Origin of the sequence: Paraglaciecola arctica, assembly GCF_018861065.1 — a bacterium.
Taxonomy (GTDB): domain Bacteria; phylum Pseudomonadota; class Gammaproteobacteria; order Enterobacterales; family Alteromonadaceae; genus Paraglaciecola; species Paraglaciecola arctica_B.
The window spans coordinates 57,672-115,342 of sequence record NZ_JAHKQO010000051.1 but is presented as its reverse complement, the minus strand read 5'-3'; the positions used below and the strand labels follow the sequence as shown (position 1 = coordinate 115,342).

The following is a 57,671-nucleotide window of genomic DNA, read 5'->3' as shown; positions in this document are numbered from 1 at the left end:
TGATAAGACCAGTATTTTGCTGCTAATTTCTATTTGCTCTCTATAATGGTCTGATAATTTAGGTTATTGTGTGTTTATTGCACGAGAAATGATTTTTAATTGAGGAGTTTCCCATTGAAGTCAACTCACAAAAACCTTGTTTTAATTAAAATGGTAAATCAGTGAAAGTATTAGTCATCAATGGTCCAAATCTAAACATGCTAGGTAAACGTGAGCCTGCTACCTATGGCTCGCAAAATCTTCAACAAATTGTTAGCAAACTGAATGATTATGCCGCTTCAATTGACCTGAGTTTAACTCATTTTCAATCAAATGCAGAGCATGAGTTGATTGACACCATTCATAGTGCTTTTGAAAAAATAGACTTTATAGTCATCAATCCAGGCGCTTTTACTCATACTAGTGTTGCCTTAAGAGACGCGCTGTTAAGCGTGTCTATTCCTTTTATCGAGGTGCACCTTTCCAATGTACACGCTAGAGAAGCGTTTAGGCAGCATTCCTATTTATCTGATATTGCCCATGGGGTGATTTGTGGATTAGGCGCACAAGGATACGAATTCGCTTTATTAGCGGCTAAACAATATTTAACAAAATAGACATCAGCAAAATTGGCTTGTTGATTAACTGACTTAGAGAGAAAAAAATGGACATACGTAAAATAAAAAAATTGATAGAGCTGGTAGAAGAATCTGGCATATCTGAATTAGAAATTACTGAAGGTGAAGAGTCAGTGCGTATTCACCGTGGTGTTGCTACAAATCAAGTGGCAGCAGCGACACAGTTCGTACCACAGCCGCAATTGGCGCCTGTAGCTCCGGTAGTTCAAGCAGCGCCTGCTGCTGCTCCTGAAGCAGCTCCAGTCGTCAGTGGTCATGCTATGTGTTCGCCAATGGTGGGTACCTTTTATCGTTCCTCATCACCAGGTGCCAAAGCCTTTGTTGAAGTGGGTCAAAAAGTGAATGTTGGCGACACGCTGTGTATCATCGAAGCAATGAAAATGATGAACCAAATTGAGTCAGACAAGGCCGGTATCGTTAAACAAATCTTAGTTGAAAATCAAGAACCAGTAGAATTCGACCAACCTATGTTTGTGATTGAATAAAAGGTTAATGACAATGTTAAAGAAAGTCCTTATTGCGAATCGCGGCGAAATCGCTTTGCGTATTTTGCGTGCCTGTAAAGAGCTAGGCATTAAGACTGTTGCAGTGCATTCTACTGCCGACGAGTCTCTCAAACATGTGTTGTTAGCTGATGAAACCATTTGCATCGGCAAAGCGTCAGCCACAGAGAGTTACCTCAATATCCCTCGCATTATTGCCGCAGCTGAAGTCACTGATGCCGATGCCATTCACCCGGGATATGGTTTTTTAGCAGAAAATGCAGATTTTGCAGAAGCCGTTGAAAAAAGTGGTTTTACATTTATTGGCCCCACAGCTGATACCATTAATTTAATGGGCGACAAAGTCTCAGCGATTAAATCTATGAAAAAAGCCGGAGTGCCTTGTGTGCCGGGTTCTGACGGGCCATTAGGTGAAAATGAAGCACGAAATAAAGAGCTTGCTCGAGGCATAGGTTATCCCATTATAGTTAAAGCTGCTGGAGGTGGAGGTGGTCGTGGTATGCGTGTGGTCCGTAGTGAAGAAGAGCTTATTTCTTCTATTGCAATGACTAAAAGCGAAGCCGGCGCCGCATTTAATAATGATGTTGTTTACATGGAAAAGTTTCTTGAAAACCCTCGCCATGTGGAAATACAGGTCTTGGCTGATGGGCAAGGTAGTGCAATTCATTTAGGTGAACGAGATTGTTCTATGCAACGCCGTCACCAAAAAGTAGTCGAGGAAGCCCCTGCGCCGGGCATTACGCCAGAAATGCGAGCCGCAATTGGTGCCAGATGTTGCCAAGCCTGTATCGATATCAACTATCGTGGTGCCGGTACCTTTGAATTTTTGTTTGAAAACGGCGAATTCTATTTCATCGAAATGAATACGCGTATTCAGGTTGAGCACCCAGTATCGGAAATGATTACCGGGGTTGATTTAATCAAGGAGCAATTACGAGTCGCTGCAGGGCAAAAATTAGCGATTACCCAAGACCAAATTCAAGTGAAAGGTCATGCTATTGAATGTCGTATTAATGCTGAAGATTCGAAAACATTCATTCCAAGCCCAGGCAAAATTACCAAGTTTCATTCGCCAGGTGGCTTAGGAGTAAGATGGGACTCCCATATTTACACCGATTACATAGTGCCGCCTTACTACGACTCTATGATTGGTAAATTGATCACCTATGGCGAAACCAGAGAAGTGGCTATTTCTCGGATGCAACATGCTTTGGATGAGTTAGTCATTGGTGGAATCAAAACCAATGTTGATTTACAAAAAAGTATCATGGCTGATGACAGCTTTGCCGCTGGTGGTGCCAATATTCACTATTTAGAGAAAAAACTAGGGATGGGTGGCCACTAACCCGACCTAACCAAATAGTCATAATCAAAAAGAGCGTTTATCGCTCTTTTTTTTGCCTATATTTAGGGACCTGTGACTGATGTTATACTACTGAAAATTTTTGTTATTGAGTTTATTAATGCCTTGGATCCAACTTAAAATTAATAGCCAAGCTGAACATGCCGAACAAATCGGCGAGATGTTATCGGCTAATGGTGCGCAAGCTGTGACGTTTGTAGATGCCAAAGACACCCCTATGTATGAACCGAAACCTGGTGAAGTGATGTTGTGGCCAGACACACAAATAGTGGGTTTGTATGATGCGCAGTACGACATGACTCGTGTTATCAATCAATTAAGTAAATCTAAGTTACTAGGAAAAAACTTTAACCATAAACTGGATCAGTTAGAAGACAAAGACTGGGAAAGGGAGTGGATGGTTAATTTCCACCCGATGCAGTTCGGTAAACGTCTATGGATATGCCCGAGTTGGCGAGATGTGCCCGATCCAAGTGCGGTAAATGTAATGCTCGACCCGGGGCTGGCTTTTGGTACTGGCACTCATCCTACAACAAGTTTATGTTTACGGTGGTTAGATGCATTGGAATTGAGTCAATCTACTGTTGTCGATTTTGGATGTGGTTCGGGAATTTTGGGGATCGCAGCACTTAAGCTAGGTGCAAAACGAGTTGTAGGTATTGATATTGATCCGCAGGCTTTGTTGGCTAGCCAAGATAACGCTAACCGCAACGATGTTGGTGAAAAAATTGAATTATATTTGCCAGAAAACCAACCTAACCTAGAAGCTGACGTGGTGCTTGCTAATATTCTAGCCGGGCCTATTAGAGAATTGAAACAGGTTATCTCAGGTTATTGTAAGCCTGGTGGTAAATTGGTGCTGTCTGGTATTTTAGATAATCAAGCAGAAGAAATTAAAGATTTGTATAGTGACAGTTTCGATATGCAAAGTATCGCCGTTGAAGGCGAATGGGCAAGGGTCTCTGGGGTCAAGAAATAGATAGCGGCGAAGTAGACGGGTTAATTCATAATAATTTTGAAAGGACAAAAAAATGCGTAATCAATCTAAAGTAGGGGTACTTTTTGGCAGTTTGATTGTTTCACTAGCCATCAGCGCGACTGAAATGGAGCCTTGGCAGAAAGCTGAGGTAACAGAGGTTTGGGAACCAACACCAGAAGTTGTCACTTTTGATGAGAAAGGCTTACCCTCAGATGCCATAGTATTGTTTGATGGCAATTCACTCAATTTGTGGCAAAGCGCCAAAGAAGGTGAAGCAACCTGGTTGCTTAAAGACGGTATTATGACAGTGTCACCGGGTGCTGGTGATATAACAACCAAGCAAAAATTTTGTGATGTGCAACTACATGTTGAATGGAGAATGCCTACAAAAATAACCAATGAAAAAGCCGAGTTGTTAGAAGGGCAAGCTCGAAACAATAGTGGTGTTTTTTTGCAACAACGCTATGAAATTCAAATCCTTGATTCCTATAATAATAAAACCTACGCCAACGGTCAGGCTGGCGCAATATACAAACAACATATTCCACTAGTGAATGCCACTAAGGCGCCAGGAGAATGGCAAAGTTATGACATTATTTACACCGCCCCGGTGTTTGATAGTGCTGGAAAATTAAAATCCAAAGCGAAAATGACCGCCTTGCATAATGGAGTGTTAGTTCAAAATAATGCGGAAATACAAGGCGTAACGGCCTGGATGGGTGCGCCAGTTTATAATGCTCATGGTTGTGATTCAATTCGCTTACAGGACCATGGTAATCCAGTAAGCTTTCGTAATATTTGGTTGAGAAAATTGTAAACCCTATTACAGAAAGTAGTAATCACCAAAGTCTAAAGTTGTTCGCAGAATCCAACTTATTGGTCAAAGAAGCTAACCTACTAGTCAAAAATAGAAAAGTGATCGAACTACTTCTAGTTTGTCACTTTTAACTGCGCTGAGTAGGTTATTACCATTTAAATTTGCGTATGCTTAATTGCAAAAATAACCTTTTTTATTAAACATAGGCCGTCAGCTTTTGCTGACAAACGTTAGTTACTTGAGGTTTGTTTTGAATCTACACCATCTTGGATTAGCCGTCAGTTTGGCTACGAGCATGTCGGCTGTATCCGAAGAAAAAAATACTATTGAAAATATACTCGTTACTGGAACTTATAACGCAGTAGAGCAAGCGCAACTCACATCATCTGCGATTGTAGTAGAGCGGGAGGCTTTATTGGCTTTAAGTCCCCACAGTTTAGTTGATGCCCTGCGTCAGGTACCTAGCTTGTGGATAGAATCACAGGGAGGACCGGGTGGCTTAACTTCTATAGTGATGCGCGGAGCTGAAAGTAATCACACTTTGATTTTGGTGGATGGAGTGCAGTTAAACGATCCAACAAATACCCGAGGTGGCTCTGTCGATCTGAACCATATTAATATGCAATCAATCAAACGAATTGAAATTATTCGTGGGGCGCAGTCTTCTATTTATGGTTCTGACGCTTTAGCAGGCGTGATACATATCATTACTATGGAACCAGGAAACGAGACTGAAGTGAATGCTTTTGCTTCACTTGGCAGTGATAGTTTTTATACCTACGGCGCTGGGGTTTCTGGTTCAATGGCGAACCTTGGTTATTCAATTAAAGCCCAAAAGAAAGATTCTGGTGAACCGTTAAAAGGCAGCACAGCTGATAACAGCGATGTGGTAGCAAAACTAAACTGGATAAATGATAGCCATCAAATTGATTTTTCGTATCGTTATTTTGATGGAAACAATAGCACTTATCCAGAGCAAAGTGGTGGACCAAAGTTTGCGCAAAGTGATGACTTAGATGGTACCCATTATCTTAGTGAGCAAGCAGCAGTTAATTGGTTGTGGGAAGTTACACCATTATGGCGTAGTAGAATTTCAAGTACTTGGTTTAATCGTGAAGATGACTATCAATCCCCCGGCATAGTGCCTTATTCATCCGTACCTGCAAATGGAGCTGAAACCGATTTTACGCGTACAAGCACTACATGGGTGAATACTATTGGAGACCAAGAACTGCTTTGGGTAAATGTAGGTCTAGAAACAAAACAAGAGAAAGGGCTCAGCGATGGTTATTTGGATATCGGCTTTGAGCTCCCAACTACATTCGATTTGGATCGTCGTATCAACAGCGCTTTTATTAATATAAATGGCCTATTAATGGACCGTTTACTGTTGCAAGCCAGCGTACGCCATGATGATGCTCAGGGCTTTGAGGCTGATCAAAGTGTGCAATTAGGCATGCGTTATCAATTAACAGATAATGTAAGTATTTTGGCCAATAGAGGCGAAGGGTTCAAATTACCTAGCTTTTTTGCGTTAGGTCACACCTTAGTTGGTAATCCAGACCTACAACCAGAAACTTCGAAAACTATGGAGCTAGGCGTCGAATGGCAGGGTTCGCAAATCAACGCCTCGATTAATTACTTTAATAATGAATATCGGGATTTAGTTGATTTTGATGCAGAGTTGTTTACCAACGTAAACCGAGCGAGTGTTGATATTAATGGCGTTGATGGCAGCGTTAAATGGCAATCATTAGACAAACAGTGGCATATCAATGGTCAGTTTAATTATAGTAATATCGACTCGCCGACTCCTCTTAATGGTCGACCTAAGAGGACATTGGGCAGTTCCGTTGGATATGACCCAGATGAACCTGTGAGTTATAACCTGCAAGTTTTATGGGTCGATGAACGTTATGCGACCACTTTATATACTGGGGAAGTGCAGCAATACACCTTAGATAGCTATTTTCGATTGGATGCCAATGTACAGTATCAATACGATGCTAACTGGCAATTTTTTTTGCAGATTACCAATATGACCAATAGCGATTATCAGGATGATATTGGTTTTACAGCTAATGGCCCAGCGTTTTATCTGGGTGTTAGGTATAACAACTAAACATCTAGTTATCGAAACAGTGATTCTGGACAGTGTATTTTAGTTAATAGTTAAGGTTGCGTTTTCTAAGTTAGGAATTCACTTGAAGGTTAGGGTGATGTTTTGGCTGTTTATTTGACCTTTTAATCTGGTACATAGACTCATCTGCCTGACTCAACATATAGTCTGCACCCTTTGGTGGTTCGTCATATATCACATGACCAACACTGGCACTTGTTGCTATGGTAGTGAGTTTATCAATACGCAGATTCACCGCTTGCAACCTTTTTTGTACGCGAATTGCCAAGTTTTCGGCTTCGGTTCGATTTTGGAAAATTCCTATGGTGACAAATTCATCACCTCCTATTCTTCCAATACTATCTTTGGAACGTAATTGGTGGCGAATAATATCCGCAAACACCTTAAGGACCTTGTCACCCACATCATGCCCCCATTCGTCATTTATTTGTTTGAAATCATTTAAATCAATGTACAACAAACAGATAAACCCTCCCATTAACTCTTGTTGGCCTATAATTTCATTGGCGCTTTTGTTCCAGCCACGACGATTTAAAACGTTACAAAGTTCATCAGTATTCGCTTGTGACTCTGCGAGTATTTTTTCAGCTTGAATGTCTTTAATTCTGGCAGACACGGCCACGGCTAATACGAAAGCCTCAACTGCAAACGCAATAATCAGGGCGTACCGCTGAAGAAATGGGTTAAAATCGCTAAATACCACTCGAAACACCATTGCCAGAACCATCAGCACTAAGCTTAATAATACTAATCTTGCACTTTGCACATTTAAATAGGCCTGTATCGCTACTAGCAGCAAAATGCCTAACATGATTAATAGAGTGACTCTGGCCATAGATATCCCTAACACAGCTGACAACTGGTTATGATCTAAAAACAGCAACATAATCGACATCAATAATACGCCGCTGGCACCTAACTCGAGTCCATAGCGAGTTAACCTAGGCCATTTTGAATCGATATCGGTCAAACGTACGATAAATACAGTGGCCGTGAACACCGTTAAGCCGGCGAATAAGAGATAAAATTGATGACTCAATAAGAAGTTTTGCTGTGGTAGAAAAATATGCAATTGCCCTTCTTGCAGCAAAAAGAAGGTGGCGGCACAAAACACATATAGGCTATAAAACTGGAATCGTGTGTCTCCAACAACTCGCCCCATAAAAAACACGTAAAGGATCAAGGTTAAGCACAAGCCGTAAAAGACCCCCATAATAATATTATTGAATAAACTGTTGTTGAGAAAAGTGGCAATGGGTTTCCAAACAAATCTTTGTTTGAACTCGTGGTGGGTCAAAAGTACAAAGTCCACGGAAAAAGTACCAGTAGGTAATAAAAAAGCAGGACTACTTGCGGCTAAAGGTGTGAGATTAAGCTGCTTAGCTTCCCACGATATATCCATTATTTCGTCTTTGCCAAAAGTAAAGACTGCTTGTTGATTTAAGCGGCAACTTAGCCTTAACAGGTTGCTTCCTGCTGGTAACGTTAACAAGGCGACTTCTTCTTTTATTAGCTTTGCTATTAGAGGGGTAGACGAGAGAGCTTGTGCAGAGTCAGTGTTTATCAGTTGAATTTGGCAAAATTCGTTATCTGTCATAGCTTGCTGTGCGATTAAATTGGAACTGAACATCAGCGTTAACAGCAAAGAGAAAAGTTTAGTCATTATTGCCTTGTAAATGAACTGGAAAATAAACCACCCTAACCGAAAATTAGCGCGCAAAATGTTAGGCTTACGTCGACACTATAGAGCATTCCTAGTGCATTGAATAAGTCTTGTTGGTAACTAGATATAAAAAACAGTACAGTCCTTTGCCTATCAAGTCTTTTGTAACTGTGGACTCGCGGTAAAAAACGTAAAGATAAGATTATCTGTAGCGTGCTACTTTTGTACAAAATAAATCAAAGAGGTGCCTCGTTCATTTTAACAACCTTCTGTTGATAGTGTAAATTGTGGCTCTTGATTCTCCCGTGCCGAAGTATAGTAAATCTTACATTGACTAGGATCGGGCGCGGTGCTAATTCGCACGTCAATACCTCCAAGCTGTCCAGCACAATTACCACCTACCCAAGTAAAAGGCTCCTCAGTATTCACTGTTTTGGCAATACCACTAGGGTGAGGGCAGGGGTAACCACAACGCAAAGTAATAGCTTCGCCTCCCATTTCTATTGTTGGATCGGTGGAGCAATCAGTCTTGTTCTCAATTCTAGCTTTGTAATTCGCGAGTTTACTCGATGTACGCAAACTGCCTTCTAAAGATTCTAGCGTAGCGATTCGCGCATCTGAGCTCATGTCCACAAATTTAGGTGCCGCAACAACCGCAAGAATACCTAATATAACTATTACAATAATTAACTCTATTAGAGTAAAGCCTTTGATGTTTGGGTGCATATTTCAAGATCCATTGGTCTAGATTTACATCTAATCATAATATCAAAATCCTTAAACATATTAATATGAAAATACAGATTATGAAGCTAGCTGACTGTCTACAGTATCGTGGGAAGATCATACTTTAAGAGTTTGAAATAGGCGTAGGGACAAGTAAAACAGAGAATTTCATGCCAGATGACAATAAACTCCAGAAGAGAAAAACGGTGCCGACTACCGGAGTCGATCTGCTATGAGGTTTAGCTACTGATTACAAATGGAGTTTGAATTGTTCGTCATAAAAATGGTGCGCCATATCATACAAAATACAAAGTTCGAACTTTTCTTTGTTCAACACTCTTCGTGAATGGGAGGAAACATTGTCATGACCAACCGTTCATTAAGCTAACTTACAGGGGCGACTATACCGCTATCGGAGTAGTTCGTATAGGTTTAAAATTCGTCTCAAAGTGCCATTAGGAGACGTTTAGACTCAAATCAGCGGACTACTCAAAAGTGCAGTAAGCGGTCAGACAGAATTTGCTGAATAGCATACAACTTTGTACTGTGAGTTCAATCGATGGGTGCAACACGCTGATTAAACCTTTCTGCTGGTATTTCATATTCAGTGGCGCTGAGCGCCACTAAACGGCTGTCTAATTAATCAGCTCCAGTGGGCGATTCAGCTTGCTGTGATAGGAGTCAATGTTTCGGTCATAGGGATGGATCATTATAAATTCTCCGAGTTTGGTTCTGACTATAAACCCAGTGCCGGCTTTCTTGATTTCCTGAACGTGATCGATTTGATTCATATTATTGGAAAAATAATCTGCGTCCATCGGCCGTTCGCTGTCACTGCCCCAGTAGGTTGTCATTGTGTCTTCGTCATCGATTATTAGCATAAAATTAGGAACGAGATTGACTGATTTTACCGCGTCTAACTTTCTGGGGTTGTCTTGAGTGATTAGTAATGCTGAACCATCCTTTTTAACAACGACGCCATTAGCATGATCCGATCGGACACTGTAATCCAAATCATCAAAGGTAAACTCGGGATATTTATCTGGGAAATAGTTTGCCCAATAATCATCCAGATAATGCACGTTACCATCTTCATCAATCAAAACCAGCAACCAGCTGATCCTGAGTAAACCTTGTACCTTAATGTCGGGGTCAAGACTGGTGATTCGATAAAGAAGCCCTGAGCCAAACATGGCATAACTTGCATCATGTTTAATGGCGAGAATTGCCTGAGAGCCAGCAGGGCTTACTATTCGTTCAACGTTCGTTAGGTCTCCGTAACCTCTTGCATAGGTTCCGTTTGCCTGCGTGTAAAAAAAGGCATCATTGCTACAGGTCCAGACCTCAACATTATCGTCCTTATCAAAAATTGCGACCGCGTCATAGCCTTCAGTGCTACTGTAACTTACAGCTTGGATTTTCGTTACATCTTGCTTTTCATATTGGGTGTACTCATATTGATCGCCCCAAAAACCGTCAATAACGAGACGCCCGCTTTTATACAGTACAGCTGAGGTGCTGTCGGAGCTGTTGCAATCGTAAAGTGAATGGATAACCTGTTCGACATTCGTCAACTCGTTCTGAGCTAGCTGAGCGTCGCTGAAGTCAAAGTTGGCCAGCGGCTCAGGTCTGTTTCCCCACGTGATTATGGTACCATCATTGGTTAAAACGTGCTCACCATAACTATCTACCCAATAGTCTTGAATGCTATTCAACAGATTTCTTATGTCATCAAATTTGTTGCCAAATTCTGTATAAGATAAACCATTGTCATCGCCAAATTTGTAATAATTGCCCTGCGAATCTTCGGCTAATAGTGTTCCCCAAACGTAGCGTTCGTAGAATACACTGACAAAGTCTTTTTGATCATCTTCGGGTCCGTCGCTTTGAGAACTTCCTTTAAAAATAAGCTCCCCATTAGACATCAGAACAAAGAGTTCGCTGGTTGTCGTGTAACCACTTACTGGGACTGGCTTGACGTAGTCTTCAGTAAAGACCTCACTGACAATCAGGTCAACACTGGTTACCTGAGCTCGTATACTTACTTGTTCTTCAAAATTGTCAGAATTTGGTGTAAATGACGTATCTGAAGAGACCAGTTCACCGTCGATAAACCACTGCATTGCCAGGGTTTCTGGCAAGCAGTCCACGCAGTCTAACGCTGCGGTTGATACCTGATTTGGCATATGTGAGGTACTAAAGACAAGTGCATCAACTTGGGTCTTACGTGAGATAATGTCATCTTCAATGACATCAGGCTCGGTGATAATTCTGTCAACACTCGGCACTCGAACGGTTACCGAAATGGTTTTGTCCAGATGCTCAAAATCAGGTGTAAACCCTTCAGTATCATTAACTTCATTGCCATCAATAGTCCAGGAATATTGTGCTTCCTCATTAATACAATCGTCGCATTCAAACAGGACGGTGGTTGTGTGCTCTCTGATAAATGTACTGTCGAATCTTAAATTCTGTATGGTCGTTTTACGCGAAACAATATCTTCACTTATGGTCACAGCGTCACTCAACACGTTATCGATACTGGGTACCTGAGCAGTAATTGAAACTGTTTTGTCCAAATGTTCGAAATTCGGTGTAAAAGACGCTGAGTCGCTGACAACAACACCGCCTATTTCCCAACGATATGTGGCTTCCTCTCTAAGGCAATCATCACATTCGATCACAACATTGGAAACTTGCTCCCTGACTAACTCGGTATCCAGGCTCAAGCTAGTGATTTGTGTTGTCTTTATGACTGAGACAGGCGCGGGCGAGGTGGGCGCTTCACTTGAACCTCCTCCGCAAGCAGAAAGGTATAATGCGACAATTGCGATAGTGAACCGGTTGGTTTTCATTTTAACTCCATTTAAATTCTGTTTCATGGTCATTTACGGTAAAGCAACAGGCATGTCCATATTTACAACGCGCGGAGCCTATCAACTTTTGGTTGGGCAAGCAATTACTGCGTCATTCTTAAATAATCTGGATACATAGGCAAACATACTGCTTTAATTCGAAATAAAACTCCTCATAAGGAGTCGAATTTTTAACGTCAGCGAATATCATTTATGCATACTCATAGAATTCAATCCTTAGAAATGAGCGCTTATTGAAAGGAATGCATGGTTCACTTAAAGCGAATCGTAAACGACAGCTCATAGTCGAAATTGAGAGGGGAACTAATCTAACAACCGTTACGTGCTAATGGCTAAACCGGCCTTTACTGACGAAACGGAAGTGAGTAATCGAACAGGCAATAGCTTCTTGTGTAACTGACTGTATCATAGTCGAACTTAAAACCTTTTAAATTCAGATAGATAGTTTTTTATGGAATTTACCTTGTAACTATAAAACCATTTGGAATCAAATGGTTAGAAAAATGGTGCCGACTACCGGAGTCGAACTGCTATGAGGCTTGGCTACTGATTACAAATGGAGTTTGATGTTTAGAGTTATAAAAAATGGTGCCGACTACCGGAGTCGAACTGGTGACCTACTGATTACAAGTCAGTTGCTCTACCAACTGAGCTAAGTCGGCACTGTTTTTTAAAACTAAGTGACGCTACTTTTAGGGTGTTGGTAAACTACTTGTTAGAGCAGCTAATCCCAAAAGCGAGCGCCATTGTATGCATAATTTAAATGTTGTCAATCAATTAAAAAAAAATTCTAAACGAACGCTTAAAGTTTCATCAATCTTTGGGCTTCGTCTTTTAACATAGGGAAATTTTCTATAGGCAGATACTCGGCCAAAGCGTGCATTGTTTTACCTAACTCAGCATAGTCACTAGCACATAAATTAAAGTGACCCATTTTGCGCTTTTTCCTTGGACTTTTACCGTACCAATGTAAATGGCAACCAGGAATACTTAACATGTCCCGCGAGAACGCTTTGCAGCCAATGATATTGATCATCGCCGTTGGCGAGGTGACTTTTGTTGACCCTAAAGGCAATCCCTTAACCGCTCTGAGGTGATTTTCAAACTGACAAGTATCCGCACCTTGCATGGTCCAATGCCCCGAATTATGCACGCGAGGAGCTATTTCGTTGACTAGCAATTGTTGACCAATCTGGAAGAACTCTACTGCTAACACTCCAACGTAATTTAACGACTTTGCTAGTTTGTTAAAGATTTCTTGAGCTTGTTGATTCAATGCATCGTCTACATGTGGTGCAGGCGCAATAGAAACATGCAGTTGTCCTTGATAATGCAAGTTTTCAGCAAGGGGATAATAAGCAATATCACCATCACTGCCACGCACGGCAACCAAAGAAAGTTCACGCTCAAAATTGAGCATTTTCTCAACTACTAAAGGAACTTTGTGCAAATCTAGTTGCGATAAGGTGTCCTTTAATGCGGGTAATTCACTTTTGTTTTGTAGTCGCCATTGCCCGTAGCCGTCGTAACCATCTCGACTGGCCTTAATAATCAGTTTTTCACCAAGTTTTGCCACGGCTGCATCTAGCTGTTCGACTTCGGTGACTATTTCAAATGGGCAGTTCGCAATAGCCAATTTTTCAAGTAATTTTTTTTCTCGAAGACGATCTGCACCCGTCAAAATAGCCTCTGCACTGGGTTTGAGTTTACCGCTGGTGTGGACTAACTCGAGAAGATCTTCTGGGATGTGCTCAAATTCAGCAGTGATAGCGTTGACTTCTTCAATCTGCCTATCAAGGGAATTGTTGATAATCTGCTTAGTCACAGGGTCAACAATTCTGTTATCTGCGACATCTACCGCCTGGACACTTATTCCAAGTGGGTAGCCTGCCAATGCCATCATTCTAGCTAATTGACCTGATCCTAGAACTAATATGCTCATTTAGACAATCCCACCCGCGTTTTCATCATGTATGTTTTTATCATGTTTGTCTTTAATCATTATCATAAAGAGGGAAGGACAAGTTCATCCTGAGCTAGAACGGTAGCGGTTTGCTCAGCTCGAAAATCTTTGACCGCTTGGCGAACGTCAGGGTTTTGCAGCGCAATAATTTGCGCTGCCAGAAGTCCCGCATTGACTGCGCCGGCTTCTCCAATCGCTAAAGTGCCTACGGCAACACCTTTGGGCATTTGTACTATTGACAGTAAAGAATCAATGCCGTTAAGTTGACTAGAACGCACAGGCACGCCAAACACGGGTAAATGAGTATGTGCGGCAATCATACCAGGCAAATGTGCTGCACCGCCTGCGCCACCAATTATTACTTGAAAGCCCTGACTAGCAGCTTCCTCAGAGAAGTCTGTGAGTAAATTGGGAGTACGATGAGCAGAGACAACTTTGGCTGTGTAACTTACGCCAAGCTTTTCTAACATTTGAGCTGCGTGTTGCATGGTGGGCCAGTCTGATTTTGATCCCATTACTATTGCCACGTCCGGCATAACATTCTCTCTTAAATCACATTGAGTGGTTTGGGGGCCATTCCCCTAAAATTTTGGAGGCGTATTGTAGCCTATTGCAATCAGCATAGAAACCATATCAACCTGTACATTCAGCAGCCCTGTTTTAATGCAGCTTCATGTAATCTAAGGTTAAGTCTGTGAGTAATTTCACACCTGTTTTCATGCCTGAATCATCAACGTAAAATTCAGGAGTGTGGTGGGCGGGTGCTTCGTTTGCCGGCACGTTTAATGGTTTACCCCCAATCCATAAATAGAGTCCAGGTACTTTTTCTTGAAAAAACGAGAAGTCTTCAGCTCCGGTTACTGGTTTACTGTAAATGACATTGTCGTTGCCTGCACTTTTAATTAGTGTAGGCAACATCTTTTCAGTGAGCGCCGGATCATTGTAGGTAATGGGGTAGTAATAATCTAAAGGCAAAGTGATTTCAGCTGTGGCGCGCATACTGTCTGCGATACCTTTGACTTTCCTTGGAAGTGCTTCATACATATGTTCCCGTGCGGCTTTATTTAACGTTCTTATAGTACCTACTATTTCCACTTCACTTGGAATGATGTTTGAGCGGTTACCGCCATGAATAGAACCGATAGTGACCACTGCCGCTTCATTAATTAGTTTGATTTCTCGGCTGACTATGGTTTGTAAACTCATAATGATTTGAGCGGCTGTGGTAATAGGATCAACACTTAACCATGGGTAAGCGCCGTGTGCTTGTTTACCTTTTACTACAATTTTAAAAGGGTCAACCGCTGCCATTGCGCCACCTTCTTTATAGCGTATTTTACCTACGTCGGTTTCCGCACTGATATGTAAGCCAAATATAACGTCTACTTCGGGATTTTTTAATACGCCTTCTTCAACCATTAGCTCGGCCCCACCTTTTTCGCCTCTTGGGGCTCCTTCTTCTGCGGGTTGAAAAATGAACTTCACTTTGCCGCGTAGTTTATTTTTCATTTTCACCAAAATATCCGCTGCTCCCATTAACATGGCTACATGGGTATCATGGCCACAGGCGTGCATTACCGGTACATCCTTACCTTCAAGCTCTCCACGAGCAGTAGATTTCCAAGGTAAATCGTTTTGCTCCAGCACTGGTAGTCCATCCATATCCGCTCGCAGTGCAACCACTGGTCCCGGTTTGCCACTATCAAGTACCGCTACCACTCCTGTTATCGCAACCCCCTTTTGTACCTGTAAGCCTAAGCTTTCAAGGTGTTTGCTGACGTAACTTGCGGTTTCAAATTCGCGGTTGGATAGCTCAGGATTTTTATGTAAATGATGACGCCACTTTATTACTTTAGGTTCAATATCAATTAACATTTGTTCAAGACTTGGGGCTGCGAATATACGAGGTGTAAAAATTAATAATACGAGTACTGCAGGTATGAACAGTTTCATAGTTTATCGACTGTGAGGAAGCAGATATCTAATATCTTAAAAGCACATGGGCTTGTCAAATTTTAAACAGCTATGGGGCCAAAAAATCAAAAAAATCCGCTAACAGTTTCCTGAAAGCGGATTTTGGTATTTTAGGGAAACTAAAAAAGACTAGCTTTTTTGTCTACGCATCGCTGTAAAGAATTCATTGTTGGTTTTTGTCATAGACAACTTGCCAATCAAAAACTCCATAGCGTCTATTTCAGACATTTCATGCACAATTTTTCGCAATATCCACATTTTTTGTAATTCGTCTTGAGTCGTTAATAACTCTTCTCTACGCGTGCCAGAACGATTGTAATCAATAGCTGGGAATACGCGTTTTTCAGCAATCTTACGATTAAGGTGTAATTCCATATTACCGGTACCTTTAAACTCTTCGTAGATAACTTCATCCATTTTAGAGCCTGTATCGATCAATGCAGTGGCAATAATGGTTAAGCTTCCACCTTCTTCGATGTTTCGGGCAGCACCAAAGAAACGTTTAGGTTTGTGCAAAGCATTAGCATCCACACCACCTGTTAGTACTTTACCTGAAGATGGAATAACTGTGTTGTACGCGCGTGCTAGTCGGGTAATTGAGTCCAGTAAGATAACGACGTCTTTTTTATGCTCAACTAAACGTTTGGCTTTTTCGATAACCATTTCTGCCACTTGGACGTGACGGCTAGCTGGTTCGTCAAAGGTAGAAGCGACTACTTCACCTCGAACCAAGCGTTGCATTTCTGTTACTTCTTCGGGACGTTCATCTATCAACAACACCATCAATAAACATTCAGGGTGATTGGCTGCAATTGATTGCGCTATGTTCTGCAGCAGTAATGTCTTACCAGCTTTAGGTGGAGCGACGATTAGACCACGTTGACCACGGCCGATTGGTGAAGCTAAGTCTAAAACTCGCGCAGTGATATCTTCACTACTGCCATTACCCCGTTCCATGGTTAAACGTTCGTTAGCATGTAGAGGAGTTAAGTTTTCGAACAATATTTTATTGCGCGCATTTTCAGGGCGATCGTAATTCACTTCACTAATTTTTAATAATGCAAAGTAACGTTCAGTGTCCTTGGGGGGGCGAATTTTCCCCGCTATAGTGTCACCAGTACGCAGGTTGAAGCGTCTAATCTGACTAGGTGATACGTATATATCGTCTGGCCCAGCTAAGTACGAAGAGTCGTTGGAACGCAAGAATCCAAAGCCATCTTGGAGAATTTCCAATACGCCATTTCCAAAAATGTCTTCACCGCTCTTAGCGTGTGATTTAAGGATTGAGAAAATAATGTCTTGTTTACGAGCGCGGGCCATGTTTTCTAGCTTCATTTCTTCCGCTAGGCTAACTAGTTCACTGATCGGTTTGTTCTTGAGTTCCGTTAGGTTCATAATTGGTGGGTCTTTATGCTGAAGCTTGTTTTTAAAGCCAGTTTGATTGAGTGATTCAAAGGTTTTTTACTTATTTACATCTCTGATTTGAGCGAAGTACAGGGGTGTTCAGGTATGAACACTATAAAAGTTAGCACCAAATAAAACCTGAGTCCAGTGAATTGTCTGCTGGTTAGCGGATTTTAAACCCATCACACATTATTAGTTTACAGTATCGGTCAATTTCCAAAAACTTGAATAACAATTTATTTACAATAGGAATAGGCGCTGTAGACAAGTTGCTGGTATTTGCAGATATAAAAAAGCCCAGCATTTGCTGAGCTTTCATATTTTATTTTGTAATAACAAAGATTAGATGTTTTCGTTCAAAAACTCTAAAAGTTGCGCTTTTGACAAGGCGCCTACTTTAGTTGCTGCTACATTTCCGCCTTTAAATAACAACAAGGTAGGAATACCTCTAATGCCATACTTAGGTGGTGTTTCGTTATTTTCATCGACATTCAGCTTGCCAACTGTTACTTTGCCGTCAAATTCGTCAGCTACTTCATGCAGTATAGGTGCGATCATTTTACATGGACCACACCATTCTGCCCAAAAATCAACTAACACAGGACCAGCAGCATTGATAACATCGGCCTCGAAACTATCATCAGATAACTGGATAATTTTGTCGCTCATTCTTTTCTCCGTAATTTTTTCTCTGGCTGACATGACTCAGCACGGTTATGATTGTTATATAGAAACTGGTTTTTAATGCAAGCAATGATAAGCTATAAGCTATGCCAACTACACATTTAACCGATACAAAATTTTCAGACTTACCCATTAATACAAAGGTTATAGAAGCCCTAAATGCGGCCAATTTTAGTCTTTGTACACCTATTCAAGCATTGAGTTTACCGCAGCTACTTGAGGGCAATGATATTGCCGGTCAAGCGCAAACAGGAACAGGTAAAACCATCGCATTTTTGGTCGCCACTTTCCACTATTTGTTGACTAACCCACAAGACTCAAAACGTCAGCCTAGGGCGATCATCATGGCGCCTACCCGTGAATTAGCGGTGCAAATTTTTAACGATGCAGAATTGCTCAGCCAACACACGGGTTTAACCCTTGGATTGATTTATGGGGGCGAGGGTTATCAAAGTCAACGGGAAAAATTACAAGGTGGTGTAGATATAATTATTGGCACTACAGGTCGGATTATCGATTACTACAAACAAAATATATTTTCGTTGGCCGGCATCCAGGTTGCTGTGTTAGACGAAGCCGATCGTATGTTTGACTTAGGCTTCATCAAAGATATTCGGTTTTTATTCAAGAGAATGCCAAAACCAACTGAACGTTTAAGTATGCTGTTTTCAGCAACTTTGTCATACCGCGTCCAGGAGTTAGCGTATGATCATATGGACAATCCGACTCATGTACAGATTGAGCCTGAAAGAAAAACCGCAGAACGTGTAAAAGAAGAGCTATTTTACCCCTCAGACGAAGATAAGCCGTATTTGTTATTAACTTTAATGGAAGAAGAGTGGCCAGATAAAGCGATAGTGTTTGCTAATACCAAACACGGTTGTGAACGGGTTTCTGATTGGCTAGAAGCGGATAATCATAGAGTAGGTTTGTTAAGCGGAGATGTGCCGCAAAACAAACGATTAAAAATACTGGATAACTTCACAAGTGGTGTGATTGATATATTAGTGGCGACGGATGTTGCTGCTCGCGGTTTACATATTCCAATGGTAAGCCATGTCTTTAACTATGATTTACCAGATGATGCAGAAGATTACGTACACCGTATTGGTCGAACAGGTCGTGCAGGTGAAAGCGGCAGTTCAATTAGTTTTGCTTGTGAAAAATATGCTTTGAATTTACCGGCAATAGAAGAGTATGTGCAACACTCAATTCCAGTAACAGAGTATAACCCCAATGATCTATTACGTGATGTGACCCCACCTAAAGCTCGATATAAAAAACGTATGCAAAGTGGTAAAAGTCACCAAAAACGACCTTCAGGTCCTCGCCCAAATCGAAATAGATGAATACTAATACCGAGATATTTACGCCCTTTTCGCAACCTGAGCAATTGTATGCCGCCGTAGATTTAGGCTCTAATAGCTTTCATATGGTTATTGTGCGAGTTGTGGCGGGTAGCGTACATATTATTGGTAAAGTAAAGCAGAAAGTACGTCTCGCTGCAGGTCTAGATGAAAATATGATGCTTGACCAGCAAAGTCTTGATAGAGGTTGGAGTTGCTTAGAAACCTTTGCTGAACGATTGCAGGATATTCCTCTTTCAAATATTAAAATTGTTGGAACCGCTACATTACGGTTAGCCGCTAATGCAGATGTGTTTATCAAAAAAGCTGAAAAAATTCTCAAACATAAATTAGACGTGATTGATGGTGAGGAAGAAGCCAGGCAAATATATTTAGGAGTGGCCTATACCTCTGCAAATCAAGGTAACTCTTTGGTGATTGACATAGGCGGTGCGAGCACTGAAGTGATTGTCGGCAATGACATGAACCCGATTCACTTAATTAGTCTAAATATGGGATGTGTCACATTCAAAGAGCACTTTTTTACTGACGGTAAAATATCAAAACAGAATTTTGAACAGGCTATTCAAGCGGCTAAATCGTTGTTAGAACCAGTCAAAAATGACTTTATCAGTTTTGACTGGCAACAGTGTTTAGGCGCATCCGGCACTCCACAAGCGATTACTGAAATTTTAGTGACACAAGGTATCAGTGATTCTATCCGTCTAGATTATCTACATAATTTAAAACAGCAGTGTATTGATTGTGAGTCTATCGATTTATTGCAAATAGAAGGTTTAATTGAGTCTAGGAGAGCGATTTTTCCTAGTGGCTTAGCTATATTGATCGCGTTGTTTGAGCAGCTAAATATTCAAGAAATGCAAATATCGGGAGGGGCCTTAAGAGAAGGGCTTATTTACGGCATGTTAGATAACATGCAACAAAACGACCGCAGATTGCAAACGTTAGAGCAGTGTATTGAACGTTTTCATATGGATCCTCAACACGCTAACCGAGTTAAAAGTATTGCACTTGGTTTGTTTAAGCAAATACAAAATCAAATTGAGTTAGGAAAAGTCGACAGTGAAGCCATGTTGATGGCAGCAGCTATGTTGCATGAAATTGGATTGCATATCGAATATAAGCTACATCATCAACATGGGGCATATATACTCAAACACTTACCTATGGTGGGTTACACTCAACAACAACGGGCCGGCATTAAAACCTTAGTTGAAAGTCATAGGCAAGAAATTAAACTCGGTTTGTTTGATTTCTTCCATCCAGAAGTGCGCCAAGCCCTTTTGGTCTTAGTTAGAATATTACGTTTGTCATGTTTACTCTCGATTCGACGAAAAGATAATTTGGTAGCGGACTTTACAATTACGGTATCTGATGAAAAGTGGGTGCTTACTTTTCCTGAAGGTTGGTTGAAATCTCACCCCTTGATCGATGCTGAATTAGCTAATGAAAAATGGCAGCAACATAAAGTCGGTTGGGTACTCGAATGTTTTTAGGGTTGCCATTTTAGCAACAAGTTTGGCTACAAGATTACTGTGAACCAGGCGTTAGCTCTATTGCAAGAACATAACGCCGTGAAAAGTAACAAATAACTAGAGGTTTTCTTTAAATTTAATCCCAAGCTAACGTAATAGTTGCGCAGCTTGCTTCGCAAAATAAGTCAAAATACCATCCGCGCCAGCTCGTTTAAAAGCCATCAACGATTCTAATATCACCTCATCCTCTTTTAACCAGCCATTGTCAAACGCAGCTTTGTGCATGGCATATTCACCACTGACTTGATAGGCAAAAGTCGGAACTTTGAACTCATCTTTACAACGCCTAACTATGTCTAAGTAAGGCATGCCGGGTTTGACCATCACCATGTCTGCACCTTCTTGTAAATCTAATGCAATCTCGCGCATCGCTTCGTCTGAGTTCGCAGGATCCATTTGGTAGTTCTTTTTATTGCCTCCTTTTATATTGCTGGCTGAACCGACAGCATCTCTGAAAGGCCCGTAGTAGCTAGAGGCGTATTTGGCGGAATATGCCATGATACAAGTATTCAGATAGTTATTACTTTCAAGTGCTTGGCGTAATGCGCCTACTCTGCCATCCATCATGTCTGATGGAGCAACGATATCCGCTCCGGCTTCGGCATGGGACAACGCTTGTTTGACTAGTACCTCTATGGTTTCATCATTGAGCACATATCCCTGTTCGTCAATAAGACCATCCTGACCATGAGACGTAAAAGGGTCGAGCGCTACATCAGTAATGACTGCCATGTTAGGTACAGCCCCCTTGATAGCGCGTACTGCTTTTTGGGCCAACCCCTCGGGGTTAAATGCTTCGCTCGCACACAGTGATTTGGCTTGCATCGGCGTCACCGGAAACAAAGCAATAGCTGGAATACCCAGTTCAACAAGTTCGTGGGCCTCTTTGACCAAGAGATCAATAGATAAACGGTTAACACCGGGCATAGACGGCACTGCTTCTTGTTGATTTTCGCCTTCTAATACAAACATAGGGTAAATTAAGTCGCTAGCTGTGAGTTGGTTTTCTGCTACTAATTTTCGGGTAAAGTCTTGTTTACGTAATCTACGCATACGAGTTTGCGGGAATTGTTGATTCATTATTAATCCTACTGTTCTACAACACTTAATTGGCTGCCTTTTACATTATTTCGACCCGAATTTTTGGCTTCGTAGAGTTGCTTGTCTGCCAAAGCCAAAATGGCATCTTCAGGTTGGTTTAATTCTGCTATCGCGGTGCCTATGCCTGCGCTAATAGTGATATTCACCGAAAGCCCGTCAGCTTGAATACTGGTTGTTTCTATCTCGGCTCTCAAGTTTTCGACTAATACCTGAGCTCCTTCTAGGTCGGTGCTAGGCAAAATCAGGGAAAACTCTTCTCCACCGTATCGACATACATCATCACTGGGGCGTTTTAAGGCTTTTTGCAAAATTTGCGCGACTGATTTAATACATTGATCACCCACTAAATGCCCATATTGGTCGTTTACTTTTTTGAAGTGATCGATGTCCATCATGACAACAGATAATTGCGTGTGTTCGCGCCGGCTTCTACGCACCTCAGCTTGGTATTTTTTATCAAAATAACTACGGTTACGGATCCCGGTTAACGCATCCATGGTATTTTTTTCTTGGAGTTCGCGGTTTGTTTCAGATAATTCACGCAGTGCAATTTCTAACTCTAATGTGCGCTCCTGAACTTTGTATTCAAGCTCTTCAGTTGTGTTTTCCTGTAATAACAACAAGTCTTTTTGGGCATGTTGTGCTTGTCTTTCTTGGTTCAATAATTCTGATTGTGTATTGATCAACGCTTGGCGCTGTTCATTATGGCTAATAGCCAAAATGAGTGATAAAAGCACGGCTTCAAAGCCCGCACCCAACATAAGTAAATAGTAGCTAGGTAAGCTAAAGTTAACGATGTCTAAGGCATCTAAACTTAAGGCAAAACCACTAGAAAAAAGTACTGCTGATGCCAAAGTATAATACCCAGCTATTCGTAAACCTTTTATCCACAACCAAATAACTACTGCTAAAACAATAAGTTCAGCAATACATAAAATGGCCAAAAATGCCGTGAGGAATACCGGAAGTGGCACAAATAAACTGACAATTAAACCTAATATAAAAGTCGCCGCTACAGATTTGAGAAGCCTACTCAGTTTGCTATCAAAGGCTTTAACATGAAGTAATCCATCACAGAATATAATCGATAACCAAAGTGTTAAGTTGGCAAAAATTCCTACTGCATGTTGTTGTAACCAAGGCGAGGTGGGCCAAATATAGCGATAACCTAAGCCTTGAATGGCCGACAACGTCAAAGCTATACATATGACATAACCGGTATAGGTCAAAAATATCGGGGAACGGGTCGTAATGAAAAAGAATAGATTGCTTAGTCCCATCGCCAACATTAATCCAAAGAATCCTCCCATGACCAAATTGTTTTTACTGATACTCTCGAGATAATCTTTTTGTTGCCATATATTTAAAGGTAAACGCATCGCACCTTTAGTATATGTGCTGATATACACAACTACCGCTTGCTCGTTATTGGGGATCGGAAAAACAAAGTTTTCATGCTCAATAGTGCGTTGTGAAAAAGCTAAGGTGTCTCCTACTGTGTACGCGCTAAGTACCTCGTTGTGTTGCACAAACCAGAGCTTAACCTCGTCCAATAACGGATAGTCTATTTCTAACAACCAAATTTGTGCAGCGGAAAGGTCTTCTAAGGTGAATCTAAACCAATGTTGGTTATCAGACATTTCTAACGTGGTTAGGTCGTGGTTGAGTGGCTGCCAACTATCATTGGGCTGTCCGATAATATCTGTAATCGAGAATATTCGTTTAGAGTCGACTAAGTGTGTAATGTTTTGCACCTGCTTATGACTTACACGCGTTGGTTCGAATAGATTAGTAGCGATAAAGATTGCCATTGCACAGAAAATGCTAAGGATAAATAACAACCAGTTTTTGCTTAGTGTTAACCCGATTGGAGTATTACTCATGCGCTGCTCGTTGCTTAGAAAATTCGAATAATTTCTGTGCATTGGTTTGGCATGCTTCTTTTAGAGTTTCGGTATCAATTTCCATCAACTCTGCTACTTGCTCTGCAATATAGGGTAGGTAGGCGGGTTCGTTATTACCTTGGTCTACTTTACGGTTATTGGCAAGACTTTTAGGGCGTAGGTAAGGCGCGTCGGTTTCCAACAATATTCGGTTTAAGGGTAATGTTTTCAGCGCTTCTCGCAGATCTAGGCCGCGTTTGAGGTCACAACCCCATCCAGTTATGCCAATAAACAGATCTAAATCTAAGTAACGATGCATCTGTTCTCTATTGCCGGTAAAACAATGCACTACGCCCCCTTTTAAGTGAGTGCGATACTTTGTCAATAAGTCAACCTGCGCCTCAAATGCATCACGTTCATGTAAAAATACCGGTAATCCTAGTTCGCTGGCTAACTTAAGTTGTTCTTCAAAAGCAAACAACTGTTGCTCGGGAGTGGAAAAATTTCGATTAAAATCTAAACCACATTCACCCATTGCTACAACTTGGGGTGATTTGGCTAAGGCTTTAAGGTCATAGACAGTTTGTTGGGTAAATTGGCTAGCGTCATGAGGGTGAACGCCAATTGTTGTAGATAAGTGACAGGGATATTGTTGCGCCAATTGAATCGCTTTATGACTCTTGGCTAAGTTTGTTCCAGTTATGATGATATGGCTAACGTCAGCTGCTAAAGCACGTTCAAATACTGCCTCAAAAGATAAACGGGGATCAGTAAAATTAACTCCAATATCACACCAAGACATTTGTTTACCTCATTCGTCTATCACAAAAAAGGAAAATTCATTTAAAAGCAAACTAGCTTTAAGGGAGTTTAGGCTTAGACTCGCACACGTCGCCACAATATATTCTGATGCATGCTTCAAGACGAGCCCTGCTGCTCTTGATCTGAACTATTGCGGGAATAAATACTGCCAACAATAATACCGAATTCATATAACACCCACATAGGTATAGCGAGCAAAGTTTGAGAGATGATATCTGGAGGAGTAAGTAACATGCCAACTACAAACACTGCTACGATGACGTAAGGGCGTTTTGCTCGAAGTGATTCCACAGTTGTCATGCCCGTCCAACACATCAAAACAACAGCAACAGGAATTTCAAAAGCCAAACCAAATGCAAAAAATATTTTAAGCACAAAATTAAGGTAACTACTGATATCGGTATTGATTGCTACGCCCTCTGGCGCGACGCTAGAGAAAAATGCAAAGGCCAGTGGGAAAACCACGTAATAGGCAAACGCCATTCCTAAATAAAACAATAGGGTGCTTGAAAGCAATAGCGGCGCGACTAATCGTTTTTCGTTTTTATACAAACCTGGCGCGACAAACCCCCATATTTGGTAAAGTATGACGGGTATTGCGATAAAAAACGACAGCACCATAGTCAACTTAAATGGAGCAAAGAAAGGTGAAGCCACGTCTGTCGCAATCATTTGTGCGTTTTCAGGCAAAGTGTCTAATAAAGGAGTGGCTAACCAATGGTATAAATCTTGGGCAAAATAAACCAAGCATAAAAACACGACAAATACGCTAACAACGGCCTTTAATACACGGCCTCGGAGCTCGATTAAATGAGCAATTAAGCTATTGGGTTCAGCCATAGTTACTCTTTAGAATAAGGTTTTTGAACGGACTTGGCGGCATCGCGAAGCTCATCAACAGATTGTTGTAATTCAGGAGATAGATTCTCTAAGTTTTGCTGTTCGGCTTTTTTCAAGTTTTCGTGTAATTCGTGAATTTTGAATTGTTGTTCAACCTCTTGGCGAAAACCACTGGCCATACCTTTAATACTGCGTACTGTTTTCATAGTCGAGCGCACAGCACCGGGTAACCTTTCCGGTCCCAATACTACCAAACCAACAACAGCAATAATTAGTAGTTCGAAAAAGCCGATATCAAACATTAACTTTGCTCTTTTTGTTCACTCTTGGTTTGTTGAACTGTTTTTTCTGCTTCTACAGTCGATTTGTCTTCGACTTTTTCTTTCGCAACAAAATCAGCGTCTTTATCTTTTTCGTCGTCACTCATGGCTTTCTTAAAACCTTTTAATGCAGAGCCTAAATCTCCGCCTAAACCTCGTAATTTTTTGGTTCCGAAAAGTAAAACTACGATCACCAAAATAATCAACAACTGCATAGGGCTAATGCCAAACATAAAATACTCCTAGAAACTGTATGGATTTCATTATACTTAGCTTATTGGAAAGGTCACTGGATTTGATAGCAAATCTGAGATGTTTAAGCTATTGATCATCAATTACGCTATTCTAAAATCGCAAACACCAATCGTTTACCGATATTAAAAGGAAATATGTGAGAAACGCTCTGTTACTGCTCTTTGTTGTTATGGCTTTTGTCGCAAAAGTTAATGGGCAAGAGACAGAACAAGAATATCCGTGGTTAGACAGTATGCATCAGAGTATTGCGTCTTCAGTTAACTCTAGCGCGATGTGGTTTGATGATTATTTTGAACTTAAAGAATTTGATCACGATGAAGAAGCAACCGGAGAGGCACGGATACGCCTAGGCTGGGAACCGAGAAGTCGACATCTAAATGAGTTTGAGACGCGGGTCAAAATTAGGGTTAGGTTGCCTAATTTAAAAAATCGAGCAGATCTGGTTTTTTCAGATTACGAAGATGACAGACAAAATAATGATCTGCAATCCTCAGGCAACAACGAGTTTACAGAGAGAAACCGTTTTAGTTTAGCGTTGCGTTGGCGTAGTAGCCCTGAAAGTGGTTTATCACATCGTATTGGTGTAGGCCGTCGATTACAGGCATTTGTCAAAAGCCGTTATCGGCACTCCCATTTGTTATCTGAAAAAACCAAGTTAAATTGGGAAACCTCCGGCTACTTGTATAGCAATGACGGCTTAGGTGCGAATTTTTCATGGCAGCTTTCCCACAGCGTCACTAAAAATTCCATATTCAGGTGGAACAATCATTTTTATTTTAGAGATCACAGTAATGATTGGTTATGGCAACACAACGTGCAGAAGTTAACTCAATTTGATGAAAAAAATGCGTTGATATCAGGATTTTATATTGAAGGTTTGAGTCGCCCCAACTATCGTTTAGAAGAATATTTAGTGAGTCTTAGATGGCGTAAAAATACATTACGCAAGTGGCTATTTTACGAGGTAGAACCCTTTATTATGTGGCGCCGTGACGAGAGTTTTTCGGCTTCCTATGGCATCGCTTTAAGATTAGAGGGGTATTTTGGTCACGATTAACCGTTTCTTATAACCGCTTTTCGTAACCGTCTCACATACAGCTACGTAACTTAATGCCTCGAATCTAAGTACTCTTGAATCGCCACGCCACTATCCAGCTAGCCAACCCTAAAGTTAAACAACATATACTTGGCCACCAATTGGGTTGATAACTAGGTAATATAGCTGCAGAAATAATCAAAGTAGCGCCCATTAAAACAAATTGTGAACTACGGTGTTGTTGCCTTAATTGTTTTTGTTGTAATTCAAATTGTAGCTTTTGCTGTTCAGGTAATGTTTTAACTTGTTTTAAGGTGTCATAAACTAAGTCTGGTATTTCAGGCAATTTCTCAGACCAGTAAGGTAGGTTCGCAGAAATTTTTTGATACATAGCTTTCAATCCGATTTGTTCCTTCATCCAGTTTTCTAAAAATGGTTTTGCGGTTTTCCACAAATCGAGCTGTGGGTACAACTGTCGGCCTAAGCCTTCAATATAAAGTAGAGTTTTTTGCAGCAGTACCAGTTGCGGCTGTATCACCATATTAAAACGTCTTGCGGTATTAAACAGTTGCAACAACACATTACTAAATTCTATTTCAGCTAAAGGTTTTTGAAAAATAGGTTCGCAGACTTTGCGAATCGACGCTTCAAAATCGTCGATATCGGTGTTTGAAGGCACCCATCCTGAGTCCACATGTAGCTGCGCCACTTTGCGATAATTGCGATTAAAAAAGGCAATGAAATTCTCCGCCAAATAACGTTTGTCTTCGCTATTGAGAGTACCAACTATGCCAAAATCAATAGTGATATATTGGGGATCACTAGGATTGTTAGTAGCCACAAAAATATTACCGGGATGCATGTCTGCATGGAAAAAACTGTCTCGAAAAACCTGAGTGAAAAAAACCTCAACACCACGTTCAGCCAATTTTTTCATATTAGTATTACGCGCAACTAACTGCGTGATGTCAGAAATGGGCGTGCCGTAAATTCGTTCCATTACCATTACATTTTTATGGCTGTAGTCGCTATAAATAGTTGGAACGTATAAAGCTGTCGAATTTTCAAAGTTGCGCTTAAATTGCATGCCGTTAGCGGCTTCATGGGTCAGATCTAATTCATCAATTATGGTGCGTTCGTATTCTTCGACTACTTCAACTGGGCGCAAACGTTTACCATCGGGTAATAATTTTTGTAGTGCGTTGGCCACGGTACGCATCAATTCAATATCAGATTGAATGGTATGTTTGATTTTAGGACGAATGACTTTGACTATTACATCTTGATTGCCGTTTTTTAATTTGGCAGCATGCACTTGCGCAATTGACGCAGAGGCTAATGGTTTAGTTTCAAATTCAGAGAATACCTCAGCAAGATCCGCTAGGCCAAAACTTTGGCGGACAATTTGTTTTGCTAACTCGGGATCGAATGGTTCAACTTGGTCTTGTAAGATAGATAATTCAGCAGCTAAGTCTTCTGGTAGCAAGTCTTTGCGAGTCGACAACATCTGACCAAATTTAATAAATACTGGTCCTAAAGTCTGCAGGGCTAACCTAACACGAGTTCCTTGGGATTTATCTGGATGTTTATTACGTAACCAAAAAAATCCTATTCGCCCTAATTTTGCATACCAAGGTAGCCATTTGTTAGGAATAAGCTCATCTAAGCCGTGCTGCAACATCACCTTGTTAATTTGGTAAAAGCGTAGAATTCTCACGTTAATTATCTGATCCTGTAGCTGTTTTTTGGCGTTGTTCTAATTGGGCGACTCGGGCAAACAATCGTTCAGTGGCGCTACGGATCTCATTTACTCCTTTGCTAAACTCATGGACTTCATTTGGTTTAACTGCAATTGAGTCACTTTGGGTCAATCGTTCACTAAGATCAATTGCGCCTTTTTCTATTTGTGATTTTGCGGTATCAAACAAGGCTCTCATGCTCGTAAACGTTTGATGAGCTACCACATCCCCCGTATATCCTGAGAGTTGTTCTTCCCAATCTATGTCTATTTCTTTGAGTAAGTTGCTAAACGTTTGTGCCACATAGACATCGCCGATTAGGTTAAGCTGTTTTTGTTGGATAAGTTGCGTGAGTTGACTGCTATCTTTTAGTTTAGGCAGAGTTTCCAAGTTTAATTCAATTAAACAATCAACAGAATCAGCAGCAGGGGCCGAGTCCTTGTCAGCATTACTGACTGTGCGCACTATAACCTGCTCTGAAAAATTAAACACTAATGGCCATGGCAATTCTGCAATGGTTACCTGGAGCGATTTTCCAGATAATTTTTTTAAGCGTTGTTGGCTATCTTCATCGAGTTTAAGTAAGCGGTTAATCGCTAACTCGATACCTGCTGTCATTAACTGAGCAAAAGGCATACTAAAATTTGAAGCCTCTATGTAAGGCGACAATGCCACCTGTTAAATTATGATAAGTGGTTTGTTCAAATCCAGCTTCGTCCATCATAGTTTTGAGTACTTCCTGCTCTGGATGCATGCGAATAGATTCAGCTAAATACTGATAACTATCAGCGTCGTTAGCCACAAGTTGTCCAATTTTAGGTAACAAATGAAATGAATACATGTCATAGGCTTTGTTTAACATTTCATTACTAGGCTTAGAAAACTCTAATACTAATAAGCGCCCGCCGGGTTTTAACACTCGATACATGGAAGCCAAAGCTTTGTCTTTGTCTGTGACGTTTCTGAGGCCAAATGCAATAGTAATAATATCAAAACTGTTATCTGGAAAAGGCAGGGTTTCGGCGTTAGCTTGTACGTATTCCACGTTGCCGACTATACCTCTGTCGCGGAGTTTATCGCGGCCAACTTTTAACATTGCGTCATTGATGTCTGCCAATATTACCTGGCCGGTTTCGCCCACAATACGTGAAAATTTAGCGGTTAAATCTCCTGTACCACCGGCTAAGTCCAATACTTTATGCCCAGTGCGGGCACCGCTGCAGTCTATTGTGTAGCGTTTCCATAAACGATGCACACCAAAAGACATTAAATCGTTCATTACATCGTATTTTGCGGCAACCGACTGAAACACATCTTTGACCATATTGACTTTTTGGCTAGTGTCTACCTGTTTAAAACCAAAATGTGTGGTTTGTTGTTGCTGTGAATGAGTTTCAGGTGTTTCAGGCGCGCTCATGAGTATTCCTTGAGTTTCAATTACCAGTAGTTTACCCAATTAAGGCGCGCGTCAACAGTGAATGTTTGTAGCTTTTTTGAATGTGTCTGTTTGCTAAACACAGTATTGGAAGGATACAGATACAATGACCACAGTTGTTAATATTATAATCAACCGAGGTCATTGGAGTACAACGTGGTTAAAGCTAAGTTATAGCGTGCTTATTATTTTATCTAAGCCTAGTTTAGATTGTTTAACAGCCTGCATTGAAGACAAGCCATCTGGATATTCTTCCTGCTCTAACACTAACCAACGAGTTCCACCCACTGCCGCTTGGGTTTTAATCAAACTTGCCCAGTCGTACTGATCTTCACCAATAATTGGGCTGGCTCCTTGGGGAGTTCTATCGGGGCCATGATAATTTCGGATCTTAATATGTGTGGCCAAAGTGCGTCCTGCGTAACGTTTCACATATTCAACAGCATCTTTATCAGCAAAGTTTACCCAACCAACATCTAGTTGTAACAAAACATTCTGAGGCGTGTTTTTAGCAATGTAATCCCAAAAGGTTAAGTTTTGGTAAGGGTCAAATTCTCTGTCGTGATTATGGTAACCAATCAACATCCCTTTTTTGGCTAATTGATTAGATAGTTCAGTCAACTCTGCTACTAAACTCTCCACGCCATCAGGACTCCAAGCTCTGCTATCCATAGGTACAATTACCATTTCAATCTCGAGTGCTTTTAAAAAGTCGAGTGTTTTTGCTAATTTTTCACCTCTTAGACCATCAAAACCAACGTGAGCGCCACTGGCTTTCAAACCTAAAGAGTTCAGATAGTCTTTTAAACCTTGAGGATTGTTAGAAAATTCACCGTAATTTCCAGCAAACTCCACACCTTGAAATCCCATATCTGCAAGTTGTCGTAAGGTACCTTTAAAATCTTTTTCAATCGCGTCTTTGACCGACCAAAGTTGCACGCTCACTGGCGGAATTTGGACCTTGTTCATTTGAGCTTGCTCTGTACCAGAACATGCCGTAAGCCCACATAAAGCAAAGACTAAATAACAAGTCAGTAAAATTTTGTTCATGTTTTACACCTTAATAAAAGTACAGTGGATGTCAAAAACCGTGCATATCTACTAAACCGTCACAATCAAAATAATTTTGTTAAGGTTTTGTAGGTATAATATTAACAGAATGATAACCAAAGAGTGGTCAATCTAATAGTGAGTAATCAGTCGCTAATGCAACAAAATCAGCGTTGTTTGATCTTGGCGAAATGGCAATACCGATATCTGCAGTGTGGAAAGTGTCGGTGATAATTTAAATAAAATTATCACCGACACTTTTGGAGAGGATCATACTCAATTCTTGCAATGAGAGACCGCTTTGTTGTTGCAGTTCGTTAAAGCTTTGTTGAATCGCAGTAAGACTGCGTTTGGACTGAGCAGAACCAGAAATGATATTTCGCTTGGAAAAGTAACCTACCACATCATTGGTTAGCAAAAAGGTATCCTTGCCTAACGCCCGTAATCCATAAGGGCCGGTATTGCCCCCAAGTCTAGCGCCATGTTTTTTTAAATAAGCCCAAAGACCCACAATATCTTGAGTTGGCCATTGGGCCACAAACTCAGCAAAACTGCCATGCTCGCGAGCCACAGCATCTATCATGATGGCATTGTCACGTATGGTTTTAACCTTAGTATAATTGCGAATTATGCTAGGATCAGCGGCCTTTTGTTCAAGCATTTCATCGGGAATTAGCAGCACTTTCTCGATAACAAAGTCAAAAAACACTCGTTCAAAATCCGGCCATTTGTTGGTTACCACGCGCCATACAAAACCCGATTGAAATACTTTTTTAGTGAACTCGGCTAAAAACCTATCATCACCAATTTGCATTAGTTCATGGCTATCTAATGGTTTGTCGATGATGGCTGACAAAGCTTGCGGGCCTCCTTTTCGCTCGCAAGCTCGTTGTTGGATTTGTTTAAAGGTTTCTAAATTGCTCAAACTCATCGCTAAGCTGCAATGCCTGAGTGGCGAAGCAATGCATCTACTTCTGGCTCTCTACCTCTAAATGCAATAAACAACTGCATGGGATCTTTACTGCCACCCATTTCTAAGATGTTAGTCAAAAAATCGTGACCAGTTTGTCGATTAAAAATGCCTTCTTCTTCAAAACGACTAAAGGCATCAGATGACAGTACTTCAGCCCATTTGTAGCTGTAATAACCGGCTGCATAGCCACCTGCAAAAATATGCCCAAAACTGTTTTGGAATCGATTAAAGCTAGGTGGAATGATCACCGCGACTTGCTTGCGTACTTCATCTAACCATTGTTGAACATTGGTTTTTCCTGCAACAAAATGTTCATGTAGGCTGAAATCAAACAAACTAAATTCCAGTTGTCTTAGCATCTGCATAGCGGATTGGAAGTTGCGAGCCGCCAACATATTGTCGAGCAGCACTCTAGGAAGTGGTTCACCTGTCTCAAAGTGCCCAGAAATGAAACTTAAGGCTTCGGGCTGCCAACACCAGTTTTCTAAAAATTGACTGGGTAATTCCACCGCATCCCAAGGCACACCGTTGATGCCTGATACACCACCTACATTTATTTTAGTCAGCATATGATGGATGCCATGTCCAAACTCATGGAACAAAGTCACCACTTCGTCGTGGGTGAATAACGCGGGTTTATTGCCTACCGGGCCGTTAAAGTTACAAGTCAAATAGGCAACAGGATATTGTTGGCTGCCATCCAATTTTTGTCTGCGTACTTGGCATTCGTCCATCCACGCACCGCCGCGCTTTTTCTCTCGGGCAAATAGATCAAAATAGAAACTGCCGCGTAATGCGCCCGAGCTGTCGTGAATATCATAAAAACTCACGTCTTTATGCCAAGTATCTATGTTGTCACGAGCTGTGATGGTTAAGTTATATAGCCGTGAAATGACTTCAAATAACCCCTTTACTACTGTGCTTTCAGGGAAATAAGGGCGTAATTGTTCATCGGAAATTTTGTAGGTTTGCTCTTTCAATTTTTCACTGTAATAAGCGTAATCCCACGCCTCTAAGCTATCTTTTTGAAAGTGCTCTTTAGCGAAGTCTGCGAGCGTTTGTATGTCTTGTTGTGCTTGTGGTTTAGAACGTTTTGCTAAGTCTTGCAGAAAGCCGTTAACTTGTTCACTTGAATTGGCCATTTTACTGGCTAACGAGTAGTCAGCGAAATGTTTAAAGTCTAACAATTGCGCCAGTTCTTGTCGCAAACTCAAAGTTTCATTGATGATTTCAGTATTATCCCATTGACCAGCATTTGGGCCTTGATCAGATGCTCGTGAGGTATAAGCGCGGTACATTTCTTCACGTAATTGAGCATTATCTGCATGGGTCATTATCGGTAAATAACTAGGAATATCTAAAGTAAATAACCAACCCGTTAGGTTTTTACTTTCGGCCAATTGTTTAGCTGCATCTAAAGCTGAGTCAGGCAATCCTGCCAATTGTGCTTTATCAGTCACTTGTTTTTGCCAGCCTAAAGTTGCATCCATCACATTGTTGCTGAAGGTTGAGCCTAAGTCAGATAAACGACTTTGTATTTCGGCGTAGCGAGCCTTTTTGGTGTCATCTAATGCTACTCCTGAAAGTTTGAAATCACGTATCCCATGGTTAATGACTTTTTGTTGCGCTTGAGTCAGATCAGCAAAACTATCGCTGGCCTGGATTTGGCAATAGGCGTTATACAAATCAGTATTTTGGCCTACCCAAGTACCATATTCGGATAAAAAGGGTAAACAAGCATCATGAGCTTCTCGCAGTTCATCATTGCTGACCACTGAATTCATATGGGAAATAGGAGACCACTTTCGACTCAGTTGGTCATCTACTTCTTCAATGGGGGCGATTAGATTGCCCCAGCTGTAGTTATTTTGTTCTAGCAACTCGTTAATTTTGGTTTTACAGGCTTCAATCGCTTGTTTAATCGCAGGTTGAATATGTTCTGGTTTAATGGCCGAAAATTGCGGTAGGCCGGATAAGTCATTAATTGGGTTGCTCATAAAAATACTCTTCTTTGTATCAGTTACACCAAGAAATTGGGTTACTTAGTCGAAATCTCAATAGCAGACCGCTCGATGGCGCATTTAATTTTTGTAGATGTAATTTATTTTAAATAATGTCGTTCTATTCATTACCGTAAACTCATCGGCTAACTAGATTGCAATAATTGGAAAATTGCGGTGTTATTTTTGTCGTATAGGCATTATCTTTTACTCACTCATTTTAAATAGACTTTAACTAGGCAGACACATGGCAGATTTTGATTATATATGTATTGGTGGCGGCAGCGGTGGTATCGCATCGGCCAATCGCGCGGCGAAACATGGTAAAAAAGTAGCGCTGGTGGAAGCCAATGCTATCGGTGGTACATGCGTCAACGTGGGTTGTGTACCTAAAAAAGTGATGTGGTTTGGCGCCCATGTTGCCGAGGCAATTAATCTGTATGCACCTGACTATGGTTTTGATGTCACAGTGAATAACTTCAATTGGCAAACCTTAGTGGATAGCCGCGAAGCCTATATTAAGCGTATTCACGGCAGTTACGGAATGGGCTTCGAAAAAAATGGTGTCACTCTAATTAATGGGTTCGCTACTTTTGTGGACAAAAATACCATTGAAGTTAACGGTACACAGTACACCGCAGATCATATTTTGATTGCCACTGGTGGTCGACCTACCTTACCAAGTATTCCGGGGGCTGAACTAGGAATCGATTCAAATGGATTCTTTGAGTTATCTGAGCAACCTAAACGAGCTGTAGTAGTTGGCGCTGGTTATATTGCTGTAGAACTTGCTGGTGTGATGCATGCGCTAGGCACTAAAACCGATTTGGTGGTGCGTAAACATGCACCACTGCGAACTTTTGACACTATGTTATCCGAGACATTAGTCGAGCTTATGGCTCAGGACGGCCCCACATTACATACTCATGCCATACCGACTAGTGTGACAAAAAATGCAGACGGCTCGCTAACCATTGAATTTGAAAACGGCCAATCAATTGAAACCGATTGTGTCGTTTGGGCTATAGGCCGCGAACCAGCAACAGATAAAATAGGCTTGGAAAATACTGGTGTTGAGCTTAATGAACGTGGCTATATTAAAGTCGATAAGTATCAAAATACTAATGTTGATGGTATTTACGCAGTGGGTGATAACATTGGATACGTTGAACTCACACCAGTTGCTGTGAAGTCAGGTCGTTTATTGTCTGAGCGCCTGTTTAACGGTCAAACTGACGCGCACATGGACTATTCATTGATCCCCACTGTAGTGTTCAGTCATCCACCTATAGGTACAATTGGATTAACTGAAGAAGAAGCCATTGAGGAATATGGACTCGCCAATATTACAGTATATAACTCGGGCTTTGCCGCTATGTATACTGCAGTAACTAAACATCGCCAAATGACCCGTATGAAGTTAATTTGCGCTGGAGAAAACCAAAAAGTAGTGGGACTTCACGGCATTGGAGCAGGTATGGATGAAATACTCCAAGGTTTTGGCGTCGCTATGAAAATGGGCGCTACCAAAGCTGATTTTGACGCCTGTGTGGCAATCCACCCAACTAGCGGTGAGGAGTTTGTTACCCTTACCTAGTTTACTTTTTTCTTAATCTTTATTAATAAACTGAGTTCAATTATAAGCTGAAAATATCGTGAACGATATTTTCAGCTTTTTTATTCTTCTAAGTGTTGTCTCTTTCTGAACTAGATCCTTTGGCTGTCAGAGCTTACTTCCCAAAAACAATGTATCCGTTGTAACCATTAGTGCTTTTATCTAGAGTAGGTTTAAGACAACTAAAAACACAACAAGATGTTTTGCATTCGCAACTAAATAGTTCGACAGCTGCTAGTGTGCACAACACCCACTAAAGGTTCGGAATCATTATGGATATTGGCTTAATTTTTGTTGCTGGGGCAGGTATAGCCTTATTACTCTTTCTAGTTATTATAGTGCGTATACCAGCGTTTTTGGCTCTATTAGTAACCAGTTTATTGGTTGGGTTGGGGGCAGGCTTGCAACCAGAACAGGTGCTAAATTCTATTCAAAGTGGAATGGGAGGCACCTTGGGCTTTGTCGCGGTTGTGGTTGGACTTGGCGCAATTTTAGGTCAAATATTGGAAAGCTCCGGCGGAGTCGAACGAATTGCAGGTAGCCTAGTTCGTTCTTTTGGGCCGGAAAAAGTGCAATGGAGTTTAGGTGTAACAGGATTTATCGTTGCTATACCGGTATTTTTTGATGTGGCATTTATTATTTTGGCGCCCTTGTTGTATGGTTTAGCGAATCGTTCTGGTCGTTCACTTTTATATTATGCGATGCCACTTTTAGCCGGTTTGGCCATTACCCATAGCTTCATCCCACCTACACCTGGTCCTATTGCTGTTGCCGAATTGGTGAAGGCCGACTTAGGTTGGGTCATCTTATTTGGGGCAATAACAGGGATCCCCGCGATGATTATCGCTGGCCCTTTATTTGGGAAATATATTGCGAAAAAAATAATGGTGGCTGTACCCAATGCTTACCAAACACCAGACAAACCTAGTAGTGACGCGTCACCCAGTTTTGCATGGGTGGCTTCTATCATAATATTACCGCTATTGTTAATTATGTTAGACACAACCATGCCTTTTGTTTTGCCACATGGTAATCAATTGTTAGTAGTATTCAATTTTCTAGGGCATCCATTTGTTGCCTTAACCATTGCGACTATATTGGCAATGATAGTCGCCCATACTAAATGCAACATAAGTAGACAGTCACTACTCAATATCGCCAATAAAGGATTAGAACCTGCAGGCGTGGTTATCCTGATTACCGGAGCTGGGGGAGCGTTCAAGCAAGTCTTAATTGATTCAGGAGTAGGTCAAATGTTGGCCTCTGTGTTTATTGAGGCGCAATTTTCAGTACTTTTACTAGGATTCCTAATTGCCGCAGTGACGCGCATTGCCCAAGGCTCGGCGACTGTTGCCATGATTACCGCAGCGGGTTTAATCTCACCGGTGATAGAATTGCAACCATTGTCTGCTGCAACTTTAGGTTTATTAGTGGTGGCGATTTCGTCAGGCGCAACCATTCTTTCTCATGTTAACGATTCAGGCTTTTGGCTAGTAAGTCGTTATTTAGGAATGAACGAAAAGGATACGTTAAAGAGTTGGACTGTAATGACAACCCTGATTTCGCTAACAGGTTTAACCAGCTGTCTGTTGATATCCATGTTTATTTAATTGATGGTAGTTTAGAGAGCGGCGTTGCCAAACACAGCCTGTAACATTGTTATCTAGACAATCTATTAAGGTCGGCTTACTCTAATTCAATATTCAAAGATAAGGAAACTCCATGTCAGATAAGGATCTTTCTGAACAACATGACACTGCTCCACCTTCAGAAATAATTGCACCCGCTCCACTTCTTGCGCCAGTAGCATCCGAGCAAAGGATTAATGCTTTAGATATATTACGAGGCTTTGCGCTGATTGGTATTTTATTGATGAATATAGAGTGGTTTGGTCGGCCCATCTCTAACCTTGCTAGTTTTAATCCCGACTTAACTGGGGTTGACCATGCCGTGGGTTGGCTTATTAGGTGTTTTGTTGAAGGTAAATTTTATAAACTCTTTGCCTTGTTGTTTGGAATGGGCTTTGCGGTAATGTTGACCCAAGCCATGCGCAAAAACAGGCCATTCGGCGCGTGGTTTGTTCGCAGAATGTTAGTACTTTTGCTGATTGGATTAATACACGCTGTGTTTATTTGGCAGGGCGATATCTTGCATGACTATGCTATTTCTGGGCTGCTCATGTTGGCTTTTATCTATCTATTGCGTAAACCTCGCTTTCAGAAATTTAATAATCCCAAGTCAATTCTAAGATTAGCTCTATGGTGGTTAACCATTCCAATGCTGATTACTTGTTTAGTTGGTGTGGCTTTTGGGGTGTCATTCGACCGCCAATCAGTTCAAAAACAATGGCAAGAATCTCAGGAGGTTTCGGCATTAGTTTCACAACTAGAAGTTGAGGCCACCGAAGCGGCAGAGTTGTTACTTGAAGCGTCAGGCAGTGTAGATGAATCAGAGGATGTGTCAGCTACGCCTTCTGAAGACAAATCGTTACAATCCGACTTAGATATAGTTGCGCAAGAGGAGAGTGACCCCCAAGAAGTTGAATCCCAAGAAGAAGAACCGACACCACAACAACAAGCCCAGCAAATTTTTGAATATCAACAAGAACATGATGAGAAAGAGTTGCAAGAAATTACCGCCCTCAAAGACGGGAGTTATTGGCAAGCGACAGTGTTTAGATCTAAAGCATTGATCGTATGGTTAATGTTTACGCCTGTATTTGCATTGACCTTGCTACTACCGATATTTTTACTTGGATATTGGTTAGTTGTTTCGGGGGCAATTAAAAATCACAGCCAGCATCCTAAGCTCTTTGGTTATATGGCCCGCATTGGTTTAGGTGTCGGAGTGTTTGTCACAGTAGCGGGTTTATTGATTTTGGGGCATCCAGCGGTTGAACATATTATGCCTATGCAAGCGGTGGGTAATATTCTATTTAATGGTGGTCAGTACTTTATGGCTGCGGGTTATCTTGGGCTCTTAATTAGATTGCTCGACTCATCTAAATGGCAAAAAATGCTAGCCAAATTAGCACCCATGGGACGTATGGCGTTAACTAATTACATCATGCAATCAGTAATTTTATCTAGTGTGTTTTATGGCTATGCTGGTGGTTTTTATGGTGACGTTTCTCGCACTTCGCAAATGTTAGTTGTATTAGTGATAGTTATAATACAAATTCTGCTGTCTAGCTGGTGGTTAAAGCATTACCAGTTTGGTCCATTGGAGTGGGTGTGGCGTTCCTTGACATATAAAACCCGTCAACCTTTTAAGGTGTTGCCTAACTGAGGATTCCTTCGGCTTAAAATGTTCTAAAAATTAGAATATTCTAAGCTAATCATTGCGTTATTTTTTTTTAGGTAACACATATAGACTTTCCCTATCAAATCAAAAGGGGAAAGCATTATGTTAGTTTTAAGAAAATCTTCGCTGCGCGGTAACGCAAACCTTGGCTGGCTAAAGAGCCAGCATACTTTCTCTTTTGGGGAGTATTATGATCCTGAGCAGATGGGCTTTTCAAAACTCAGAGTGATCAATCAAGATACGGTCGAACCTAGTAAAGGATTTGGTACCCATGGCCATCGCGATATGGAAATTATCAGTTATGTGCTAAAAGGTAATATTGCCCACAAAGATAGCCAGGGAAATATCAAAACTTTACCCGCTGGTGAGTTCCAACTAATGTCAGCGGGAAGTGGCATTAGGCACAGTGAATTTAACAATTCAGATAAAGAGCCTCTGGAATTTCTGCAGATTTGGATTGAGCCTAGTGTAAAAGGACAAACTCCGAGTTATCAGCAAAAAGATTTTGGTCAAAGTGAAGGTTTAACTCAGGTTATTAGTCCTGATGGACTAAATGGCACATTACAAGTTAAACAAGATATGCACTTACATCAATTGATTCTGAACAAAGGGCAACAAACCGATTTAACCAGTTTGTTACCAAATCAATATGTGCAACTGGTAAGTGGTCGCCTCAACGTCAATGGTGTTGAAATGTCTCCCGGTGACGGACTAAAAATTACTGATGAAGCAAAGCTTGTTTTTAGTTCAGTAGGAGAAGATGTACTGAAAGCATTGGTTTTTGAACTGCCTTAGCCGTTCAAAAAATCTTAAATGAGCATTGCTTTTAAGTGTTGTTGCATAAAATTATTGGCGGCCCAAACATCTGTCAAAGGTTGCTGGGAATTGGGCTGCAGATGTGCATAAGGAAATGGGCCGAATTCTGGTGTAATAGTGAAGTTTTTTTGCCCCCTGGTTTTTGCTAAATCAATCACTTTTTGCCATAGATTTACATGATTTTTTAAGTGGCTTGCCCAAATTTTGTCCTGAGGGTCGGTAACCTGCGGCCCTTCTTCAAAACCTACTCGTGCGTGAATATGATGTACCTGGGGAAAAATAGACTCTAAACGCGAAATTTGATCGCTTAAGTCAGACTCGTGAACCACCATCCAGTGGCTAATATCCAAATTTAACTTTAGTTCTGGCAAGGCTTTGAGTATTTTTTCAGTATCGAAAGTACTAAATGTAGGCCTGTATCTATGAGTTTCATGGGTGATCATAACCTTATGTTTTTGTTCGAGTTCTAAGGCGTTTTCAAACAATCGTAAATTATCTTCTAAGCTGAATATATCCCTACCTGTATGTGAATTAATCAGCACCGGAGAAAACTCGATTGCGCGAGCGACTTGAGTATTCATACTATTCAAATGTGCCTGAACGTTGTCACCTTCAGTGGCGATACCCGTTATGATATTAAGGTCAAATTGGGCATGGATTTTAAGGGTCAACTCTGCATCAAATTCGAAGAATGGTAAAAACAGCTCGGTTCCTTGATAACCATCATCACTACTACGCTTGACTAATTCGTTAAGCGCTTTGTCGTTGTTGCAAGGTGTTTCCCAAAAAGATTTATGAAAATTGAGGTTCATTGATTGTTTCCGTAAATATGCGCGCAATAATAGCGATGCTGGACGGTATGGCTTATCTCGAGTTCAGCTTACTTAATAATGTTGTTAAATTGGCGACTTCTTTGATGTTGCGTAAGTATATATGATCGATGGCTGGTTCAGCTTGGTTACGATGTAAGCCAAGTTGCACAAACAGTTTATTGGCATCAGGTTTAGTTTTGACTGGCAATTCGGTGAGTATGGGGTGGTTGTTATACCATAGACTAACATGTCCACTTTTCTTAGATTCAGACCAAATAATGGCCATTGCGATTTTATTCCATTTGCCAATAGTGACAGTATCTTGCCAATGTATTTTGCGACTAGGAAGACTACTAAAAAAAGTTAGTTCAGTGCTAACGTTGCTCTTAACTTGCTTAGGAGTAAGGTAAAATCCCATACTTTGCAGGTAGCTGTTGTCTGTTTCCCAATAAGCCATGTCATTGCGTGTTTTTATGGGGTTATTTAATAAAAACTCCCAAGAAAAGAAAGAACTGTCACCTTCGTTAGTGGCACAGCCATTGTGTTTCACTTCGGTTCTAGTGTGACCGTTCGGCCAAGTGGAGTCTGGAGAAAGGACCAGTTTGATAACTTGAGATTGATTATTGATAGGGTCTTTAACTACGGAAATATTATGAGGGTTAAGCTGGTAGTCCCACCCAAGAGCTTGATTATCTTTTATAGCGGGCTGCCAGTTAGGACAAGCGTTGACATATAAAGGCAGTAAAAATAGCAGCAAAATTTTTAACAATTTTAAAAGCCTCAATGTCAATAAACTTGATAATAATCAGGTGATAAAGGGTACACTATAGCCCTTAGCTGTGAAATATTTGATTTTACTAATAGCAATCGTTTATTTGGCTCGGGGATGATTCATTTGTATTCGGTAAAGAAATATTGTTGGTTGTTTCTAATTTTTCTAGCTCAGGATCTTAAGTCTAAAGAGTTAGTTTTAGTTGCTGGTTTGGCAAAGCCTCCCTATGTCATTCCTGAACAAGATTCTGGTTTTGAAGTAGACCTAATGCGCGATGTATTGGCAAAGTTAGGTCATAACATTTCAATGTTGTACGTGCCTTACGGTCGTACTTACGAAACGATGAAACAAGTCAATGCAGATATAGGGCTTACTCAATCTCAGAAAGCTGGAGTCAAAGCCGAAATATTAAGTTTGCCCTATGTAACCTATCAAAATGTAGCCGTTAGTTTAATGGAAAAATCCATTAAACTCGACGAGTTTAAAGAGCTGCAATCCTTAGTAGTGGTTGCATTTCAAAACGCCCAGATGCTCCTCGGTGCAGAGTATGCAAAAGCCACTCAACAAAGCCCCTTATATCTGGAGTTGCCCGAACAACGAAGGCAAGTCGAATTATTGCTAAGCGGTAAAGTGGATGTAGCAGTAATGGATATCAATATATTTAAGTACTTTGCAAAGTCGATTATGGGTATGAATCATTTAAAAAAAATGCAGGTTCATAATCTCTTTACATCGACGCGTTATGGTGCAGCAATTCACGATCCCAAATTACGTAAAGCATTTAATCGGGAGCTTCTTAAATATTTTGATACCGTCGAATACGATAGTCTGTTGCAAAAGTACGACATGAAATACAGTGATGGCTATCACTTCTACAACGACATTTTACCTAGATAATAAATAGCTGCGCTTAGGCTATCTACATAAAACTAGCAATTGAATCTAAGTCTTTTTTATTCAAAGCATGTTGGGGAACAGTGGCATCTTCAGCGGGGTAACCAGCAATCAATAACATATAGGGTCGTTCGTTATCTGGACGGCCACATATTTTCGACAAAAAACTCATGGGTTTAGGAGTGTGGGTAAGGGTAACTAGGCCACTATGATGTAAAGCGTTGATAAGAAACCCAGTAGCAATGCCTACAGATTCGTGTACGTAATAATTGGTTTGTTTATTGCCATCTTCTAGTTCAGTATTCTTTTGACTAAATATAGCGATTAACCAAGGTGCGTGTTCAAGATACGGTTTATTTGCATCAGTACCTAAGGGTTTTAACGCGCCTAACCATTCATCTCCACCTCGACCTTGGTAAAAGCCTTGTTCGTGTGCTTCTGCCTGCTGGCGTACTTGGGCTTTTATTTCTTGAGAATGAATTGCCACAAAATGCCAAGGTTGGTGATTGGCGCCGTTTGGCGCAGTGCCTGCCGCTTTGATGCAGTTTTCGATTATGTGCTTATCCACCGGGCGATCGCTAAACTTGCGAATGCTATGGCGACGTTTTATCTCAGCATAAAATTGCTGCGATCTCACCAGCATTTCTGCTGGTGGATATTCTATAAAGTCAGTGAGTGGTAAAGCATCATGTTGTTGCATCAGTGTCTCTAATTGTTTTTTTACCCACTGTATTTTATTGAGTTACTTTTTTCCAGAATTTAACACTATGCCACCTGTTGAGCCGCTTCTCGGCTCGACAAGTATTCGTCGTAGGTTCCCTGAAAATTAATGACCTCGTGATCGTTAATTTCAATCACTCGTGTAGCCAATGAAGAAACAAATTCTCTATCGTGGCTCACAAAAATCAGCGTGCCATCAAACTTCTTGAGGGCGTTGTTTAGTGCTTCAATGGCTTCCATATCCATGTGGTTAGTTGGTTCGTCCATTATTAATACATTGATATCTGACATCATTAACTTGCCAAACAACAGACGGTTTTTTTCTCCACCCGAACATACCTTGGCTTTCTTATTAAAATCGTCAGCGCTAAATAATAAGCTGCCCAATAGTGCGCGAACAGCAAGGTCATCATGTTTTGGGGTGCGCCACTGAGACATCCAGTCGAACAAGGTGAGGTCAGTGTCGAAATCGGCGGTGCTATCTTGCGGACAATATCCAATACTGGCATTTTCAGACCATTTAACAACGCCGCTAGTGGCTTGCAACTCATCAATTAAGCATCGTAGAAAGGTCGTTTTACCTACACCATTTTCCCCAATAATTGCCAATTTTGCGCCAGCTTCTAAAATCAGGTTGGCGTCATTAAATAAAGGCTGTTCATCAAAACCATGACTCAAATGTTCAAGAATTAATGCTTGGCGATGTAATTTTTTGTGTTGTTTAAGCACTATTCGAGGTGTGCGACGGCTGGAGGATTTCACTTCGTCTAAGGTGATTTTTTCCATCTTTTTAGCACGGGATGACGCTTGTTTTGCTTTTGATGCGTTAGCAGAGAAACGGTTTACAAAGGCTTGCAGCTCATCAATTTCAGCACTTTTCTTGGCATTTTCTGTATGTAATTGTTCTTGAATTAACGACGACGCTGCCTGGTAAGCTTCATAGTTACCAGGATAAATACGTAATTCACCGTAATCTATATCTGCCATATGAGTACACACTGAATTTAAGAAGTGCCTATCATGGGAAATAATAATCATGGTGCATTTTCTTTCGTTTAGCACTTCACCTAGCCAATTGATGGTATAGATATCAAGGTTGTTGGTGGGCTCATCGAGTAACAAAATATCTGGATTAGAAAACAGTGCTTGTGCTAGTAACACTCGCAATTTCCAGCCTGGCGCAACTTGCGCCATTAAACCAAAATGGTAGTGCTCGGCAATACCTGCTTGTAATAGTATTTCGCCGGCTCTAGATTCTGCGGTGTAACCGTCCATTTCAGCAAATTGGGTTTCCAGCTCGGCTACGTGCATACCATCTGCTTCGCTCATTTCAGGCTTGGAGTAAATCGCATCACGCTCCTGTTTGACCTTCCACAGATTTACATCGCCCATAATAACGGTGTCGACCACTGTATGTTCTTCAAAAGCAAACTGATCTTGGCTTAGCGTGCCCACTTTTTCGCCAGGTGTAATAGAGACATTACCAGCGCTTGGCACAAGATCACCACTTAGAATTTTCATAAATGTGGATTTTCCACAGCCATTAGCACCAATTAGACCATAGCGATTGCCATGCCCAAATTTAGCAGAGATGTTTTCAAACAAAGGCTCAGCGCCAAATTGCATGGTGATATTAGCAGTAGAAATCAAAAGTAGGTCGTCCAGAAAATGAAAGTTAATCGATATGCTTATCAAGTGCGGTAACACTCGGCAAACAAAGGCCGCGCATCATACGGAAATCAACTCCCAAAGTCGAGTCTGGTTGATGTTTTTTTAATCACATTAGTATCATTGTACTTCTTATAAACTGCTTGGTAGCATTATTAGACCTGCTAATTTTTAACGGATTATTTATGCCTATTCGCTTTGACTTCAAATTACTTATTGTTGTTTTGTTGGCACTTTTTATCAGTGCATGTGCTTCTGTGCCCCCTATCAGTGAAATCGACCGTTTAACCGCCCGTGCACAACTGGTAGAAATAATTCGTGACGATTTTGGTGTGCCGCATATTTACGGTAAGTCAGATGCCGATGCCGTATTTGGTTTGTTATATGCGCAAGCAGAAGATGACTTTAAACGGGTGGAACGGAATTACATTTGGGCTATGGGCCGGCTTGCAGAAGTTGAGGGTGAAAAAGCGTTATATAGCGACTTGAGAGCTCGGTTGTTTATGACCATTAAACAAGCAAAACTAATTTACGAAGATTCTCCTGAATCACTTAAAGCTTTATGTGAAGCCTTTGCAGATGGGCTAAATTATTATTTGGCAACACATCCCGATGTGAAACCCGCGTTAATAACCAAATTTGAACCATGGATGCCGATGTTTTTTTCTGAAGGTTCCATTGGTGGTGATATTGAACAAATTTCGGTCACTGGAATAGAAGCCTTTTATGGCAGTAAGACCAATAATCCCGAAACCCAAGATTTAGTCATGGCAGAGCCCAGTGGCTCTAATGGTTTTGCTATTTCGGGCAAATTAACCCAATCGGGGAATGCCATGTTGCTCATCAACCCACATACCTCGTTTTACTTTCGCCCAGAAGTACACGTTGTTAGCGAAGAAGGCTTAAATGCCTATGGCGCTGTGACATGGGGGCAGTTTTTTGTTTATCAGGGATTTAATGAAAAAAATGGCTGGATGCACACCTCAACCTACGTAGATTTTATGGACGAATATCTTGAAACCATAGTTGAGCGTGGAAACGATTTATTTTACTTATATGATGGAGACGAGTTAGCAGTTAAAAAGTCAGTTGTTTCATTGCGGTATCGTGACGGCGACACCTTCAAATACAAAACCTTTCCTACTTTTCATACTCATCACGGACCAGTCACACATATGGAAAACGGGCAATGGGTCACAACACGAATTAATTGGGATCCTGTTAGGGCATTACAACAATCCTTTATTCGAACTAAAACCTCAAGCCATGAGGGATTTCGCAGCATGATGGATATGCGCACTAATTCTTCAAACAATACAGTGTATGCCGATGCTGACGGTAATATCGCCTACTATCACGGTAATTTTATTCCTAAGCGTGATCCAAGTTTTGATTATTCATCAGCTGTTAACGGCTCAATTAAAAACACCGATTGGAATGGCCTTCACACGGTAGATGAAACCATCAGTATTCTTAATCCTGCTAATGGTTGGATTCAAAATGCCAACTCAACGCCTTTTACTGCTGCCGCTGAATTTAGTCCCAAGGCAGAAGATTATCCAAAGTATATGGCACCAGATCCTGAAAATTTTAGAGGCATACACGCAGTTCAAGTTTTATCAGACGAGTCCGACTTTACCTTGGACAAGTTAATTGAACTAGCTTATGACCCTTATCTACCTGGATTCAAAACCCTCATAAGCGGCCTTGTTGAAGCCTACGACTCATCAAGGAATCCTCCAAGGGAGTTAGAGGAGCCGATTAATCAATTGCGCCAATGGGATTACCGCGTTGCATTGGACTCTGTCGCTATGTCGCTAGCACATTATTACGGCATGCAATATTTAAGGGACGGTACTCGGCCTGAAGGTAAAAGCATGATGCAAACCATCGAACATTTTGGTACCAGCTCATTACGTTCAGAAAGGTTAAGCATCTTTGAACAGGCGGTAGCAAAACTCAGCAGCGATTTTGGAAAATGGGATACCCCTTGGGGTGACATCAATCGACTGCAAAGGCTGACAGGTGATATTAACTTGCCCGTTGATGATCAAAAACCGAGTATTCCAATTGGACTAGCATCGGGGCGATGGGGCGCGTTAGCGGCTTTTGGTGCTCGCAGTGTTAATGGCAGTAAAAAACTTTATGGTTACAGAGGCAACAGTTTTGTAGCTGTTGTCGAGTTTGGAGATAAAGTCACTGCAAAATCGCTATTGGCAGGTGGGCAAAGTGGTGATCCTAAATCTCCACATTTTTATGATCAAGCTCAACGTTATGCTGACAGAGAATTCAAAGACGTGGCGTTTTATAAAGAGGATGTGCTTAAGCGCGCTGTGGAAAGATACACTCCAGGCAGTCGAAAGTAATTGGGATAATAGTCAATTGTTAAATCATTAGGCTCAGGATAGCGTATTTAACCTGAGCCCAATTGAATTGCCATTGGCTCTTTGAGGCTAGGATTAACCCTTAGCCATATCATTACCTTTTTTGTCCGCTGGACGCGCTTGTAAATACTGTTGCGTCATTTTTTCTGCAGAACGACCGGCGACATAACCACCTAAACCTATCTGTAACAAGGTCCAGGCGTCCCCAGCTAGCGGATTAGGTAACCATCCAAAACTATCAAAAACCACCAAAGCTAAAAACGTTAACATAGTGATAGGTCGCCAATTACGTTGCATCCATGACTGGCCAGTCGCTTCGGCAGTAATAATGGCCGTTTTACTCTCTAGTAGCTTACTTTCGTAATCAATGACCTTAGATAATAGCTCGTTCTCCACTGCTTTAATTTGCGCTTGGAGTTTGAGTTTTTCTTCGTCACTGGTATGTATTTCATCTATTAACTTTACGGCCGGCTCAAAGATATTGCTGATAAAAGAAAAAACGTTCATATTCCCTCCTAGGAATGGTTTTGTTCTGAGTTAGGCATCATCTTTTTAAATGCCATATAGTGCTTGTGTATTTTGTCACCATAGAGTTTTTTTTGACCGCTACCGTTATACATGCCAGCAAAATCTTCAAAGGCTAAATCTTTTAGGTATTGCAGCATTCTTGGTGAGAAAAAATCGAATAGTCCATTAACTTGGCCTTGAATACTGCCAGCAAAAGCTGCAAACATTTCAACCACAGATTGATAGCCGATACGTTCGTAATGAAAGCCCATAATTTGTGGTGCCCCCATGCTAATTGACAATATGGCGGCGTTTTCATCTAATTGTCTAGCAAATTCAAATACCTGCCATTCATTGACTTGTAAGCCGTGGAAAGTAAGCCATTCGCCGCTGGGTTCTCGGCGCCATTCGTGACCTCGCCAGACCTTGTCTGTACTGTATCTGAAATGTTGTCGATACTGTTGCGGATTATGTTTGCCCCAAAACTTCCAAAACTTATGATTTTCGAAACGGATGATCATGCGGTCACTGTTGTTTTGTTCGAACCCTTTGCCTGAGCTCTCAACACAAAGCACAGCTAAAGCACAGGCCACATCAATTTGTTTTTTATTGCTCAAGTCAGTTAATAACGCACCCCATCGGTTCCATGTTGCGGCGGCATTACGTTGTTCATTGGAGCCGGTGACTGTCAGAATAGTGTTTGGAGTGAGGCGAGATAGTTCTTGACCTAATTCTGCAATTGGGATGGCGGTGTCGTTTTCATGTTCAGCTAACGCGATAGGGTCCAGTTGTTGATTGTTGCTATTGTCAGCTTGTAACGCTGTGAGATATCGGGTCGCCACGTAACCGCGGTTGCCATTAAAGCGGATCTGACTCCAGCTCAGTTGTTGCCCTTCTACCCAAATTTGTGCGCCAAAATTAAGCTGACCAAATAAGCTAGAACTAGAGTAAGGGGCACTGCGGACATTGAGAATATCAGCACTGACTTTGGCGTAATATCCTTTGGATACATAAACCAAATCCACATATTTGGCTGCAACGTAGGCGATTTCACCATTAAATTCAATTTCTAACCAATCGTCTAGAAAAGCTAACGTTTTTATTGAAGCGCCGCGGTTTATTGTGGCTAAGTGTTGCGCGCTAGAAGAGGGGGCTTGACGTACGTTTAATCTGTTAGTGTTAACTGTACCTGTGAGTCTAGCCAAGTCGTTAACTGGTTTGAGGTAGTGGGCGGATACAAAACCAAAAGTATCCTTGTAATTAAGTTGCAGCCAATTATCAAAAGGTCCTTCACCTTTGATCACCATGCCTTCAGTAAGCTGCCCTAAAATAGCACTACTAGGAGTGGGCATACTGCGTACGTTGAGTAATGAAGTGGAAACAGCGCCTAACATTGGCCTATTCCTATACGCCTTATTAGTGAAGTAGCAAAAAAATTCCTTGGCTGGCTTACTTTGTACAAAGTCATGTCATGTTTCCCTTGACTGATTATTGTTCAATTAATGCTTCTAAGAATTAGCAGATAATCGTAAAAATGCCATAAATATTAGGTAGAATTAACTTAGTTTTTCTAAAAGAGGTAATGAACTCGAACACGTTTTGAAACGTACTGATATTCAGTCAATTTTCAATTTTAAACATTGCCAGTTTCCACGTTTTTAAAGGAGCATCTATGCAAAAACAACCAAGCCTCATCCAGAAATTCTTTCAGCACGAAGCTGCGAGCGGATTTATTTTAGTTTTCGCTGCTGTAATAGCCATGATTATGGCAAACAGCCCCTTACACAGTTTTTACAATGGTTTATTGGAAGTGCCCGTTAGCATACGTTTTGGAGCATTTGAAATCGCCAAGCCACTTATTTTGTGGGTCAACGACGGCTTAATGGCAGTTTTCTTTTTTTTGGTGGGTCTTGAGATTAAACGTGAAATTTTGGTGGGGAACTTATCTTCACCTTCTCAAATTACCTTGCCAGCGGTAGCAGCCATAGCAGGGATCGTTTTTCCTGCACTAATCTATGTTTGGTTCAATGCTAATGACCCGGTAGCAATTCGTGGTTGGGCAATTCCCTCAGCAACCGATATCGCATTTGCCGTTGGTGTGTTCACAATATTTGGTAAATATTTGCCATTAAGTTTGAAACTATTCTTACTTAGCGTAGCTATATTCGACGATATCGGAGCGATTGTTATTATTGCCTTATTCTACTCACAAGACTTGTCGGCCACTTCTTTGGTAGTAGCCATTTCGGGTTTAGTGGTGTTGTTTGCTTTAAATCGTTTTAAGGTACGTACTCAAGCGGCGTACGTGTTAGTGGGCGTGGTGGTTTGGGCGGCTGTGCTTAAATCGGGCGTGCACGCTACTTTAGCTGGATTTGCCTTAGCCTGGTTTATTCCAATGACGGTGAAAAATGAAGATGGTCACCCTATGCTCGAACACATGGAGCATAAACTGCATCATTGGGTTGGCTTTTTCGTGTTACCAATTTTTGCCTTTGCTAATGCCGGAGTATCATTTTTTGGGGCCAGTTTAGAACATATTTTTAATCCCATTACTTTGGGCATAGCGGCGGGATTATTTATTGGTAAACAAGTCGGTATTTTTGGCATTTGTTGGTTAACGGTAAAATCCGGATTGGCGAAATTACCTGAACATGCCACTTGGGCACAGCTATATGGGGTGACTTTGCTGTGTGGTATTGGTTTTACTATGAGTTTATTTATTGGCTCGTTAGCGTTTGAAGACCAACCACTTGCATACCAAGTGAGCGTAAAAGTGGGTGTGTTGTTAGGCTCGCTATTATCAGCCTTTATCGGCGCTTTTATACTGGCAAAAGTGGGTAATCAAAAACCTGAATAAGTTGTGCCACGTGCAGAAACAACGAGTGCCTCGTGTTCTAGACACTTTCTAAGTTGGCCGACATTGTTGTTGGCTAACTTTTTTATGACCTAAATTTACAGTTCACTATTTCATAGGCTAGTCGTGCCGCTACCTTAGCCGTAGCGTTATCTACATCGTAAATAGGATTCATCTCAGCAATATCGGCTAATCGCCATTTGAAGTTGAATGTAGTTTCACAGTGGGCTATCCAATGAAGCATGTTAACCACAAATTCTAATGAAATACCCAAAGCACTAGGGGCACTGACTCCCGGTGCCACACTTGCTGGAAATGCGTCTAAACACAGGGTGACATATAACTCATCTACCTCTAATAACATAGGTTCAAGTAACTGTTTAGCTGCCTCTATGTTGCAATGGCGATCCAGCAAATATCGGGTATGAGTTTGTTCGGCATAGTTAAATAATGCGGAAGTATTTGCAGGTTCGGCAATACCTAAGCAAGCATAATGAAACGGCTGGTTTTGAGTTTGGCAATATTCTGCAATTTGTCTAAAGGGAGTGCCTGAACTAGTCACTTGGGCGGGATTACGCAAATCAAAATGTGCATCAAAATTCACGATACCAATTTTTTTATTGGTATCACGTCCGAGATGCTCTACTAAACCTTGGTAACTCCCCCAAGCAATTTCGTGCCCACCTCCCAAACCAATAACCATAGAATGTTTATTGAGGTTTTGAGCGATGCATTGGGCATAGTGATGTTGGGATTCTTTTAAAGCTGTTGTGGCCGCTATATTGCCTAAATCAAACAGGTCACATTTTGCATGCCAGGCTAAATTTGCTAATGCTTTGCGGATAACATCTGGGCCTTGTGCTGCCCCAATCCTGCCCTTATTTGCCGCGACCCCCAAATCACATTCAAAGCCCAACAAAGCAGAGCTGATATTGCGTTTTTTGTGGTCCATTACTTGATGCCAACGCAACCCGTTTTGTTGCTCTTCGCTATCGATACGGCCTTGCCAGAAATAAGTTTTAGCTAAAGTCATATGGGTTAACAAGCCTTACCAGCAAACCATTTGGTATCTGGCCTATGTTGATTGATTCCATATACTAATTCGGTAGGGTGTTCGATATCCCATAAGCATAAGTCAGCATCTAATCCTGTTTTTATTTGCCCTTTGTTAGCAAGGCCCAGAGCTTTGGCAGCATGAATGGTTACCCCATAAAGCACTTCTTCTGGGGTTAAGCCAAATAATACACTGGCCATATTCATTACCGTTAGTAGGGAAGCAACGGGTGAACTGCCGGGGTTTAAATCTGTGGCAATGGCCATAGGCACCGCATTGGCTCGCAATTCTGCTATAGGTGGTTTTTGGGTTTCGTTGAGGTAATAAAATGCGCCTGGTAATAATACCGCTACAGTGCCTGCCTGTTTAATGGCCGGAATATCCAGTGGATCTAAATATTCAATGTGGTCAACCGACAACGCTTGGAATTGAGCTGCTAACTTAGCTCCTTTTAAATCTGAGAGCTGTTCAACATGAGCCTTAATACGCAATTGATGATTTTTAGCGGTGCTAAATATTGTGCGGCACTGTTCGTATGAGAAGCCAATACTTTCGCAGAAAACATCTACACACTCTGCTAGTTTTTGCTGCGCAACAACAGGAATTACTTGCTCACACACAAATTGCACATAATCATCTGGGTTACTGCGAAATTCCTCAGGAACAGCGTGTGCGCCTAGATAAGTGGTTTCTATTGTCACGGGTAAATGCTCTGCGATTTGTTTCGCCACTTTGAGCATTTTTATTTCGGTATCCATGTCTAAGCCGTAGCCAGACTTCACTTCTATACAAGTTACGCCTTCTTCAAGCAATCTAGCCGCACGTTTAATCGCGCTAGCTAGCAAGTTTTGCTCAGAGGCTTGTCGAGTGGCAAGCACTGTTCCGAGAATTCCGCCACCTTGTTGGGCAATTTCAGCGTAGCTTTTGCCTTGCAAGCGTAGCTCAAACTCATTGGCCCTATTGCCTCCGTAAACAAGGTGGGTATGACAATCAATAAAGCCGGGTAACAGCCATTTATTTCCACCATCAACTTTGTGGGGGCTGTGATAGTTTTCTTGTGACGGGTCGAAAATAGCCAGCACTTTAGCGTCTTTTATGGCAATACTGGTTTGTGATAGCAGGCCGTAAGCTTCTCCATTGTTTTGCATGGAAGCAATACGCACGTTGTTTATTATCAAGTCACACTGAATTGTCATGTCTGGGCTTCTCCCCATATTTGGATACAAAATAGTTTACTTGTACATACTTGTATATACAAGTATGTTGCTATAGATTAAGCATCAATTTAGTGGAGTGTTTGCTCATGAACAAAAAAACTTCAGCACAACCCAGATTTGTGCAAATTAAGTCTGCCTTACTTGAAAAAATAGAGCATGGCGAGATGCGCTCTGGCGACAAAGTTCAATCTGAAAACCAATTGGCAGAGCTCTTTGGTGTGAGCCGCATGACGGCGCGTCGCGCCTTAACCGAACTAGTGACTGAAGGAATTTTGGCGCGCTCTCAAGGTTTGGGTACTTTTGTCTCTGACAGCAGACCTATGAGCTCAATATTAGAAATACGTAGTATCGACGACGAGATCATCCAGCGTGGACATCGTTATTCAAATAAAGTCTTGGGTGTGGATACTGTCGCCGCAACTGAGCAACATAGTGTTTGGTTGGGTGTGACGATTGCTAGCGCGGTGTTTCACACTAAAATTGTTCATCTGGAAAATGGCCTGCCGATTCAATTGGAAGACCGCATCGTTAACCCCGAGTTAGCGCCACAATATATCCAACAAAACTTCACACAAACTACAGCTAATCGTTACTTGAGTAAGATTGCTCCACTCACCGAGGCCGACCATTCAGTTGAAGCCGTATTGCCAGACAATGAACTGGCAAAGATATTGGAAATTGCTACCGCGCAACCCTGTTTGAAAATAAGCCGCCGCACTTATTCAAGCAAAGGTGTGGTCAGTTATGCCTGTTTATATCATCCGGGTAATCGTTATCGAATAGGCGGCCATCTTGATTTTAATCCAAGCCATTAGGAAATTATTATGAATCGTTATGATACCAGTCGTGTTATCCGCGCACCAAGAGGCACACAACTTAACGCCAAAAGCTGGCAGACTGAAGCGCCTTTGCGGATGCTAATGAATAACCTTGATGTGGAGGTGGCCGAACATCCCCATAGTTTAGTGGTGTACGGAGGGATTGGGCGCGCTGCCAGAGATTGGCAAAGTTACGACAAAATTGTAGAAGTGCTTAAACGCCTCGGTAACGATGAGACCTTATTGATTCAAAGCGGTAAACCTGTGGGAGTGTTTCCAACTCACCCAAATGCACCTAGGGTGATAATTGCGAATTCTAACCTTGTTCCACATTGGGCCAATTGGGAGCACTTTAACGAGTTAGATAAACAAGGCCTGATGATGTACGGGCAAATGACAGCTGGCTCATGGATATACATAGGTTCACAGGGGATAGTGCAGGGTACTTACGAAACTTTTGTCAGTGTGGCAAAACAACATTTTGATGGTATAGCTAAAGGCCGCTGGATATTAACTGGCGGTTTGGGCGGTATGGGAGGTGCGCAGCCTTTGGCAGCTACAATGGCTGGTTTTTCAATGTTGGCAGTGGAGGTTGACGAAAGTCGCATCGACTTTCGGATAAAAACTGGTTACTTGGATAAAAAAGCTCAAAATCTTGATCATGCCATTGAGTTATTAAATCAAGCAAAATCCTCAGGGCAGCCTGTATCTGTCGGTCTTTTGGCCAATGCTGCAGAAGTGTTCCCTGAACTAGCAACACGCAATATTATTCCAGATGTAGTCACCGATCAAACTAGCGCCCATGATCCTCTAAACGGATACTTACCCAAAGGTTGGAGCTTAGAGCAGGCCGCCAGCAAACGTTTAACTGACGAGTCTGTAGTAGTCAAAGCGGCCAAACATTCAATGGCGCTGCAAGTACAAGCTATGTTAGCGCTGCAAACCCAAGGCGCGGTGACTCTAGATTACGGTAACAACATCAGGCAAATGGCGTTAGAAGAAGGGGTAGCCAATGCCTTTGATTTCCCAGGATTTGTACCCGCATACATTAGGCCTTTGTTCTGTCGAGGCATAGGTCCATTTCGGTGGGTCGCCTTATCTGGGGATCCTCAGGATATCTATAAAACTGACAAAAAAGTGAAGGAATTAATCCCCGATAATCCTCACTTACACCAATGGTTAGACATGGCTAAAGAGCGAATTCAATTTCAAGGTTTGCCGGCACGTATTTGTTGGGTGGGTTTAGGGGAAAGACAAAAGCTCGGTTTAGCCTTTAACGAAATGGTCAGAACGGGTGAATTGTCTGCGCCAATCGTCATTGGTCGCGACCACTTAGACTCAGGCTCAGTGGCTTCACCTAACCGTGAAACCGAAGCCATGTTAGATGGTTCAGACGCGGTATCCGATTGGCCATTACTGAATGCACTGCTTAACACTGCTGGTGGCGCAACTTGGGTTAGTCTGCATCACGGTGGTGGTGTAGGTATGGGCTTTAGTCAGCATTCTGGCGTGGTGATTTTGTGTGACGGCACCGAAGAGGCCGATAAACGAATCGCGAGAGTGTTACACAACGACCCTGCCACTGGGGTTATGCGTCACGCTGACGCCGGTTATGACATCGCCAAAGAATGTGCCAGAAACAATAATTTAGACTTGCCTATGCTTGATGTAGACGCAAGCGTAGAAGGAAACCAGTAATGGAACGTATCGTCATTCAGCCAGGCCAACTCACACTGTCGCAATTAAGGGATGTGCAACGTAAACATATCCCTATTTCTTTAGCAGAAGATGCCCATATTGCCATCCAAAAAGCTGAACAAGTGGTGTTGAATGTGATTGCCGAAAACCGCACTGTGTATGGGATCAATACCGGTTTTGGTTTGTTGGCCAATACCAAAATAGCTGAGTCAGAGTTAGAGCTTTTACAACGTAGCATAGTGTTATCCCACGCCGCTGGCATTGGTGATTTTATGTCTGAAGACGTAGTACGTTTGTTGTTGTTACTTAAAATAAACTCCTTGTCGCGGGGGTATTCGGGTATTCGTTTGCAAGTTATCGAAGCTCTTATCACTTTGTATAACAAAGAAATATACCCAGCCATACCAGAAAAAGGCTCAGTAGGCGCGTCGGGTGATTTAGCGCCTCTTGCACACATGAGCGTGGTGTTATTGGGGGAAGGTGAAGTGATTTATCAAGGCTCTAAAATTTCAGCCGAACATGCACTAAAAATTGCAGGGCTAGAAAAAATTGCCTTAGCGCCTAAAGAAGGCTTGGCATTACTTAATGGCACCCAAGCCTCAACAGCGTTTGCGCTAAAAGGATTATTTTGTGCCGAAAATGCTTTAAACAGCAGCATTGCTATAGGTGCACTCAGTGTAGAAGCCGCACTTGGTTCGCGGGTGCCTTTTGACAAACGTATTCATGAAGCCCGTGGTCATCAGGCGCAAACTGATGTTGCCGCCGCCTATAGAGCATTGTTAAAAGAATCGTCTATTGGGCATTCACACGATCACTGCGAAAAAGTGCAAGATCCTTATTCCCTGCGCTGCCAACCACAAGTGATGGGCGCCTGTTTACAGCAAATGCGTTATGCCGCAGAAACACTAGTGGTAGAAGCCAATGGTGTATCAGACAATCCGTTGGTATTCGCCGACAGCGGTGACATTCTATCTGGTGGTAATTTTCATGCTGAAATAGTGGCCATGACGGCAGACATGTTAGCCATTGCGTTATCCGAAATTGGTGCGTTATCTGAACGGCGTATGGCGTTATTGATTGATTCACACTTAAGTGGTTTGCCCCCTTTTTTAGTCGATAACGGCGGCGTTAATTCAGGCTTTATGATTGCACAAGTTACCAGTGCGGCGCTTGCCAGCGAAAATAAAACCCTAGCTCATCCCGCTTCGATAGACTCATTACCTACTTCAGCAAACCAAGAAGACCACGTCTCTATGGCTACTTTTGCTGGTCGACGGTTATGGGATATTTTTGAAAACGTCGCTGGAATACTCGCCATTGAATGGCTAGCTGCAAGCCAAGGGTTAGACTTTAGGGCGCCACTAGAAACCAGCGATAGATTAAAATCGGTGAAGGCCTTATTACGTTCTAAAGTACCGTTTTACGACAAAGACAGATATTTCTCACCAGACATCGAAAACGCCAAAAAACTGATTGTGAATCGCAGTTTGTTAGACAATGTTGCGATAGACTTACTTTAATACCAGCTGATTGGCGCAGTTAATAGAACTGCGCGCCGATAACAACGTCTGCCTACACCAGCTGAAACTGACTATCCATGCCTTTGTTTCTTAGGGGAATAATGGCTTGATATGCCTCACTGGTGTACCAACTCTTAGCACTTTGTTTATCGGGAAATTCAATCACGGCTTTCATGGTGTAAGGGCTTTCACCATGTAAGCTTTCGACCGGCCCTTTTGCTATAAATTGACCTCCATAGCCTTCCAATGTTTTTGCCGCTAACTGGCTGTACTCTGCCATTGTGGTTTTATCTATTGGGTTTAAATCAACGGTAACTAATGTTTTCATCTTGTGTTGTCCTTTTTTGTCCTCGGATATTGAGTTGACACACTTTAAATACTTGGATAAAAGTAAACAATAGCCACTAAATTAACTGTTTGTTTAAATATATGGACAATATAAAGCTTGCACCTTTAATCTTAATCTTTGTGGAAGTCGCCAAAAGAGAGTCGTTTACCGCTGCCGCAAAAAAGCTGGGGTTAAGTAAATCTGCCATTAGTCAGCAAATAAAACGCTTGGAAGAAGCAACAGGTCAACAGTTGTTAATACGTAACACTAGGGGGCTAGTACTCACTGCTGTAGGAAGGTCATTGCTGGCGAGAAGTGAATTGCTAAGTCAACAACTTAGTTTAACCCTAACAGAGTTGAGCAGTGCTAAGGCACAACCCTCGGGTCACTTCAAAGTCTGTATCCCGCCATTTTTTGAGAAAGGTGTGGTAGCGCCAGCATTAAGGCAGTTGTGTTTGGAATTTCCTCAGTTAACACCTGAAGTTGTGGTCTCTGGGAATTGGTTGGATTTAATCGAGCATAACTTAGACGCCGCTATTTTTGGTGGGCACATAAAAGACTCAAATTATAGGGCCTTGTCTATCGGAAAGGTGTCCGAAATATTCTGTGCTTCTCGCCGTTATATT

The 57,671-nt window shown here is 41.6% G+C and carries 49 protein-coding genes and 1 tRNA gene (1 of these 50 only partly in view); 20 read left to right on the top strand and 30 right to left on the bottom strand.

Going from position 1 to position 57,671, the window contains the following annotated elements; all coding sequences use genetic code 11:
• The first annotated feature begins 161 nt into the window (after nucleotides 1–161).
• From aroQ to KO534_RS22950, 6 genes are all read left to right on the top strand, one after another.
• A complete protein-coding gene (gene aroQ / locus KO534_RS22975) occupies nucleotides 162–596 on the top strand; it encodes a type II 3-dehydroquinate dehydratase (protein WP_215933793.1) in 435 nt (144 codons plus the stop codon).
• A gap of 47 nt (nucleotides 597–643) precedes the next feature.
• Nucleotides 644–1,102 carry an acetyl-CoA carboxylase biotin carboxyl carrier protein gene (gene accB, locus KO534_RS22970; RefSeq protein ID WP_215933790.1) on the top strand — a complete coding sequence of 153 codons (459 nt, stop codon included), beginning with the start codon at nucleotides 644–646 and terminating at the stop codon, nucleotides 1,100–1,102.
• 13 nt (nucleotides 1,103–1,115) lie between these two features.
• Entirely contained in the window at nucleotides 1,116–2,465 is a 1,350-nt protein-coding gene (accC, locus tag KO534_RS22965; protein WP_215933787.1) for an acetyl-CoA carboxylase biotin carboxylase subunit, read from the top strand.
• 118 nt (nucleotides 2,466–2,583) lie between these two features.
• The gene (gene prmA, locus KO534_RS22960; RefSeq protein WP_215933785.1) at nucleotides 2,584–3,462 is read left to right on the top strand and encodes a 50S ribosomal protein L11 methyltransferase; all 879 of its coding nucleotides are present in this window, start codon (nucleotides 2,584–2,586) and stop codon (nucleotides 3,460–3,462) included.
• Between the two features lie 52 nt (nucleotides 3,463–3,514).
• Nucleotides 3,515–4,279 carry a 3-keto-disaccharide hydrolase gene (locus tag KO534_RS22955; protein ID WP_215933783.1) on the top strand — a complete coding sequence of 255 codons (765 nt, stop codon included), beginning with the start codon at nucleotides 3,515–3,517 and terminating at the stop codon, nucleotides 4,277–4,279.
• A 250-nt stretch (nucleotides 4,280–4,529) separates the two neighbouring features.
• A complete protein-coding gene (locus tag KO534_RS22950; RefSeq protein WP_215933780.1) occupies nucleotides 4,530–6,401 on the top strand; it encodes a TonB-dependent receptor plug domain-containing protein in 1,872 nt (623 codons plus the stop codon).
• Between the two features lie 70 nt (nucleotides 6,402–6,471).
• Here KO534_RS22950 and KO534_RS22945 read toward each other — a convergent pair whose 3' ends face one another.
• The 9 genes from KO534_RS22945 to trxA all read right to left on the bottom strand — a co-directional run bounded on the left by KO534_RS22945 (nucleotide 6,472) and on the right by trxA (nucleotide 17,694).
• Nucleotides 6,472–8,082, bottom strand: coding sequence for a GGDEF domain-containing protein (locus KO534_RS22945; protein ID WP_215933777.1), 1,611 nt, complete (start codon nucleotides 8,080–8,082; stop codon nucleotides 6,472–6,474).
• Nucleotides 8,083–8,340: 258 nt separating this feature from the next.
• Nucleotides 8,341–8,808 (bottom strand): prepilin-type N-terminal cleavage/methylation domain-containing protein, encoded by a 468-nt coding sequence (locus KO534_RS22940; RefSeq protein ID WP_215933775.1) that lies wholly within the window; start codon nucleotides 8,806–8,808, stop codon nucleotides 8,341–8,343.
• Nucleotides 8,809–9,443: 635 nt separating this feature from the next.
• A complete protein-coding gene (locus KO534_RS22935) occupies nucleotides 9,444–11,663 on the bottom strand; it encodes a hypothetical protein (RefSeq protein ID WP_215933772.1) in 2,220 nt (739 codons plus the stop codon).
• Nucleotides 11,664–12,270: 607 nt separating this feature from the next.
• Nucleotides 12,271–12,346: transfer RNA gene (locus KO534_RS22930), tRNA-Thr, on the bottom strand.
• Between the two features lie 140 nt (nucleotides 12,347–12,486).
• Complete coding sequence (locus KO534_RS22925) at nucleotides 12,487–13,626, bottom strand: 5-(carboxyamino)imidazole ribonucleotide synthase (RefSeq protein WP_215933770.1); 1,140 nt, start codon at nucleotides 13,624–13,626, stop codon at nucleotides 12,487–12,489.
• A gap of 62 nt (nucleotides 13,627–13,688) precedes the next feature.
• Nucleotides 13,689–14,183, bottom strand: a complete 495-nt coding sequence (purE, locus tag KO534_RS22920) for a 5-(carboxyamino)imidazole ribonucleotide mutase (RefSeq protein WP_215933767.1) — start codon at nucleotides 14,181–14,183, stop codon at nucleotides 13,689–13,691.
• A gap of 124 nt (nucleotides 14,184–14,307) precedes the next feature.
• Complete coding sequence (locus KO534_RS22915) at nucleotides 14,308–15,522, bottom strand: amidohydrolase (RefSeq protein WP_436836598.1); 1,215 nt, start codon at nucleotides 15,520–15,522, stop codon at nucleotides 14,308–14,310.
• A gap of 228 nt (nucleotides 15,523–15,750) precedes the next feature.
• On the bottom strand, nucleotides 15,751–17,016 hold the full coding sequence (gene rho / locus KO534_RS22910; RefSeq protein ID WP_215933762.1) for a transcription termination factor Rho: 1,266 nt from the start codon (nucleotides 17,014–17,016) through the stop codon (nucleotides 15,751–15,753).
• A gap of 351 nt (nucleotides 17,017–17,367) precedes the next feature.
• Nucleotides 17,368–17,694 carry a thioredoxin TrxA gene (gene trxA, locus KO534_RS22905; protein WP_007625278.1) on the bottom strand — a complete coding sequence of 109 codons (327 nt, stop codon included), beginning with the start codon at nucleotides 17,692–17,694 and terminating at the stop codon, nucleotides 17,368–17,370.
• A 101-nt stretch (nucleotides 17,695–17,795) separates the two neighbouring features.
• On the opposite strand from trxA, the gene rhlB reads away from it, so the two are divergent.
• Nucleotides 17,796–19,058 carry an ATP-dependent RNA helicase RhlB gene (gene rhlB, locus KO534_RS22900; RefSeq protein ID WP_215933759.1) on the top strand — a complete coding sequence of 421 codons (1,263 nt, stop codon included), beginning with the start codon at nucleotides 17,796–17,798 and terminating at the stop codon, nucleotides 19,056–19,058.
• The gene (locus tag KO534_RS22895; RefSeq protein WP_215933756.1) at nucleotides 19,055–20,572 is read left to right on the top strand and encodes a Ppx/GppA phosphatase family protein; all 1,518 of its coding nucleotides are present in this window, start codon (nucleotides 19,055–19,057) and stop codon (nucleotides 20,570–20,572) included. The genes rhlB and KO534_RS22895 overlap by 4 nt, the downstream gene beginning before the upstream one ends.
• Nucleotides 20,573–20,698: 126 nt before the next feature.
• Here KO534_RS22895 and hemB read toward each other — a convergent pair whose 3' ends face one another.
• From hemB to tatA, 6 genes are all read right to left on the bottom strand, one after another.
• Nucleotides 20,699–21,691, bottom strand: coding sequence for a porphobilinogen synthase (gene hemB / locus KO534_RS22890; protein WP_215933754.1), 993 nt, complete (start codon nucleotides 21,689–21,691; stop codon nucleotides 20,699–20,701).
• Between the two features lie 8 nt (nucleotides 21,692–21,699).
• Nucleotides 21,700–23,595, bottom strand: coding sequence for a sensor domain-containing diguanylate cyclase (locus tag KO534_RS22885; protein ID WP_215933752.1), 1,896 nt, complete (start codon nucleotides 23,593–23,595; stop codon nucleotides 21,700–21,702).
• Nucleotides 23,588–24,397, bottom strand: a complete 810-nt coding sequence (locus KO534_RS22880; protein ID WP_215933749.1) for a TatD family hydrolase — start codon at nucleotides 24,395–24,397, stop codon at nucleotides 23,588–23,590. Before KO534_RS22880 ends, KO534_RS22885 begins: the two co-directional genes overlap by 8 nt.
• A 116-nt stretch (nucleotides 24,398–24,513) precedes the next feature.
• Complete coding sequence (tatC, locus tag KO534_RS22875; RefSeq protein WP_215933747.1) at nucleotides 24,514–25,257, bottom strand: twin-arginine translocase subunit TatC; 744 nt, start codon at nucleotides 25,255–25,257, stop codon at nucleotides 24,514–24,516.
• A gap of 2 nt (nucleotides 25,258–25,259) precedes the next feature.
• Nucleotides 25,260–25,559, bottom strand: coding sequence for a Sec-independent protein translocase protein TatB (tatB, locus tag KO534_RS22870; protein ID WP_215933745.1), 300 nt, complete (start codon nucleotides 25,557–25,559; stop codon nucleotides 25,260–25,262).
• Nucleotides 25,559–25,810 carry a twin-arginine translocase TatA/TatE family subunit gene (gene tatA, locus KO534_RS22865; protein WP_215933743.1) on the bottom strand — a complete coding sequence of 84 codons (252 nt, stop codon included), beginning with the start codon at nucleotides 25,808–25,810 and terminating at the stop codon, nucleotides 25,559–25,561. The genes tatB and tatA overlap by 1 nt, the downstream gene beginning before the upstream one ends.
• A 158-nt stretch (nucleotides 25,811–25,968) precedes the next feature.
• Here tatA and KO534_RS22860 point away from each other — a divergent pair, with 158 nt between their 5' ends.
• Entirely contained in the window at nucleotides 25,969–26,889 is a 921-nt protein-coding gene (locus KO534_RS22860; protein WP_354667972.1) for a hypothetical protein, read from the top strand.
• A gap of 64 nt (nucleotides 26,890–26,953) precedes the next feature.
• Here KO534_RS22860 and ubiB read toward each other — a convergent pair whose 3' ends face one another.
• From ubiB to prlC, 6 genes are all read right to left on the bottom strand, one after another.
• Nucleotides 26,954–28,585, bottom strand: a complete 1,632-nt coding sequence (gene ubiB, locus KO534_RS22855) for a ubiquinone biosynthesis regulatory protein kinase UbiB (RefSeq protein WP_215933741.1) — start codon at nucleotides 28,583–28,585, stop codon at nucleotides 26,954–26,956.
• 1 nt (nucleotide 28,586) lies between these two features.
• The gene (locus tag KO534_RS22850; RefSeq protein ID WP_215933739.1) at nucleotides 28,587–29,243 is read right to left on the bottom strand and encodes a ubiquinone biosynthesis accessory factor UbiJ; all 657 of its coding nucleotides are present in this window, start codon (nucleotides 29,241–29,243) and stop codon (nucleotides 28,587–28,589) included.
• Nucleotide 29,244: 1 nt separating this feature from the next.
• A complete protein-coding gene (ubiE, locus tag KO534_RS22845; protein WP_215933736.1) occupies nucleotides 29,245–30,024 on the bottom strand; it encodes a bifunctional demethylmenaquinone methyltransferase/2-methoxy-6-polyprenyl-1,4-benzoquinol methylase UbiE in 780 nt (259 codons plus the stop codon).
• A gap of 189 nt (nucleotides 30,025–30,213) precedes the next feature.
• A complete protein-coding gene (locus KO534_RS22840) occupies nucleotides 30,214–31,092 on the bottom strand; it encodes a sugar phosphate isomerase/epimerase family protein (protein ID WP_215933734.1) in 879 nt (292 codons plus the stop codon).
• Between the two features lie 235 nt (nucleotides 31,093–31,327).
• Nucleotides 31,328–32,023, bottom strand: coding sequence for a DNA-3-methyladenine glycosylase I (locus KO534_RS22835; RefSeq protein WP_215933732.1), 696 nt, complete (start codon nucleotides 32,021–32,023; stop codon nucleotides 31,328–31,330).
• A 2-nt stretch (nucleotides 32,024–32,025) separates the two neighbouring features.
• On the bottom strand, nucleotides 32,026–34,062 hold the full coding sequence (prlC, locus tag KO534_RS22830) for an oligopeptidase A (protein ID WP_215933730.1): 2,037 nt from the start codon (nucleotides 34,060–34,062) through the stop codon (nucleotides 32,026–32,028).
• Between the two features lie 250 nt (nucleotides 34,063–34,312).
• Between prlC and gorA the strand changes: the two genes are divergently transcribed.
• From gorA to KO534_RS22810, 4 genes are all read left to right on the top strand, one after another.
• Nucleotides 34,313–35,662 (top strand): glutathione-disulfide reductase, encoded by a 1,350-nt coding sequence (gorA, locus tag KO534_RS22825; protein WP_215933728.1) that lies wholly within the window; start codon nucleotides 34,313–34,315, stop codon nucleotides 35,660–35,662.
• Between the two features lie 290 nt (nucleotides 35,663–35,952).
• Nucleotides 35,953–37,290, top strand: coding sequence for a GntT/GntP/DsdX family permease (locus tag KO534_RS22820; protein WP_215933726.1), 1,338 nt, complete (start codon nucleotides 35,953–35,955; stop codon nucleotides 37,288–37,290).
• A gap of 112 nt (nucleotides 37,291–37,402) precedes the next feature.
• On the top strand, nucleotides 37,403–38,968 hold the full coding sequence (locus KO534_RS23575; RefSeq protein WP_252732372.1) for a DUF418 domain-containing protein: 1,566 nt from the start codon (nucleotides 37,403–37,405) through the stop codon (nucleotides 38,966–38,968).
• Nucleotides 38,969–39,085: 117 nt separating this feature from the next.
• Entirely contained in the window at nucleotides 39,086–39,778 is a 693-nt protein-coding gene (locus KO534_RS22810; protein ID WP_215933724.1) for a pirin family protein, read from the top strand.
• A 14-nt stretch (nucleotides 39,779–39,792) separates the two neighbouring features.
• On the opposite strand, the gene KO534_RS22805 is transcribed toward KO534_RS22810, so the two are convergent.
• Nucleotides 39,793–40,611, bottom strand: coding sequence for a sugar phosphate isomerase/epimerase family protein (locus KO534_RS22805; RefSeq protein WP_215933721.1), 819 nt, complete (start codon nucleotides 40,609–40,611; stop codon nucleotides 39,793–39,795).
• A gap of 52 nt (nucleotides 40,612–40,663) precedes the next feature.
• The gene (locus KO534_RS22800) at nucleotides 40,664–41,380 is read right to left on the bottom strand and encodes a heparin lyase I family protein (RefSeq protein WP_215933719.1); all 717 of its coding nucleotides are present in this window, start codon (nucleotides 41,378–41,380) and stop codon (nucleotides 40,664–40,666) included.
• Nucleotides 41,381–41,506: 126 nt separating this feature from the next.
• Between KO534_RS22800 and KO534_RS22795 the strand changes: the two genes are divergently transcribed.
• The gene (locus tag KO534_RS22795) at nucleotides 41,507–42,280 is read left to right on the top strand and encodes a substrate-binding periplasmic protein (RefSeq protein ID WP_215933717.1); all 774 of its coding nucleotides are present in this window, start codon (nucleotides 41,507–41,509) and stop codon (nucleotides 42,278–42,280) included.
• Between the two features lie 22 nt (nucleotides 42,281–42,302).
• Here the strand turns inward: KO534_RS22795 and KO534_RS22790 are convergent, their stop codons facing one another.
• The gene (locus KO534_RS22790; protein WP_215933715.1) at nucleotides 42,303–42,977 is read right to left on the bottom strand and encodes a nitroreductase family protein; all 675 of its coding nucleotides are present in this window, start codon (nucleotides 42,975–42,977) and stop codon (nucleotides 42,303–42,305) included.
• A gap of 65 nt (nucleotides 42,978–43,042) precedes the next feature.
• Nucleotides 43,043–44,647 carry an ABC-F family ATPase gene (locus KO534_RS22785; RefSeq protein ID WP_215933712.1) on the bottom strand — a complete coding sequence of 535 codons (1,605 nt, stop codon included), beginning with the start codon at nucleotides 44,645–44,647 and terminating at the stop codon, nucleotides 43,043–43,045.
• Nucleotides 44,648–44,850: 203 nt separating this feature from the next.
• On the opposite strand from KO534_RS22785, the gene KO534_RS22780 reads away from it, so the two are divergent.
• Nucleotides 44,851–47,031, top strand: a complete 2,181-nt coding sequence (locus tag KO534_RS22780) for an acylase (RefSeq protein ID WP_215933710.1) — start codon at nucleotides 44,851–44,853, stop codon at nucleotides 47,029–47,031.
• Between the two features lie 93 nt (nucleotides 47,032–47,124).
• On the opposite strand, the gene KO534_RS22775 is transcribed toward KO534_RS22780, so the two are convergent.
• Together KO534_RS22775 and KO534_RS22770 are read right to left on the bottom strand one after the other, a co-directional pair.
• Nucleotides 47,125–47,556, bottom strand: coding sequence for a 3TM-type holin (locus KO534_RS22775; protein WP_215933708.1), 432 nt, complete (start codon nucleotides 47,554–47,556; stop codon nucleotides 47,125–47,127).
• A gap of 8 nt (nucleotides 47,557–47,564) precedes the next feature.
• On the bottom strand, nucleotides 47,565–48,950 hold the full coding sequence (locus tag KO534_RS22770) for an N-acetylmuramidase domain-containing protein (RefSeq protein ID WP_215933707.1): 1,386 nt from the start codon (nucleotides 48,948–48,950) through the stop codon (nucleotides 47,565–47,567).
• Nucleotides 48,951–49,228: 278 nt separating this feature from the next.
• Between KO534_RS22770 and nhaA the strand changes: the two genes are divergently transcribed.
• Nucleotides 49,229–50,413 (top strand): Na+/H+ antiporter NhaA, encoded by a 1,185-nt coding sequence (gene nhaA / locus KO534_RS22765; RefSeq protein WP_215933706.1) that lies wholly within the window; start codon nucleotides 49,229–49,231, stop codon nucleotides 50,411–50,413.
• An 82-nt stretch (nucleotides 50,414–50,495) separates the two neighbouring features.
• On the opposite strand, the gene hutG is transcribed toward nhaA, so the two are convergent.
• Nucleotides 50,496–51,443, bottom strand: a complete 948-nt coding sequence (gene hutG / locus KO534_RS22760) for a formimidoylglutamase (protein WP_215933704.1) — start codon at nucleotides 51,441–51,443, stop codon at nucleotides 50,496–50,498.
• 5 nt (nucleotides 51,444–51,448) lie between these two features.
• Nucleotides 51,449–52,660 (bottom strand): imidazolonepropionase, encoded by a 1,212-nt coding sequence (hutI, locus tag KO534_RS22755; RefSeq protein ID WP_215933702.1) that lies wholly within the window; start codon nucleotides 52,658–52,660, stop codon nucleotides 51,449–51,451.
• Nucleotides 52,661–52,767: 107 nt separating this feature from the next.
• On the opposite strand from hutI, the gene hutC reads away from it, so the two are divergent.
• Genes hutC through hutH form a run of 3 tightly spaced genes read left to right on the top strand, consistent with a single transcriptional unit; the run spans nucleotide 52,768 to nucleotide 56,717 of the window.
• Entirely contained in the window at nucleotides 52,768–53,496 is a 729-nt protein-coding gene (hutC, locus tag KO534_RS22750) for a histidine utilization repressor (RefSeq protein ID WP_215933700.1), read from the top strand.
• 9 nt (nucleotides 53,497–53,505) lie between these two features.
• Nucleotides 53,506–55,197, top strand: a complete 1,692-nt coding sequence (gene hutU, locus KO534_RS22745) for a urocanate hydratase (RefSeq protein ID WP_215933698.1) — start codon at nucleotides 53,506–53,508, stop codon at nucleotides 55,195–55,197.
• A complete protein-coding gene (hutH, locus tag KO534_RS22740) occupies nucleotides 55,197–56,717 on the top strand; it encodes a histidine ammonia-lyase (protein ID WP_215933696.1) in 1,521 nt (506 codons plus the stop codon). Before hutU ends, hutH begins: the two co-directional genes overlap by 1 nt.
• A 52-nt stretch (nucleotides 56,718–56,769) precedes the next feature.
• Here hutH and KO534_RS22735 read toward each other — a convergent pair whose 3' ends face one another.
• Nucleotides 56,770–57,045: a DUF1330 domain-containing protein gene (locus KO534_RS22735; RefSeq protein ID WP_215933693.1), complete on the bottom strand. Its 276-nt coding sequence runs from the start codon at nucleotides 57,043–57,045 to the stop codon at nucleotides 56,770–56,772.
• A 101-nt stretch (nucleotides 57,046–57,146) separates the two neighbouring features.
• Between KO534_RS22735 and KO534_RS22730 the strand changes: the two genes are divergently transcribed.
• A protein-coding gene (locus KO534_RS22730; protein ID WP_215933691.1) for a LysR family transcriptional regulator crosses the window boundary here: on the top strand, nucleotides 57,147–57,671 show its 5' portion. Its footprint extends 378 nt past the window's final position; 525 of the gene's 903 nt are visible here — the first part of the coding sequence; its start codon is at nucleotides 57,147–57,149; its stop codon lies beyond the right edge, outside the window.

Excerpts from the sequence above, each read along its gene's own strand:
- accB (WP_215933790.1), top strand. The coding sequence starts at position 644 with ATGGACATACGTAAAATAAAAAAATTGATAGAGCTGGTAGAAGAATCT.
- accC (WP_215933787.1), top strand. The coding sequence starts at position 1,116 with ATGTTAAAGAAAGTCCTTATTGCGAATCGCGGCGAAATCGCTTTGCGT.
- prmA (WP_215933785.1), top strand. The coding sequence starts at position 2,584 with ATGCCTTGGATCCAACTTAAAATTAATAGCCAAGCTGAACATGCCGAA.
- KO534_RS22955 (WP_215933783.1), top strand. The coding sequence starts at position 3,515 with ATGCGTAATCAATCTAAAGTAGGGGTACTTTTTGGCAGTTTGATTGTT.
- KO534_RS22945 (WP_215933777.1), bottom strand. The coding sequence starts at position 8,082 with ATGACTAAACTTTTCTCTTTGCTGTTAACGCTGATGTTCAGTTCCAAT.
- KO534_RS22940 (WP_215933775.1), bottom strand. The coding sequence starts at position 8,808 with ATGCACCCAAACATCAAAGGCTTTACTCTAATAGAGTTAATTATTGTA.
- KO534_RS22935 (WP_215933772.1), bottom strand. The coding sequence starts at position 11,663 with ATGAAAACCAACCGGTTCACTATCGCAATTGTCGCATTATACCTTTCT.
- KO534_RS22925 (WP_215933770.1), bottom strand. The coding sequence starts at position 13,626 with ATGAGCATATTAGTTCTAGGATCAGGTCAATTAGCTAGAATGATGGCA.
- purE (WP_215933767.1), bottom strand. The coding sequence starts at position 14,183 with ATGCCGGACGTGGCAATAGTAATGGGATCAAAATCAGACTGGCCCACC.
- KO534_RS22915 (WP_436836598.1), bottom strand. The coding sequence starts at position 15,522 with ATGTTAATTGATATTGAACCTAAAGTAATAAAGTGGCGTCATCATTTA.
- rho (WP_215933762.1), bottom strand. The coding sequence starts at position 17,016 with ATGAACCTAACGGAACTCAAGAACAAACCGATCAGTGAACTAGTTAGC.
- trxA (WP_007625278.1), bottom strand. The coding sequence starts at position 17,694 with ATGAGCGACAAAATTATCCAGTTATCTGATGATAGTTTCGAGGCCGAT.
- rhlB (WP_215933759.1), top strand. The coding sequence starts at position 17,796 with ATGCCAACTACACATTTAACCGATACAAAATTTTCAGACTTACCCATT.
- KO534_RS22895 (WP_215933756.1), top strand. The coding sequence starts at position 19,055 with ATGAATACTAATACCGAGATATTTACGCCCTTTTCGCAACCTGAGCAA.
- hemB (WP_215933754.1), bottom strand. The coding sequence starts at position 21,691 with ATGAATCAACAATTCCCGCAAACTCGTATGCGTAGATTACGTAAACAA.
- KO534_RS22885 (WP_215933752.1), bottom strand. The coding sequence starts at position 23,595 with ATGAGTAATACTCCAATCGGGTTAACACTAAGCAAAAACTGGTTGTTA.
- KO534_RS22880 (WP_215933749.1), bottom strand. The coding sequence starts at position 24,397 with ATGTCTTGGTGTGATATTGGAGTTAATTTTACTGATCCCCGTTTATCT.
- tatC (WP_215933747.1), bottom strand. The coding sequence starts at position 25,257 with ATGGCTGAACCCAATAGCTTAATTGCTCATTTAATCGAGCTCCGAGGC.
- tatB (WP_215933745.1), bottom strand. The coding sequence starts at position 25,559 with ATGTTTGATATCGGCTTTTTCGAACTACTAATTATTGCTGTTGTTGGT.
- tatA (WP_215933743.1), bottom strand. The coding sequence starts at position 25,810 with ATGTTTGGCATTAGCCCTATGCAGTTGTTGATTATTTTGGTGATCGTA.
- KO534_RS22850 (WP_215933739.1), bottom strand. The coding sequence starts at position 29,243 with ATGCCTTTTGCTCAGTTAATGACAGCAGGTATCGAGTTAGCGATTAAC.
- ubiE (WP_215933736.1), bottom strand. The coding sequence starts at position 30,024 with ATGAGCGCGCCTGAAACACCTGAAACTCATTCACAGCAACAACAAACC.
- KO534_RS22840 (WP_215933734.1), bottom strand. The coding sequence starts at position 31,092 with ATGAACAAAATTTTACTGACTTGTTATTTAGTCTTTGCTTTATGTGGG.
- KO534_RS22835 (WP_215933732.1), bottom strand. The coding sequence starts at position 32,023 with ATGAGTTTGAGCAATTTAGAAACCTTTAAACAAATCCAACAACGAGCT.
- prlC (WP_215933730.1), bottom strand. The coding sequence starts at position 34,062 with ATGAGCAACCCAATTAATGACTTATCCGGCCTACCGCAATTTTCGGCC.
- gorA (WP_215933728.1), top strand. The coding sequence starts at position 34,313 with ATGGCAGATTTTGATTATATATGTATTGGTGGCGGCAGCGGTGGTATC.
- KO534_RS22820 (WP_215933726.1), top strand. The coding sequence starts at position 35,953 with ATGGATATTGGCTTAATTTTTGTTGCTGGGGCAGGTATAGCCTTATTA.
- KO534_RS23575 (WP_252732372.1), top strand. The coding sequence starts at position 37,403 with ATGTCAGATAAGGATCTTTCTGAACAACATGACACTGCTCCACCTTCA.
- KO534_RS22810 (WP_215933724.1), top strand. The coding sequence starts at position 39,086 with ATGTTAGTTTTAAGAAAATCTTCGCTGCGCGGTAACGCAAACCTTGGC.
- KO534_RS22805 (WP_215933721.1), bottom strand. The coding sequence starts at position 40,611 with ATGAACCTCAATTTTCATAAATCTTTTTGGGAAACACCTTGCAACAAC.
- KO534_RS22790 (WP_215933715.1), bottom strand. The coding sequence starts at position 42,977 with ATGCAACAACATGATGCTTTACCACTCACTGACTTTATAGAATATCCA.
- KO534_RS22780 (WP_215933710.1), top strand. The coding sequence starts at position 44,851 with ATGCCTATTCGCTTTGACTTCAAATTACTTATTGTTGTTTTGTTGGCA.
- KO534_RS22775 (WP_215933708.1), bottom strand. The coding sequence starts at position 47,556 with ATGAACGTTTTTTCTTTTATCAGCAATATCTTTGAGCCGGCCGTAAAG.
- KO534_RS22770 (WP_215933707.1), bottom strand. The coding sequence starts at position 48,950 with ATGTTAGGCGCTGTTTCCACTTCATTACTCAACGTACGCAGTATGCCC.
- nhaA (WP_215933706.1), top strand. The coding sequence starts at position 49,229 with ATGCAAAAACAACCAAGCCTCATCCAGAAATTCTTTCAGCACGAAGCT.
- hutG (WP_215933704.1), bottom strand. The coding sequence starts at position 51,443 with ATGACTTTAGCTAAAACTTATTTCTGGCAAGGCCGTATCGATAGCGAA.
- hutI (WP_215933702.1), bottom strand. The coding sequence starts at position 52,660 with ATGACAATTCAGTGTGACTTGATAATAAACAACGTGCGTATTGCTTCC.
- hutC (WP_215933700.1), top strand. The coding sequence starts at position 52,768 with ATGAACAAAAAAACTTCAGCACAACCCAGATTTGTGCAAATTAAGTCT.
- hutU (WP_215933698.1), top strand. The coding sequence starts at position 53,506 with ATGAATCGTTATGATACCAGTCGTGTTATCCGCGCACCAAGAGGCACA.
- hutH (WP_215933696.1), top strand. The coding sequence starts at position 55,197 with ATGGAACGTATCGTCATTCAGCCAGGCCAACTCACACTGTCGCAATTA.
- KO534_RS22735 (WP_215933693.1), bottom strand. The coding sequence starts at position 57,045 with ATGAAAACATTAGTTACCGTTGATTTAAACCCAATAGATAAAACCACA.